The sequence below is a fragment of the Streptomyces sp. NPDC054786 genome, assembly GCF_053611685.1.
Genome location: NZ_JBSHAW010000013.1, coordinates 1 through 57,355 on the forward strand (window position 1 = coordinate 1; position 57,355 = coordinate 57,355).

Consider the following 57,355-nt stretch of genomic DNA (forward strand, 5'->3'; position numbering starts at 1 on the left):
CTCCACGAACAAGTGCTACCGGCGCGCGTTCCTGCTGGAGCAGGGTGGGTGTTCGGACGTAAAGCGAAGCAGTCCGCACACCCACCCCGGAGGCCCCGAACCCGGCACCCCACAAACTCAGGGCCCCACCCCGAACACCCCCTCCCGCCGTAGGCGGACACACCTCCCGCCGAAGGCGGGGAAAACGACCGCCGAAGGCGGGAAACAGGCACGGCGGGGCACCCGCAGACGTGGGGCGATACCGTCGGCCCACCGACACACGCTTAGGGAGACGGACAGTGACAGCTACGTCGTGGGTGCGAGGCGCAGCCGGAGACCCGTTCGGGACGGCCCGACTGCGGCGTGGCGTGCTGGATGCCTGGGCCGCCTCGCCGGCCCGGTTCCGGGAGGATGCCAATGCCGAGGAGGACCTGGCGCTCGGCGGCTACCGGGACCGGCTCGCCGTGGAGCTGGCGCAGAACGCGGCGGACGCGGCGGCGCGGGCGGGCGTCCCCGGCCGGCTGCGGCTGACCCTGCACGCGGCCGACGGCGACGCTCCCGCCGTACTCGTCGCGTCCAACACCGGCGCCCCGCTGGACGCCACCGGCGTCGAGTCGCTGTCGACGCTGCGCGCCTCCGCGAAGCGGGAGGCCAGTGCGTCGGCCGGTGCGGTCGGGCGGTTCGGCGTGGGCTTCGCCGCGGTGCTGTCCGTGAGCGACGAGCCGGCGCTGGTGGGCCGTACCGGCGGGGTGCGCTGGTCGCTGGCCGAGGCGCGGGCGATGGCGGAGGAGGTCGCGGCGCACAGCCCCGGCCTGGGCGGTGAGCTGCGCCGGCGCGACGGCCATGTCCCGCTGCTGCGGCTGCCGCTGCCCGCGGAGGGCGGGGCGCCCGAGGGGTACGACACCGCCGTCGTGCTGCCGCTGCGGGACGTCGCGGCGCAGGATCTCGCCGAGCGGCTGCTGGACGGGATCGATGCGGCGCTGTTGCTGACCCTGCCGGGGCTGGCCGAGGTCGTGATCGAGACCCCCGAGCATGTACGGGAGCTGAGGCGGAGTCAGGACGGCCCCTACGTCCTGATCGAGGACAGCGAGCGCGGCGCCACCCGGTGGCGGGTGGCGGGCGACGGCGGTCCGCTGGACGCGGCGCTGCTGGCGGACCGGCCCGTCGAGGAGCGGCTGCGGCCGGCCTGGTCGGTGACCTGGGCGGTGCCGGTGGACGACGAGGGCGCACCGGCGCGGCCGGGGACGGCGCCAGTGGTGCATGCGCCGACGCCCACGGACGAGCCGCTGGGACTGCCCGCGCTGTTGATCGCCTCGTTCCCCCTGGAGCCGACCCGGCGGCATGTCGCGCCCGGCCCGCTGACGGACTTCCTGGTGGAGCGGGCGGCCGCGACCTACGCGACGCTGCTGGGCGACTGGCAGCCGGTGTCGGTGGGCACCCTCGACCTGGTGCCGGGGCCGCTGGGCAAGGGCGGTCTGGACGGTGAGCTGCGCCGGCAGGTGCTGGAGCTGCTGCCCCGGGTGCGGTTCCTGCCGAGCGCGGGTGCGCCCGGTGGCCGGGCCGCCGAGCCCGAGGCACCGGCGGCGGACGAGTGGGACGAGGGCGACGGCGGCGTGGACCGCTTCGTGCTGCGCCCGGTGGATGCCGAATTGGTGGAGGGCGCGGGCGCGGCGACGGTCGGGGTACTGGCCGAGCTGTTCCCCAGCCTGCTGCCGGCCGGCCTCGAACGCCGCCCGGAGCTGCGGGCGCTGGGTGTGGCCCGGGTGGGACTCGGCGAGATGGTCGACCGACTGGCGGGCGTCGAACGCTCGCCCGGCTGGTGGTGGCGGCTCTATGACGCGCTGGCCGGCACCGACCCGGACCGGCTCAGCGGGCTGCCGGTGCCGCTGGCGGGCACGGCGGGCCAGGGGCCCGGCGCGGGCAGCGGTGTCCGGACCACGATCGGGCCGCGCCAGGTGCTGCTGCCGCTGCCCGGTGGCGGCTCCGACGAGGACGCCGCGGCCCGGCACCGTACGCTCGCCCGGCTCGGACTGAAGGTCGCCCACCCCGACGCGGTGCACCCCCTGCTGGAGAAGCTGGGCGCCACCCCGGCCGCACCCCGCGCCGTACTGACCACCCCCCAGGTGCGCGCGGCCGTGGCGAACTCGCTGGACGCGGACGAGGACGCCTACGACGTCTTCGCCGACGAGACCGAGGGCGGGGCGGGAGCTCCGCTGGGCGCCGAGGAGCTGGCGGAGACCGTGCTCGGGCTGGTCCGGGACGCCAACCTGGCGCCGGGCGACGAGCCCTGGCTCGGGGCGCTCGCCCTGCCCGACGAGGACGGCGAGCTGGCGCCGGCGGGCGAGCTGGTGTACCCGGGCAGCGCCTTCGAGCGGGTCATCCGGGAGGGTGAACTCGCCGCCTGTGACGCGGAGTTGACCGAGCGATGGGGCGAGCAGCCGCTGACGGCCGTCGGCGTCATGGCCGACTTCGCGCTCGTACGGGCCACCGATGTGGTGCTCGACCCGGACGAAATGGAGCCGCGGGACGGGGACTTCGCCGAGCCGGACGACGTCGGGCTGCTGGACGCGGTGGACGTGTGGTGCGAGGACATCCTCGACGCGCTGCCGGAGACTCCCGTACCGCCGGTGGTGACCGAACTGGTGGCGGTGCGCGACCTCGATCTGGTCGACGACGACGCCTGGCCCGAGGTGCTGGCCATGCTCTCCCGCCCGCCCCTGCGCGACGCCCTGACCGCCCCGGTGCGGGTGCTGCTCCCCGACGGCACCACCGAATCCGTCCGCCCGTACACCGCCTGGTGGCTGCGCGGACACCCGGTGCTCGACGGACGCCGGCCCGCCGGTCTGCGCTCGGCGGGCGGCGATCCGCTGCTGGCCGGGCTGTACGAGTCCGCGGATGCGGGCGAGGTCGATGCGCAGGTGCTGCGCGCCCTCGGCGTCCGCACGTCCGTCGCCGCGCTCCTGGACGAGCCCGGCGGCGCCGCGGAACTGCTGACCCGGCTCGCCGACCCCGAGCTGCCCGTCGGCGCCGCACAACTCCACGCGATCTACGGCCTGCTGGCGGACCTCGACCCCGATCAGGTGACCCTGCCCGACGAGCTGCGGGTCGTGCTCGACGAGGAGGTCCGGGTGGTGGACGCGGCGGATGCGGTGGTCGCCGACGCACCGGACCTGGTGCCGCTGGCGGCCGGCCTCGCCCTGCTTCCGGTGCGCCCGGCCCGCGCCGCCGAGCTGGCGGAGCTGCTGCAGGTCCGCCGGCTGAGCGAGGCGGTCAGCGCCGAGGTCCGCTCCGAGGGCGTACGCCACGAGGTGCCCGAGGCCGTCCGCGTACTGCTCGGCGCCGCCACCCCCGAGGCATACCTCGAACACGAGGAACTGCTCGTCGGCGACAGCCCCGACGACACCACCGAACTGGACTGGCGCCGGACACCGGACGGCACCCTCCACGCCGCGACACTGGAGGGCGTCGCGGCGGCCCTGGCCTGGGCAGCGGCCCAATGGCCCCGCCGCTTCGAGGTCGCCGCCCTCCTGGAAGACCCGGAGCGGGGGGAGGAGCTGGCGCGGGCGCGGTGGTTCGACTGACGGCTGATCAGTATGGGTACGGCCTCCGTCGCGCTGCGGCGGGGGCCGCTTCCATGGGGCGTTGCGGGGACCGGCTCAGCCTGCGAACTCTCCGCTCTTGACGGCGGTGATGAAGGAGGCCCAGCCGTCCGCACGGAAGGCCAGCGCGGGACCGGTCGGGTTCTTGGAGTCGCGAACGGGGACGGTGCCGGGCATTCCGTCGGCGACCTCGATGCACGCGGCGCCCTCGCCGTTGCTGTAGCTGGACTTGCGCCAGCCGACCAGACCAAATGCGTCAGGAATCTTCTTCATCTTCATAGTCTCTCAGGTAACTGCGGATCAAATCGAGAGATCCGCTCTCCGGCAATGCCATGGAGCGAGCAATATCAAAGCGCTGAGTGAGCTGGAGGACGCGTCGCGGCGACTCCACCGACTCACCTGAAGCGAAGCTCTCGGCATATCCGGTCGTCGTGCCGTTCCTGAGGGTGAGCAGGGTCAAACTCCCCGCCAGCAGCGGATGTTCCCCCTGCCTGAAGGGCAGAATCTGAATCGACGTGTGCGGCAACTGGGTCATCGTGAGTATGTGGTGAATCTGCCCGGCCATGCACTTTACGCCCCCGACTGGGCGCCTTAGCGCAGCTTCGTCCATGATTGCCCAATAGAAGGGTGGTTCTGCCTTGTCGAATACGCGCTTGCGGCGCATCCGTGCTGCGGCCAGTTCGCTTACTCGTTCCTCGCGCTCGCCGGGAAGTGATTTCCGAATCAGGGCATGGGCGTAATCGTCGGTTTGCAGGAGTCCGGGAATCAGGCTGCTCTCGAATACCTGAATGCGAGCGGCCTTGGATTCTCCATGAACTACCGCCCGTCCGTAGTCCGGAATCGAGGCATCCTGCGCCATGGACAGCAACTCGACGAAGAGTCCGTCCGTGGCGAAGTGTGCGTCCAGGGCCTCGGCCAGCGCTTCGGACGGCAACTGCTCCCCCCGCTCCACCCGGCTGAGGTACGTATGCGGGTAGCCGACCTTGTCGGCGAGGGCTCGCTGCGAAAGGTCCGCGGCCTCCCGCAGGCGGCGTAAGCGCCGGCCCAGTACCGAGCGTGGGGTGGCCCTGTCGTCGTCCTCGTTGTTCAGCTCCACTGCTCGAACACACCTTCAACTCGCTGTCCACTGGCGGACTTTGGTGACACCTACGGCGTGCACTCAGCGTATTCCGTCAGCAATGCTGAGTGATGACGAAAGGCCCCCGCGACCGCTGCCACGGTCCGGGGGTGTGGTCATCAGCCCTATGGAGGTCGACGACATGAATCACGCTATCGAGAAACCTTCCGGCGTGACGGAGGAACACCACGGCCCCGTACGGCTCCTGCCCTGGTCGGGTCCCGACGGCAAGCCCTGTTATCTCGTGGGTGAGGGCGGCGGGTATGTCTCCCGGGTCGCTGACGAGGTCGAGGGCGTACAGCTCGGCATGGCGGACGACATTCTCGGTCACGCGGAGGACATGCTCGCCGGTCGTCAGGTCACCAGCCGCGAGCTGCGGTTCCTCGCCCGGGGGTTGGCAGACGTGCTGCGGGACGTGCGACGCGTTGCGGAGAGCCGGGGTGCTCGGCTGTCCGCGCCGGGGGCGTGCGCACGATGCGCACCATAGGGGTCAGTTCGAGCGGAATCTCTTGACGAGGCTCCAGACGACGACGATCGCGGAGAGGGCGAGGAGGGGCCACACCCACCAGTCGATGGTGCCGTCACCGGTGCCGCTGTAGTGGCCGCCGGTGTGGTGGTGGTAGTGGCGATGCGAGCTCGCCAGCACCCTGTACGCCAGGTCCCCGTGGAATGTCATGGGGCAGGAGCGTAGTACGGCAACAGCGCCCGGGGTATCGGCCGGGCAGGTCCTCTTCGGCCCTTCGCACCGCCCGCGGAGCGGGGAAGCACGGGTTCCCCCTCAGCCCCGTAGCGCGCGATGCGCGCAGCGGCCGTCGCTCACCTGGCCCGCAGCCGCTTCACGAACACCCAGCCGACCCCGAGCACGACGCCGACCGGGATCATCCACCAGGCGCCGCCGAACGAGGCGCCGGGGGAGTGGGTGCCGTAGTGGCCGCCGTAGTGGCTGGAGTGGTGGTGCGAGCGTGCCAGCAGTTCGAAGGCGCGGGCTGCTGAGTGGTGGAATGTCATGGACACGGACTCTAGGGGAGGCGGGGCGGGCGTCGGGATGGCGGGGTGGCCGCGGTGGCCGGGCCGGATTGCCGGGCCGCGCTCGGGGGCGGGGCTGAGGTTCCGGCCCCGTTTCCGCGGGCCGGGCCGAGGCGCCGGCCCCCTTCGTCAGGCCGGGAACCGTCGGGCCACCCACCGCCAGGTGATCTCCAGCAGCACCGCCGCCGCCACCGCGATGGCGACGGCCGCCCACGGCATCGTCGTGCCGACCAGGCGCAGGTCGAAGAACGTCTGCAGCGCGGGGGTGGCGAGGACGGCGACGAAGGCCAGGCCCATCGCCAGGACCAGGGCGATCCGCCACCAGGTGTAGGGGCGGGCGATGATCACCAGTACCCACATCGCGGCGAGGAAGAGGGTCAGGGTCGCGGCACTGGTCTCGGCGGGCAGGGCGTGGGGGCCGGTGTAGTAGCTGCGGGCGAGCAGGTAGGTGGTGAAGGCGGCGAGGCCGGTGATCAGGCCGGACGGCACCGCGTAGCGCATCACCCGGCGGACGAAGTGCGGTTTGGCGCGCTCGTTGTTGGGGGCCAGGGCGAGGAAGAACGCGGGGATGCCGATGGTCAGGGTGGAGAGCAGCGTCAGATGCCGCGGCAGGTACGGGTAGGGGATCTGGCAGCAGGCCACCAGGATCGCCAGCAGGACGGAGTAGACGGTCTTGGTGAGGAAGAGGGTGGCGACCCGGGTGATGTTGCCGATGACCCGACGGCCCTCGGCGACGACCGAAGGCAGCGTCGCGAAGCTGTTGTTGAGCAGGACGATCTGGGCGACGGCGCGGGTCGCCTCCGAGCCGGAGCCCATCGCGACGCCGATGTCGGCGTCCTTGAGGGCGAGTACGTCATTGACGCCGTCGCCGGTCATCGCGACGGTGTGACCGCGGGACTGCAGGGCCGCGACCATCTCCCGCTTCTGCTGGGGGGTGACCCGGCCGAAGACCGCGGCCTTTTCGACCGCGGCCGCCATGGCGGCCGTGTCGCCGGGCAGTTCGCGCGCGTCCACCGGGTCGTCCGCGCCCGGCAGCCCCAGTTTGCCGGCCACCGCGCCCACCGACACCGCGTTGTCGCCGGAGATCACCTTGGCCTGGACGCCCTGTTCCGCGAAGTAGTGCAGAGTGTCGGGGGCGTCCGGGCGCAGCCGCTGTTCCAGGACGACCAGCGCGGTGGGCCGTAGGGCCGCGGTGACCTCGGGGTCGTCCAGCTCCCGTTCGGTGCGGGCCAGCAGCAGTACGCGCAGGCCCTGTGCGTTGAGGCCGTCGATCTCGGTGAGGTGATGGTCGGCGGGTGGCAGCAGGACGTCCGGGGCGCCGAGCAGCCAGGTGGTGCTCTCGCCGTCCGGGCCGTTGAGGGCGGCGCCGCTGTATTTGCGGGCGGAGGAGAACGGCAGCGCCCGGGTGCACCGCCAGCCGTCGTCCGCCGGATATGCCTCGATGATCGCCTGGAGGGAGGCATTGGGCCGCGGATCGCATGCGCCGAGCGCGCCCAGCACCTTCTCCACGTGCGCCTCGTCGCCGTCGAGGGAGCGCAGCCCGTTGACGTCCATCCCGCCCTCGGTGAGCGTGCCGGTCTTGTCCAGGCACACCACATCGACCCGGGCCAGCCCCTCGATGGCGGGCAGCTCCTGTACCAGGCACTTCTTGCGGCCGAGCCGGATGACGCCGATCGCGAAGGCGACGGAGGTGAGCAGCACCAGGCCCTCGGGGATCATCGGCACGATGCCGGCGACCATCCGGCGGATGGCCTCGTCGCCCGGCAGACCGAGGGTGAGCAGATGGCTCAGGATGAGACCGATCGCGGTCGGAATCATCATCCAGGTCACGTACTTGAGGATCCGGCTGATGCCGGTGCGCAGCTCGGAGTGGACCAGGGTGAAGCGGCTGGCCTCCTCGGCGAGCCGGGCCGCGTACGCCTGGCGGCCGACCTTGGTCGCGGTGAAGGCACCGCTGCCCGCGACGACGAAGCTGCCGGACATCATCCGGTCGCCGGGCTTCTTGAGGACCGGATCGGCCTCGCCGGTCAGCAGCGACTCGTCGACCTCCAGGCCGTCGCTCTCCAGCACCTCGCCGTCGACGATGACCTTGTCACCGGGACCGAGTTCGATGACATCGCCGAGGACCACTTCATAGGTGGGGATCTCGACGGCGACCCCGTCGCGCCGGACGGTCGGCCGCGCCTCGCCGATGACCGCCAGGCTGTCCAGGGTCCTCTTGGCGCGCAGCTCCTGGACGATGCCGATGCCGGTGTTGGCGACGATGACAAAGCCGAACAGGCCGTCCTGGATCGGGCCGACGACCAGGATGATCACGAAGAGCACGCCGATGATGGCGTTGAAGCGGGTGAAGACATTGGCGCGGACGATCTCGGCGGCCGAGCGGGAGGACCGTACGGGGACGTCGTTGATCTCGCCCCGGGCGACCCGCTCCGCGACCTCGGCGGCGGTCAGTCCGGGGTTGACCGGTTCCTGAGCGGTCCGTCGGGCCGGCTCGCGGCCCGCTCCGGAGTGCTCGGTCTCGGCCCTCGCCCGCTCCGTCATGACCTCGACGTTACGGGCGGAATGCGCACTTCACCCGCCGGCTGGGCGGGGTGGTGGGGGGTGTGCGCTCAGGACCGGTCGTCCGTCGCCGCGGCGCGCCTGATCGCGGCGTCCCGTGCCCGGACGTACCAGATGCCCACCAGCCCGGGGCCGCCGCCGGCCAGGCAGGTCCACACCCACCAGGTGTGGCCGTGGTCGGCGAACCAGCCGTAGAAGGGGAGCTGGCCGAGGAAGAGCACGAACCAGATGATGGTGCCGCCGGTGATCGTGCCGACGACGGGGCCCTCGAGAGGCGCCGGGGCCTCGCGCAGTTCGGACTTCTTCCACATGGTGGCCAGCTTACGGGGAGGGAATGCGGGGGCCGCGGGCGGCGGTGGGCAGGGCGCGGAACGCTGTGGGGTGGCCTGCCGGGTGCTTGCGCCACAAGGGTCTACGCGCGGAGATAGCGATCACCGGCTTGTTTATTCATACTGAACCTTTCTGGATACGGCTGGTTTGGCTCGTCTATTCATCCAACCTGATCCGGTTGTTTCTGATTCTGTACGTGTTCCAGGCCCCCGGGCCCCCACGCCTGCCCAGGCCCGTCCGACTGAGGTCCCCGCATGCCCCCCTCGGCCACCACGCCGGTCGACACCCTCGAAAACCCCGGTCCGAAGCCTCCCAAGAACGGCTTCGACCGCTTCTTCAAGATCTCTGAGCGGGGGTCGACGGTCGGTCGCGAACTCCGCGGCGGCCTGGCGACGTTCTTCGCGATGGCCTACATCATCGTGCTGAACCCGATCATTCTCGGCTCCGGAGTCGATAAGTTCGGCCATCATCTCGACAACGCCCAGCTGGTCACGGCCACCGCGCTGATGGCCGGTCTGAGCACGGTGCTGATGGGCGTCATCGGCAACGTCCCGATCGCCATCGCCGCGGGCCTCGGCATCAATGCCGTGGTCTCTTTGCAGCTCGCGCCCAAGATGAGCTGGCCGGACGCGATGGGCATGGTCGTGCTCGCCGGTCTGGTGCTGATGGTCCTGGTCGCCTCGGGGCTGCGGCAGCGGGTGATGGACGCGATCCCCAACGGACTGCGGCGGGCCATCGCCATCGGCATCGGCCTGTTCATCTCGCTGATCGGTCTGGTCGACGCCGGCTTTGTGACGCGTAACCCGGACGCCGCGCACACCACCGTGCCGATGAGCCTGGGGCAGGGCGGACAGCTCAAGGGCTGGCCGGTGCTGGTCTTCGTCCTCGGCCTGGTGCTGATGTTCGTGCTGATCGTGCGGAAGGTCAGGGGCGCGATCCTGATCGGCATGGTCACCATGGCCGTCGTCGCGATCATCATCAACGCCGTCGCCCATATCCCGGACGCGGCCTGGGGCCTGTCGGTCCCCAACGTCCCGGACAAGATCATCGACACCCCGGACTTCGGTCTGATCGGTCAGATCAGTCTCTTCGGCGGCTTCAAGGAAGTCGGCGTGCTGACCGGCTGCCTGTTCGTCTTCACCGTGCTGCTCTCCGGCTTCTTCGACGCGATGGGCACCATCATCGGCGTCGGCGAGGAGGCCGGGCTGCTGAACAACGAGACCGGCCAGCTGCCGAACATGGGCCGGATCCTCATGGTCGACGGCCTCGCGGTCGCGGGCGGCGGCTTCGGCTCCGCCTCCGCCAACACCTGCTTCGTGGAGTCCACGGCCGGTGTCGGCGAGGGTGCCCGCACCGGTCTCGCGAACCTGATGACCGGTGGACTCTTCCTGCTCGCGCTGATCTTCACGCCGTTGGCGACCGTCGTCCCCTCGCAGGCCGCGACGCCCGCGCTGCTGGTCGTCGGCTTCCTGATCATGGCCTCGAACGTGCGGGACATCGACTGGGGCGACTTCACCGTCGGCATCCCCGCGTTCCTGACGATGGTCTCGATGCCGTTCACCTACAGCATCACCAACGGCATCGGCATGGGCATCCTGGCCCTCATCCTGCTGCGCACGGCGACCGGCCGCTTCAAGGAGATCCCCTGGCTGCTGAACGCCGTCGGGCTCTGCTTCCTGATCTACTTCCTGCTCGACCCGATCGAGCAGGTGCTCGGGGTCAAGTAGCGGGCCAGCGCACCCCCAGCTTCTTCGTCTCGTCGACCGACGACTGGAAGCGCTCGTCGAAGTCCTCGCGGATGAGCGTCCGGACCACATAGTCCTGGACGCTCATTCCGCGTTTTGCGGCGTGCTGCCGCATGCGGTCCAGCAGTTCCCCGTCCACGCGCAGGCTGAGCACTTCCGATCCCATACGGACACGGTCCCGTCCGTACGCGGTCAGGCGCGTCACTTTCGGCCGCGTCCTCACTCATATGGGTGATCCCCGCAGGGCTGCACCCCTTGGCTTTCCTTAGAAAGGGTAATGAGTTATGCTAAAGACCATGCCGGAACTGTCCCGCCCCCAGCCTGACGGCCGGGAGGTGCCCCCAGACGACGCAGCCGCGGTGAACGCGCTGCGGTCCGCCGTGATGCGCCTGTCCCGCCGACTCAAGCACCAGCGGGTCGACGAATCGCTGAGCCCCACCGAGATGTCGGTGCTCGGCACCCTCGCCCGGTGCGGCCATGCCACCCCCGGCGAGCTGGCCCGCAAGGAGCATGTGCAGCCGCCGTCGATGACCCGCATCGTGGCCATGCTGGAGGCCAAGGGACTGGTCCGGCTCGAACCGCACCCCGACGACCGCCGTCAGAAGGTCGTCACCCAGACCGAACAGGCCGAGGCGATGCTCGAAGAGAGCCGCCGTAAGCGCAATGCCTGGCTCGCCGAGCTGGCCTCCGGGCTGGACGAGGACGAGTGGGCGAAGGTGCGGGCCGCCGCGCCCGTGCTGGAGAAGCTCGCACAGCTGTAGAAACCCGAGGCCGAGGAGGCGAACCCACTTTGAGTACGGGATCCGGAGCAGACTCCGCCCCCGCACCGAACTCCCAAGAAGACACGGTTTCCGACGACGCGACCGCGACCACTCCGGGCACCGCCCAGGGTGTCGCCGCAGGCCCCGCCGCCACACCGCGCAAGGGCACGTTCAGCTCCCTACGAATTCGTAACTACCGCCTCTTCGCCACCGGCCAGGTGGTGTCCAACACGGGCACCTGGATGCAGCGCATCGCCCAGGACTGGCTGGTGCTCAGCCTCACCGGCTCGTCCGCCGCGGTCGGCATCACCACCGCGCTGCAGTTCCTGCCGATGCTGCTCTTCGGGCTCTACGGCGGCGTCATCGCCGACCGCTTCGCCAAGCGCAAGCTGCTTCTGTTCACCCAGTCCGCCATGGGCCTCACCGGCCTCGCGCTCGCCGTGCTCACACTGAGCGGCCATGTGCAGGTCTGGCACGTCTACCTGGTCGCCTTCGTCCTCGGCCTGGTCACCGTCGTCGACAACCCCTCCCGGCAGGCCTTTGTCTCCGAAATGGTCGGCCAGGACGAGCTGCGCAACGCCGTCAGCCTCAACTCCGCCAACTTTCAGTCCGCGCGGCTGATAGGGCCCGCCGTCGCCGGTGTCCTGATCACCGCTTTCGGCAGCGGCTGGGCCTTTCTGCTCAACGGCCTTTCCTTCCTCGCCCCGATCGCCGGCCTGCTGATGATGCGGACCGCCGAACTCCACAAGGTCGACCGTGTCCCGCGCAGCAAGGGCCAGTTGCGGGAGGGGCTGCGGTATGTGTCGGGGCGTCCCGACCTGATCTGGCCCATCGTCCTGGTCGGCTTCATCGGGACCTTCGGCTTCAACTTCCCGATCTGGCTGACCGCGTTCGTCTACCACGTCTACCACCAGGGCGCCGGCACCTACTCCCTGTTCAACGGGCTGATGGCGGCCGGTTCACTGATCGGCGCACTGCTCGCGGCCCGCCGTGCCACCTCCCGGCTGCGGATGCTGGTCGGCGCGGCGATCCTCTTCGGCGCCCTGGAGATCGCGGCCGCGCTCGCGCCGTCGTTCTGGGTCTTCGCGGCGCTCCTCGCCCCGATCGGCATGGTCGGCCTGACGATCAACGTCACCGCCAATTCGAGCATCCAGATGGCCACCGATCCGCTCATGCGCGGCCGGGTGATGAGCCTGTTCATGATGGTCTTCGTGGGCGGCACCCCGCTGGGCGCACCGGTCGTCGGCTGGATCACCGACGCCTTCGGTGCCCGGATCGGCTTCCTGGCGGGCGGCCTGGTCTCCATGGTGTCCGCGGCCCTCATCGGCCTGATCCTCGCCCGGGTGGGCGGCCTGCGCCTCAAGATCGACCTACGGCGTGGCCGTCGGCACGTCGCCTTTGTGCCCCGGGTCTCGGCCACCACCGCCTCCGCGGAGCAGAACCTGGCTCCGGCGGCGTAGGGCGGTCCGGCGGGAGCGCGTCCGCCGGCCCGGCCCGCGCCCAGGCCGGGGCCGGCCCGAACCGCCCGGGACCGGCCTCCGGGCGGGGGTGGCACGTTTCCCGGCTGATCCGCCGGACGGCACGAGCCCTGCGCCACACTGACCGCATGAGACTCTTCGCCGCCGTCCTGCCCCCCGCGCCCGCGATCGAGGAACTGGCCGCCGAGGTAGCGCAGTTGAAGCAGCTGCCGGCCGCCGACCGGCTGCGGTGGACCGGCCGGGACAGCTGGCACTACACCCTTGCCTTCTACGGCGAGGTGCCCGAGGAGATCGTCCCCGACCTGCGGGAACGCCTGGGCCGCGCCGCCGGTCGCCGCGCCCCCTACGCGCTGCGGATCGCCGGCGGCGGCCGCTTCTCGGACCGGGTGGTGTGGGCCGGGGCGGACGGCGACCGGCCCGCCATGCGCACGCTCGCCGACGCGGCGTCGGCGGCGGCCCGCCGGGCCGGCATCTCCATGGAGGAGCAGCACCGCCCGTACACCCCCCACCTCACCCTCGCCAGAAACCGCGTCCCCGACCTGGACCTGCGCCCGTACGCGACCGCCCTCAAGGACTTCGCCGGGGCCTCTTGGACGGTCGGCGCACTCTCCCTGGTGTGCAGCCATCCGCCCGTCCCCGGCGTGGCGGGCAAGCAGCCCCGGTACGAAACGGTGGGGACCTGGCCGCTGGGCCACTGAGCGCCGCCGGACCCGGCGGCCGGTACCGCCGGACTCCTGTCGGCCGGGTGGCCGGGTACCTCCGTGCCGCCGCCGCCCGCGTACCTCCGTGCCGCCGCCCGCCGGCCGTGTACCCCGGGCCGCTGAAACGTTCGGATCTGCCCCGGTTACGCTCAGAGGGTGGACCCCAAAACCCGTAACCGGATCATGTCCGGCCTGCTCGCCGTCCTGCTCGTCGTCGTGGTCGTGGCGGCGGCGCTGCACTGAGCGATGCCGTGGCCGCTGCCGAGCGCCCGACAGCCGGCCTGACCGGCTGCCGGGCGCACCACGCGCTCACCAGGCGAAGGCCTCCGGGGTCGGGCCGGGGCCGGGGAAGATCTCGTCCAGCGAGGCGAGGAGCTCGTCCGGCAGTTCCAGTTCGACGGCGCGCAGCGCGGAGGCGAGCTGGTCCGTGGTGCGGGGGCCGACGATCGGGCCGGTGATGCCGGGGCGGGTCAGGAGCCAGGCCAGGGCGACCTCGCCGGGCTCCAGGCCGTGCTTGTCGAGCAGGTCCTCGTAGGACTGGATCTGGGCACGGATCGCGGAGTTGGCGAGGGCATCGGCGGAGCGGCCGGCGCCCGAGCGGGCCGCGCCGCCCTCGCGTTCCTTGCGCAGGGCGCCGCCCAGCAGCCCGCCGTGCAGCGGGGACCAGGGGATGACGCCCAGGCCGTAGCCCTGGGCGGCCGGGATGACCTCCATCTCGGCGCGCCGCTCGGCGAGGTTGTAGAGGCACTGCTCACTGACCAGGCCCAGCGAACCGCGGCGGGCGGCCGTCTCGTTGGCGCGGGCGATGTGCCAGCCGGCGTGGTTGGACGAGCCGGCGTAGAGGATCTTGCCCTGCTGGACGAGGACGTCGATGGCCTGCCAGATCTCGTCCCAGGGCGTGTCCCGGTCGACGTGGTGGAACTGGTAGAGGTCGATGTAGTCGGTGCCCAGCCGCTTGAGACTCGCGTCCACCGAGCGCCGGATGTTGAGCGCGGAGAGCTTGTCGTGGTTGGGCCAGACCGGGCCGCCTTCCGGTGCCATGTTGGCGTAGACCTTGGTGCCCAGCACGGTCTTGTCGCGCCGGCCGCCGCCCTTGGCGAACCACGAGCCGACGATTTCTTCGGTACGGCCCTTGTTGGCCCCAAAACCGTAGACGTTGGCGGTGTCGAAGAAGTTGACGCCCGCGCCCTGCGCGGCGTCCATGATGGTGTGGCTGTCGGCCTCGTCCGTCTGAGGCCCGAAGTTCATCGTCCCGAGGACGAGTCGGCTGACCTTGAGTCCGGTGCGTCCGAGCTGCGTGTACTTCATGGTTGTTCAGCCAACGCCTTCGAGTGCTCTCGAAGCAAGGACCACGGGGGGTGGCGGGCACGGCTCGTCGTGGTTCCGGGCGAGGGGCGGGCGTTCCCGCGGGACGTGGATGCCTCAGTGAGCCGACAGCACCCCGTACGGCGCCCCGACCCCCCAGCCCTGATGCATCGCCCCGGCGAACGCCCCCGCGAGCAGTCGCTCCCCCCACTCCGACGGATGTGTCCCGTCGTACGTGGCGCGCTCGGTCTCCCATCCGTCCGGCTCGGAGGCCAGCAGCAACGGCGAGCCGGGGGTGGAGAGATCGGCGACGGCCTTGGCCAGCAGCTCGTTGAAGCGCTCGCACTGCGTGCCGAAATCGGTGTCCGCCGCCGCCCGCACATTGGGTATCACGGGCATCAGCACCGCTCGTATGTGCGGGGCGGCCTCCCGGGCCTGCGCCACGAACTCCCGCACGTTCTCCGCGGTCTGCTCGGCGTTCGTATAGAAGCCGAGGTCGATCAGGCCGAGCGAGACCAGCAGGGTGTCGGCGTCGTACCGGCGCACCATGTCACCGATGACCGGCGCCATGTGCAGCCAGCCCTCGCCCCAGCCGGCGAGATGGCGGCGGGCCTCCTCCGGGAAGCGGGGGTCGGCGTAGGCGGACGAGGTGGGGACGCCCTCGACGGGGTCATGGAGCGTGTGGCGCGGTCCGACGATGCGGTACGGGCCGTCGAACGTCGCGTTCAGGTGCTGCCACATCCGGTAGCGCCACGTGAAGTCGCCGGTGCTCCCCACCGTCATCGAGTCACCGACGAACATGATCCTCATCCGGCCATGATGGCCGAGATCCCCTACTGCTCGGTACGTGACGCTGGACACGCCCCGGGGGGCCGTGCGGTGCGGGCGGGGGTGAGGCGGGCGGTGGCCGCGCCACGCACGGTGGCCCGGGATGGCAGTCTGTGCCCATGCGTTCGCTTCTGTGCGCGGCCGGTGCCGCGGGAATCCTGTGGTCGGCGGCCGTGGTGCCCGCCGCCGCCGACGAGCCCGACGGCTTCACCATCGGCGATCCCCGGATCACCGAGTCCAGCGGCCTGGCGGCCAGCCGGGCGCACCCCGGGATCTACTGGACCCACAACGACAGCGACGACGGCCCGTACGTCTACGCCGTCGACGGCACGTCCGGCCGTACGGTCGCCAGGATCACGCTGCGCGGCATCGGCACCCCGCGCGATGTCGAGGCGATCTCCATCGGCCCGGACGGCGATATCTACGTCGGCGATATCGGCGACAACCTCGGCGGCAGCTGGAACCACGTCTGGATCTACCGCTTCCCCGAACCGAAGAAGCTGCGCGACGCCACGGTCACGGCGACCCAGTTCGATGTGAAGTACGCGGACGGGCCGCGGGACGCCGAAGCGCTGATGGTGCACCCCAAGACCGGCCGGGTCTATATCGCCAGCAAGAAGCAGGACGGCGGTGGCGCCCTCTACGAGGGCCCGCAGCGGCTCACCACCTCCGGCACCAACGTCTTCCGCAAGGTCGCGCCGATCGACCTGTGGGTGACCGATGGTGCGTTCTCCCCCGACGGCACCCGTCTCGTGATGCGCAGCTACTTCGGCGCCCGGATCTACCGCTGGCAGGACGGCCGCCCGAAGGACCTCGGCAGCGTGGGCGTACCCGTCCAACAGCAGGGCGAATCGGTCACCTTCACCCCCGACGGCCGCACCCTGATGTACGGCTCGGAGGGCAGCGACAGCGACGTCAAACCGGTCGGCCTGAGCGACAACCAGCTGCCGGACGCGGCAAAGGACGACCCGGCGAACGGCGACGACGCCAACAGCCAGGGCGGGAAGGGAAGTTCGGGCACGGACCTGGACCCCAGCTTCATCAAGGGGGCGATGGTCTTCGCCGTCGCCACGGCGCTGGTCGTCGGGCTGCGCAGGCTGCTGCGGCGGCGATAGGCGCGGGGGAGCGGCCGGTCCTTAGATCCCCAGCCCCGATTCCTCCGCCGTCCGCTCCCGGCCCGCCTCGCCCTCGACCAGCCGCAGCTCGTAATGGAGCGTCCGGTCCTTCTTCAGCCGGTGCGCCAGCGGCACCAACAGGCCGTGGAGGAGGGGGTACTTCCGGGTCAGCGAACGCTCGGCGCGCCGGTACTCCCGGGTCTGCGGGTCCAGCAGCCGCACCCGTGCCTGCACGGCGGGCCCGGTGGGGCGGCCCCGCCAGGTGGCGGCGCAGATCTCCACCTCCGGGAAGTTCCGCATCCGCTTGGCCTTCCAGGCGCTGCTGTACGTACGGATATAGGCGTGGTCGCCGTCGACGGCGATATTGACCGGCGTGCCGACGCCGGTGCCGTCCCGCTTGAACGTGGTCAGCAGAACCGCCCCCTGCCGCTCGAAGGGGGCGAGGCCGGGGCTCGGGGGATTCGTCATGGCTCCCATACAGGCACATCCGGCCCGTTTCGTCATGCCGCGGTACGCCCGTTCGGGCGGCTACGGGGTCTTTGCTCCCTCCATACGGCGACGCGGCCACGCGGCTTGACGGAGCGTCGGCCGGTCGCCCGTTCCTTCCCTCGGTGAAGGCGGCGGCGAGGTTGCCGGGCCGGCACGACGCACAGGCCCCGGCGGTTGCCCGCCGGGGCCTGGGATGACGCGTACGGACTGACCGTTACAGCTTGCCGATCACATGGTCGATGCAGGCCGTCAGTGCCTCGACGTCCGACGGGTCGATCGCCGGGAACATCGCGACCCGCAGCTGGTTGCGGCCGAGCTTGCGGTACGGCTCGGTGTCGACGATGCCGTTGGCGCGCAGGGCCTTGGCGACGGCCGCGGCGTCGATGTCGTCGTCGAAGTCGATGGTGCCGATGACCTGCGAGCGCTTGGCCGGGTCGACGACGAACGGGGTGGCGTACTTGGAGTCCTCGGCCCAGCCGTAGAGGGTGCGCGAGGAGGTGGCGGTGCGGCGGACCGCCCAGTCCAGACCGCCCTGGCCGTTGATCCACTCCAGCTGCTCATTGAGCAGGAAGAGGGTGGACAGCGCGGGGGTGTTGTACGTCTGGTTCTTGAGGGAGTTGTCGATCGCCGTGGGCAGCGAGAAGAACTCCGGGATGTGGCGGCCGGAGGCGTGGATGGCGCGGGCGCGCTCCAGGGCGGCGGGGGAGAAGGCCGCCAGCCACAGACCACCGTCGGAGGCGAACGACTTCTGCGGGGCGAAGTAGTAGACATCGGTCTCGGTGATGTCCACGGGCAGGCCGCCGGCGCCGGAGGTGGCGTCGACCAGCACCAGCGCGCCCTCGTCGGCGCCCGCGACCCGCTTGATGGGGGCGGCGACACCGGTGGAGGTCTCGTTGTGGGTGAAGCCGTAGACGTCCACGCCCTGCTCCGCCTCCGGGTCCGGGTGGCTGCCCGGGTCGGCGGAGATGACGGTGGGCTCGTCCAGCCACGGCGCCAGCTTGGCGGCCTTGGCGAACTTCGAGGAGAACTCACCGAAGCTGAGGTGCTGGGACTTGCGCTCGATCAGGCCGTGCGTCGCGATGTCCCAGAACGCGGTGGAGCCGCCGTTGCCGAGCACGACCTCGTAGCCCTCGGGGAGCTGGAAGAGGTCGCGTACGCCGTCGCGCACCGCGCCGACCAGGTTCTTGACCGGGGCCTGGCGGTGGGACGTGCCGAGAAGGGAGCTACCGGTGGCGGCGAGGGCGCCGAGCGCCTCCGTACGCACCTTGGAGGGGCCCGCGCCGAAGCGTCCGTCGGCGGGCTTGATGTCAGCGGGAATCTGGATATCAGCCACGGGAGAAGCCTAATCCGTCGTGCTGCGGGGTTCGGCGGCGCGTCCAGCCGGTGAGATGACGGCTGCTCGTACGGTGGACGTGCCGGGGAGGGGCGTTATCGGGACGGGGTGTCCGCCGCGTAGACGGCGGTGAGGGTGGCGGCGGCCTCGGCCATCACCCGGCGGGCCTCGGGCGGGTCGAGTACTTCGAGGGAGTCGCCGAACTGCAGCAGCTGACGGACGGCACCGAGGACCGGGTAGGCCAGCTCGATGGTGGCCCAGCCGGCCCCGGAGCCCTCGTCGGCCCCGGAGCCCTCGTCGGCCCAGGTGCCCTCGCGGTCCCCGGTCCCGGCGCCTTCGCCGTTTCCTGCCTCCGCGCTGTCCCCTGAGGCCTCCTCGCCGTCGCGTGAGTCCTCGCCCTCACCCGTACGGGGCGGCCCGGTCAGCGCCCCGCCGAGGATCCGTACGGCCAGGTCGAGCCGGTCGCGGCGGATCCGGGCGGTCACCCTGACGCCCGCGGGCCGCTCCTCCACCTGCCGCCGCAGCTGCCGCCAGACCTCGGCGAGTTCGACGCCCGCGCGGCGCCGTACGGGGGCGTCGGTGAGGGCCGCCGACGCCACCCGGTCGGCCCGGAAGAGCTGCGGTCCGCCGCGCCGGTCCGCGACGAGGTACCAGGTTCCGGCCTTGGCCACCAGCCCGTACGGGTCGACGGTGTACGTCCGCAGCCGGGTCTCGCCGCTGTGGCGGTAGCGGATGCGCAGCCGTCGGTCGGTGAAGACGGCGGTGTGGAGTTCGTCCAGGTCGACGGCGGGGCGCGGGCCGCTCATCCACTTGTCCGGGTCGACCAGGATGCGGCTGCCGGCCAGCTCCGCGGCCGGCCGGTGCGGGGCGGGCAGCGCCGCCATCACCTTGCGCAGCGCCGAGCCGAGCGCCTCGTCCAGACCGAGCGCGGTGTGCGCACCCTGCGCGGCCAGGATGAACAGGGCGCGCGCCTCGTCGGTGGTCATCCCGGTGACGTCCGTACGGAAGCCGGGCAGCAGCGCGATCCCGCCGTGCCGGCCGCGTTCGGCGTAGACCGGCACCCCGGCCGCCGACAGCGACTCGATATCGCGGTAGACGGTCCGGGCGGATACCTCCAGCCGCTCGGCGAGCTCCCCGGCCGGCACCCGGCCGCGGGTCTGCAGGAGCAGCAGGATCGAGAGGAGCCGGTCCGATTTCACAGGCGCATTTATATATGACGGCGGGTGTCAAGTTATCGCGGCAGAGTGCGCGGCATGGAGATCAACGACCTCGCACGGACGCACCACGCCCCCGCTCTCGACCCCGTCGCCCTGCACACCCTCATCCGCGAGTCCCAGGGCCCCGTCCTCGTCCCCGGCGACGACGCCTACGACGCCGAACGGTCCGGATTCCAGCGGGCGTACCGGCACCGGCCGGCCGTGATCGTCGGTGCGGAGTGCGCCGGGGACGTCGTCGCCGCCGTGCGCTTCGCCCGCGCTCAGGGCCTGCCGGTCGCCGTCCAGGCCACCGGGCACGGGCTGTCCGCCGCCACCGACGGCGGGCTGCTGATCAGTACGCGGCGGATGGCCGGGGTGCGGGTGGACGCGGCGGCCCGTACCGCGCGGGTCGAGGCGGGTGTCGTCTGGGGGCAGGTCATCGAGGCGGCGGCCCCGTACGGGCTCGCGCCGCTCAACGGCTCCTCCCCGGGCGTCGGCGTCATCGCGTACACCCTCGGGGGCGGCGTCGGGGTGCTGGCCCGTACCTATGGCTTCGCCGCCGACCAGGTGCGCTCCGTCGACCTCGTCACCGCCGACGCCCGGCAGCGGCAGGTCACCGCGGACAGCGATCCCGAGCTGTTCGGGGCGCTGCTCGGCGGCGGTCACGGCCTCGGGGTGGTGACCGCGATGGAGTTCGGGCTGGTGCCGGTGGCCCGGCTGTACGGCGGGCAGCTGGTGTTCGGCGGCGAGCAGCTCGAAGAGGCGTCGGCCGCGTATCTGCGCTGGACCGCGACCGTCCCGGACGAGCTGACCTCGTCGCTCGCGCTGATCGCCTACCCGGACCTCCCGCAGCTGCCCGAGCCGCTGCGCGGCCGCTATCTCGCGCAGATCCGGATCGCCTACACGGGGAGCGCCGAGGAGGGCGAGCGGCTGGTGGCGCCGCTGCGGGCGGTGGGGCCCCGGGTGAGCGACGAGCTGCGCGAGATGCCGTACGCCGAGTCGCACACCATCCACCGGGACCCGAGCGATCCGCATGCCTACGACGGTGACAATGCGCTGCTCAGCGGGCTGGACACGGCCGCGCTGCACCGGGTGGCCGCGCTGACCGGGCCGGACGCGCCGACGATGTGCGTGGTCCAGCTCAACCATCTCGGGGGTGCGATGGCGCGGCGGGGCGGGCCGGACGAAGTGGCCGGTGCCGTCGGCCACCGGGACGCCCGGTTCGCGCTGCGGCTGCTGTCGCCGCTGATCGGATCGGATACGGGCGAGGACTTGGGCGACGGCACGGGCGAGGGGTCCGGCGCCGACCGGTCCGGCCCCGATGCGCACCGCTCCGACGGGCCCGGCTGCGATGAGCCGTGCGCCGACGGACCCGATGCCGCCCTCGCGACCGTACGGGCGCTGCACGCCGAGGCGCTGGCGGCCGTCGCGCCCTGGCGGATCGGCCGGAGCGTGAACTTCCTCTTCGGCCCGCACGGGGAGCGGCCGGACGCCCCGGAGGTGGCACGCAGTGTGCACGACGCCGACGACCACCGGCGGCTGGCCGGGCTCAAGGCCCGCCACGACCCGGAGAACGTCTTCCGCTTCCACCCGTCCGGGGCCGCGGCGGCCGGCCGGACACCGGCCGCCGCTCACGGCTGACCGCTCACCACCGCCCCCGACCGGCCCCGGCCACCGACCCCAACTCACGGCCCCGTCGATGCCCCATGAACCCGCTCCAGTGGGCAGGCTGGAGACATGGCTGATCGTACGGAGACGGAGAAGCGGAACCTGGCGAAGGAGTTGGCGGCCGCGGTACGGGGGGAGGTCTCGTTCGCCGCGGCCGACCGGGCACTGATGACGATGGACGCGTCCAATTACCGGCGGGTGCCCAAAGCGGTGGTCGCGCCCCGGGACGCCGAGGACGTCGCGGCAGCGCTGCGGGTGTGCCGGGAACACGGGGTGCCGGTGGTGCCCCGCGGCGGCGGGACCAGTATCGCCGGGCAGGCGACCGGTACCGGCGTGGTGCTGGACTTCACCCGGCACATGCGACGGATCGAGTCACTGGACCCCGCCGCCCGCACCGCCGTCGTCCAGCCCGGCGTCATCCTGGACGACCTGCGGGCGGCGGCCGGACAGCACGGACTGACCTTCGGACCCGACCCCTCCACCCACAGCCGCTGCACCCTCGGCGGCATGATCGGCAACAACTCCTGCGGCTCGCACTCGGTGGCCTGGGGCACCACCGCCGACAGCGTCCGCGAGCTGGAGCTGCTGACGTACGGCGGCGAGCGGGTGCGGGCCGGCCGCGGCACCGGCCCCACCGGCGCCCCCACCGGACTGCCCCCGCGGCTGCGGGACGGCGTCAAGGCCCTGGTCGACGCGGAGTTGGCGCTGCTGCGCACCGGCTACCCCGACCTCCCCCGCCGGATCTCCGGCTATGCCCTGGACGCGCTGCTGCCGGAAGCGGGCACCGACCTCGCCCGCGCCCTCACCGGCAGCGAGGGCACCCTCGGCGTGCTGACCGAGGCCACCGTGCGCCTGGTGGAGACTCCGGCGGCGCGGGCCCTCGCCATCCTCGGCTACCCCGACGAGAGCGCGGCGGCCGAGGCCGCGCACACCCTGCTGCCGCACCGGCCGATGACCGTCGAGGGGATGGCCGCCGACCTCGTGGGCAGCGCGGCCGGACTGCCCAAGGGCGGCGCCTGGCTGTTCGTGGAGATGGGCGGCGCGAGCCCCGGCGAGGCGACGGCACGGGCCGAGGCGCTCTGCCGGGCGGCGGCCGCGGACGGCGCCACCGACCACACCGTCGTCACCGACCCGGGCGGCCAGCGCGCCCTGTGGCGGATCCGCGAGGACGCCTCCGGCACCGCGACCCGGCTGCCCGACGGCAGCGAGGCCTGGCCCGGCTGGGAGGACTGCGCCGTACCGCCGGACCGGCTCGGCCCGTACCTGCGGGACTTCCGCGCCCTGCTGACCCAGCACGGCCTGCGCGGCACGCCCTACGGTCACTTCGGCGACGGCTGTATCCACGTCCGTATCGACTTCGATCTGCTGAGCGCGCCCGGCATCCGCCGCTTCCGGGAGTTCTCCTACGACCTGGGCGACCTGGTGGTGGCGCACGGCGGCTCGCTCTCCGGCGAGCACGGCGACGGCCAGGCCCGCGCCGAACTGCTCCCGAAGATGTACGGCCCGGAACTCGTCGGCCTCTTCGAGCGGTTCAAGTCGCTCTGGGACCCGGCCGCCGGGCTCAACCCGGGCATGCTCGTCCGTCCCGCACGGCTCGACGAGAACCTCCGCTTCGAGCTGCTGCCCAAGCGCCCCGTACCGGTCGAGTTCGGCTACCCGCACGACAACGGGGACTTCTCCGCGGCCGTACGGCGCTGCGTCGGCGTCGCCAAGTGCCGTAACACCGCGACCGGTCCGGGCTCGACGGACGTCATGTGCCCGTCCTTCCGGGCCACCGGCGAGGAGCAGCACTCCACCCGCGGCCGGGCCCGGCTGCTGCACGAGATGCTGGCCGGCGAGGTGATCACGGACGGCTGGCAGTCGCCGGAGGTACGCGATGCCCTCGACCTCTGCCTGTCCTGCAAGGGGTGCCGCAGCGACTGCCCCGTAGGGGTCGACATGGCCACCTACAAGGCGGAGTTCCTGCACCACCACTACGAGGGCCGGCGGCGCCCCGCCGCGCACTACTCCATGGGCCGCCTCCCCCAGTGGCTGCACGCCGCGGCCCCCGCCGCACCCGCCCTCAACGCCCTCGCCCGTACACCGCTGGCCGCCGTCGGCAAACGCCTCGGCGGGATCGCGCCCGAGCGCCCGATCCCCGAGCTGGCCACCGAGACCTTCACCCGCTGGTGGTGGCGCCGCCGGAAGACGGCGGCCCCCGAGGCCCCTTCCGGTTCCGGCCGCACGGTCATCCTCTGGCCCGACACCTTCACCAACCACCTCTCCCCGGAGGTCGGCCGGTCCGCCGTACGCGTCCTGGAGGCCGCCGGACTGCGTCCCCTCCTCCCCCCGACCGCACCCCCGCGCCCGGCCGGGTCCCCTCCGCTGCCGCGCCGCCACCGCCCTCTGTGCTGCGGCCTGACCTACGTCTCCACCGGCCAGCTCGACCAGGCCCGCGCGGTGATGCGCCGTACGGTCGACACCCTCAGCCCCCTGCTCCGCGACGGCCACCCCCTGGTCGTCCTCGAACCGAGCTGCGCCGCCGCCCTGCGCACGGACCTCCCGGAACTCCTGTCCGACGATCCCCGGGCCGCCCAACTGGCCGACTCCGTACGGACCTTCGCGCAGGCCTTGGAGGAACTGGCCCCCGACTGGCAGCCCCCGCGCATCGACCGCCCCGTCGCCGGCCAGACCCACTGCCACCAGCATGCCGTCCTGGGCGACGCGGCCGACCGCCGCCTGCGCGAACGCGCGGGCCTCACCGGCCGGCTGACGGGCGGCTGCTGCGGCCTCGCCGGAAACTTCGGCTTCGAGCGCGGCCACTACGACGTGTCGGTGGCCTGCGCGGAGGACCAACTCCTCCCCGCCGTAAGGGAATCCCCCGAGGGGACGGAGGTCCTCGCCGACGGCTTCTCCTGCCGGACCCAGCTCGATCAGCTGGGCGACCGGCCGGGACGGCATCTGGCGCAAGTGCTGGCGGAGGCGTTGGGGGAGGAGGGCACCTGAGGCGAGCCCACGGTGGCCGCCCTCCGCCGGGCCGCCGCGACGGTGCTGCGGGGCGCGCCGGGGGGCCGTGAGGTCGGTGCCGGGGACGTCGTCGGCTCCGGCACCGTGGCCTGCGGGCGTCGAGGAGCGGCGTGGGCCCGCCGCTACCCGGCGGCGAACGCCGACCGCATCCGCCTGCTGTTCACGATCAGCACGACACCCAGCAACAGGACTCCGCACAGGGCCTGTTCGGCCTTCAGCCACACCGGGAAGGCGCCGGGCAGCGCGATGATGACCGCGATGGCCGCCGGCATGATGCCGGACGCCAGCCGCAGCCGCAGATAGGACCGGCTGTGGCCGCGGCCGGTCCGCGCCGCGAACGAGACCATGAGCAGGGAGGTCGCGACGACGATGGACGCGCGCACCCACACGGCGTCGGTCACGAGGTCGGGGTGGTGACGCAGCAGGATGATGGCGAGCAGCGTGAGCCCGCTGAGTACGGCGTAGCAGCCGACGAGCAGCTTGGTGCTGCGCAGTGCCCGCCGGAGGTGCGGATGGCGGAGGTCTCCGCCGGACGGTGCGACGGAGTGCGGCCTCGGGGAGTTCATGGTGATCCTTTCTGCGTCGTGCGCACCGCGGCTCCCGGCGTCCGGGAGGGCGTGACGCGCGGGGTGACCGGATGCGGCATGGTCGTGCCCCACGGGGAGGTGACGGTGGGACCGTGGCCGCGCGAGCCGCAACAGGCGTTGCGGTGGCGGCTCCTGCCGCGCGGACGGCCGGTTCCAGGGTCGCCCCCGCCCGCTGCCGCTTCATCGTTCACACGGACGAGACGCTGCCCCGGCCGGCCTCAGGGACCTCCCGGGGCCGCCCCGTAGTGGATTTGCTCAGCAACCGGTTTCTTGGAACAGCTGGACCAAACTGTGCTGGCGTGGTTTCAGCCCGTCGCCTACCTTGTGGCACCATTCGGTGTACGCCGACTCGGAATTCGGTGACTGCGGCATTGCGTGCATCGTTGTATATCCAGCAAGGGGCGTCATGGAGAACAGAGCGACCGACGGGCTCTGTTGATCACGTTCTGCGCCTCGGTGCCGTAGACGGCGGACTCCCGGAGTGTGTTCCAGACGTTCAGGTACAGGGCGATGCTGTCGGCGTCCTCCAGCCACAACTCTGCATGCCAGTCCTCGGTGACTGCCAGCCGGTTGTCCAGCACGTAGAAGCCGTTGGCCGTAGGAATCTTGAGCGATGCGCTGAAGGGCACTATCCCTAGCTCTACCGTGTCCAGGCCGATCACGCCTGTGAGGCGGTCCAGCTGGGCGGCGAGCGCTGAGGGAGGGCAGATCCGGGCATGCAGCGCCGCCTCCCACATGATGATGCGGAACTTCCTGCCGGGCTGGTACAGCAGCTCTTGGCGCCGTAGCCTGGCTCGTACAGCTTCATCCGTGTCGCGCGGAGAATTCTGGAGTTCCGCGTAGCGGGTAAAAATGTGCCGGGCATAATCGGCCGTCTGAAGCATTCCTTCGATGACAGATTCTTGCCAGCCGTGTATGACCTTGGTCCGCGCCACTTCGGTGTTCCAGTTTTCTTGTACTGGACGATGTCCCGAAGCAAGTTGACGCCGCCACGACCGGATCTGTGATTCGAAACCTTGTAGGCGCGCATACAGCTCGGTGAATGCCTCGGGCTGTTCAGTGGCGTCCACCCACGCTCGAAGGTCTTCCGGGCTGGCGGTCTGCTTCCCGTTTTCCAGCTTGTAGATTTTTGAATGTGTCCAGCCGAGACGTTGTGCCAGCTGGGGCCCGGTAAGCCGGCCTCCCGGGCGCGAGATGCGGAGTTCGCGCAGGCGCACTCCGAGCGCGGCTCGCGCTTGTTGGTAGTCCGTACTCACCGGGTACGACTCACTCCTCGGTTGCGGCTACCAGCGCCGCGAACTCTTCGTAGGGGGAGGAGTGATGCAGCGCGGCATCGCGTGCCTGGGCGTACCGCATCACTTCCGCGGGATTCGTGATCAATTCGACGTGCAGGAGAGTGTCGGCCTCGTCGAAGTGCAGCAGTGCGATGAACCTTGAGTCGAAGATCCAGAAGTCTTCGGCGGGAAGTTGAAGCCGCTCAGCGTCGGCGCGCCACAGGTTGCGCATCTCCTCTCCTGTGGCTGAGTTGCGCTTCGCGTTGTCGAGTAGGTACAGCTGGCCGGTAGTCGGAGGATTATCGATGATGCGCACCCGGCCGACGCGCTTACCGACTGTCGTTTGTGCACGCATGTTCCTGCACCATTCGTCGTCGGGATCCCATGTCACAGTGCCCGTCTCGACGAACTCGCGGTAGGTCTCGTCCTCGCGGTCGGAGGCATAGCCCCGGCGGCTCTCCAGACGCCATGCCGAATGTTCGAACGTCTTGAAAAGCTGGGCGAACTCGGCCAAGTTGATGATCTTGGGCACGCGCGTGACCTCCTTGGGGCCGAAATCAACGAGTAGCTCCGGTGGCACGACCACTGCGATCTCGCCGTCGTATAAGTGCTGGAGTTGGCCGAGGTCTTCGGGGTGGGTGAGCGGCTTACCTTGCACGATCCACTCGCCCGTGTCTAAGTCCTCGTGCAGGGCGGGGCAGCCGCCGCTGCCGCTGTTGGTGCCGTTGAAACGCAGTCGCCGTGCCATGGCTTTCTCCCTCGTGACGGGGGTGTGAGCCTCCAGCATCACCGGGCCTCGGAGTCCCGCACCACAGCTTGTACTTGCTCGTGTGAGAACAGGCGAGAACATTCGGCCATTCTCCGAGGACATGGGAGAACATTGCCTGGTGGCGTCATCTTTCGCTTCCTAACGTCCTGCTCATGACCGCACCAACAGACGCAGCAGTGGCGGAACTCGTCGAGGCGACCGGATGAGTACTCCCACGAGCGCATCCATGACGCACAAGTGCCCCGAGTGCCACGACCTTGAGCGCGGCCGGAAGCAGGCCGCAGCGGCCAGGGATCTCAGCAGGGTGACCGACTTCGATGTCCTCATCGTGCGCCATCGTGCGAGGCACCGGACGAAGCCGTGAAGGGGCGGGGAACGCAAACTCCCGCCCCGGCCGCCATTCCCTGGGCAGGACACGGCCGGAGCGGGCGGGCCCGCGAGGGGCCCTCGCAAGTGCACGACGACGCGCGGACCGACCGTGCGTCGACACAGCACCCGAGGAGAGCACCATGCGATACCGCCTCGATCCGGTCAAGTACGGCGGCGATGAGGGCGACAACGAGGGCGACAACGAGGGTGACAACGAGGGCGACAACGAGGGCGACAACGAGGGCGACAGCGAGGGCGGCAGTCCCAACGGAGGCTGTGGCGACGGCCAAGGCTGTGGCCGTCAGGAGTCCGTGGACCGGGCGGCCCCGTCCCTCCACGGGGGCGTGGGCCGCTCCTTCGGAGCAGTTCATGCACCGCGTTCGCACCAGGGAGAGAGATGGCCGGACCCCACCACCACGCCTACGTCTGGCTCGGCAGCGGCGACGGGCTCGTGAAGCCGGGTTCGAGGGCGACGGGATTACGCCTGCCCGGCGCGGTAGTCCGGCAGGGTCGGCAGGGTCGGCAGAGGCGGTGGTCCGGCAGGCCGGACCAGGTCGTTCGTGCGGTCGTCATCCGCCCGGGCCTCGCCAGATATTGCTGAAGGCCTCCTCGTCGATGGCTCGCCGTTGGCGTTCGAATTCCAGCTCGTTCACCGCGTCGGTGACGGCGGCGAGCACTGTCTCCACCGCGGTGTCGTCCACGTTCGCAGGTTCCTCTGTCCGCTCGCCGCGGATTCCGAGGGGCGCCGCAAGGCCGGCGAGGAGGGGCTCGCCCGAGGTCCAGCGGCTCGCCGCCCCGCGGCGTGCGGGCGAATCGGCCAGCGTCATCTGGCCGCCGGTCCGGAAGGGTAGCCAACGGCTGCGGGGTTGCCGAGTGAGCTGCCCTTCCTCCTCGAGGGCGGCGAGGTAGGCCGTGGCGAGGCCGCGGCCTCTGCGCCACAGCCAGTCGTAGACCGACTCGTACGGCGGCTGTTGGTCGAGTGACGACGCGGCCTCGTCCATGAGGCGATCGGCCACGGCCGGACGGTAGCCCGGCACGATGCGGTCGCCGTCCAGGCTGATGGCTTGCGCGTCCAGGAGGTCGATCAGCTCGGCGCCCGCGAGCGCGAGCGACAGACTGCCGCGCTCCAGAGTGCGACTGGATTCCAGGTCCATGGCGACGAACAACAGGTCCCGCGGTGTGGTCATGAAGGGCTCCACGTCAGCGCATCAGGAGCATGAGCATGCTTGGGCATCGGGAGCGACGCTTGGGCATCCGGAGTGATGCGTCGCTGGGCGACCGGCCCGGCATCCGGTGGGACGCCGAGTGGCACCGGGCGGCGCTGGGCGCCACCGGAGGGCGCCGGGTGGGTCTCTCCGCCCGTCGGTGAGCGTTCCTCCTACGAGCTTATGGAGCGAAGGCGGTAGCTGCATCCCACGGGGATCCGGGATGCGGGCCGCAGCGGCCGGCGTCGTCTCAGCCGGTGTGCGGTGCCTTTCCTCCGGTGCCCGGTGCCTCTCCGCCCGTCGTTCTCCCGATGACCTCGTGGGCCAGCCTGACCAGGTCCGGAATCCGTGGATGCCCCGGGCCGTCGCGCCAGGCGATGACCACCGGGACGGGCGGGGCGTCGGTCAGCGGGACGTAGGCCATGGACGGGTGGGGGTGCATGTCGGCGGTGGCGGAGGTGGTGACGCCCACGGCGCGGCCGCCGGTGATGGCGGCCAGCCAGTCGTCGGTGTTGCCGATGGTGATCGTCGAGGCGGGGCGGGCCGACGCGGGCCACAGGTCGAGGGTGGTGGTGCCGGAGACGGTGTTGAGGGCGATGGTGCGGTCGGTCAGGTCGGTGAGGGAGAGGGCGGTGCGGAGGGCCAGCGGGTCATCGGCGGGGAGCCCGGCGACCCTGGGCTCGGTGGCGAGCTGGTCGGTGATCAGGCCGGGGGCGCGGACCTCGCCGCGCAGCAGGGCCGCGTCCACATCGCCGCGGGCGAGACCGGCCGTGCGGTCGTCGACGCGGAGGAGTTCGAGCGGGGTTTCCGGGTGCTCCTCGTGCCAGCGGCGCAGCAGGGCGGTGGTGTCCGTACCCGCGGCCGACCAGGCGTGGCCCAGACGGAGCGGCCAGGCGGTGTGGGGTGCGTGGCCGAGCGCCCGGTCGAAGGCGGTCACCGCGATCGCGGCCTGGTCGCGGAAGGAGAGGCCGTCGGGGGTGAGCGCGAGGTGGTGGGTGGAGCGGTCGACGAGGCGGACGCCCCTCTCCTGCTCCAGCTGGCGCAGGGTGCGGGAGACGGCCGGCTGGGTCAGATGGAGGCGCTCGGCGGCGCGGGTGATGCTCAGGGTGTCGGCGATGGCGAGAAAGCAGCGGAAATGACGCAGCTCGATGCTCATGCGTGCGGAGCATAACAACAGGGAAACGCGCATTTCACGGACCGGAAGAAGGCCCCGTAGCGTGGTGGCGTGAACGCTTCGCCCGAGAACCCCGATGGCCGAGTTTCTGCCTCTCCCGTCCCCACCGTGCCGACCGCGGACGGGGGGATTCCGCATCCCGTACCGCCGTCGCCCGAGGTGCTGACGGCGGAGGCCCAGGCCGGGACCGCCGGGGCGTCGGGTGCGCGCGGGCGGCTCGCTTCGGTGGCGCTGGTCATCGGCGGGATCGTCTCGCTGCAGTTCGGCTCGTCGGTGGCCGTGCTGCTCTTCCCGCGGGCCGGTGCGCTGGGTGTGGTCACGCTGCGGCTGGTCGTCGCCTCTCTGGTGCTGCTGCTCGTCTGCCGACCCAAGCTGCGTGGCCACTCGCGGGGCGACTGGGCCACGGTGCTCGCCTTCGGCGTCGCCCTGGCCGGCATGAACTCGCTCTTCTACCAGGCGATCGACCGCATTCCGCTGGGGGCCGCGGTCACCCTGGAGTTCCTCGGGCCGCTGATCCTGTCGGTGGCGACCTCGCGCAGGCTGTTGAGCCTGGTGTGGGCGGCGCTGGCGCTGGGCGGCGTGGTGCTGCTGGGGCGCGAGGGTTTCGACGGGCTCAACCTCACCGGCGCGGCGTTCGCGCTGGCCGCCGGTGGTCTGTGGGCCGCCTACATCCTGCTCTCCGCCCGTACGGGACAGCGCTTCCCGCAGGCGGACGGGCTGGCGCTGGCGATGACCGTCGCGGCGCTGCTGAGCCTGCCGTTCGGCATCGTCAGTGCGGGCAGCGCCCTGCTGAATCCGGTCACGGTGGGGCTGGGCGCCGCGGTCGCCCTGATGTCGTCCGTCATGCCCTACACCCTGGAACTGCTCGCCCTGCGCAAGCTCCCGGCCTCCGGCTTCGCCGTGATGATGAGCCTGGAGCCGGCCGCCGCGGCCACCGCCGGGTTCCTCGTCCTGCACCAGGCGCTGGGCTGGGCCGAAGTACTGGCGATCGGGCTGGTCGTGGTCGCGAGTGTGGGGGCGGTACGGAGCGCGGGGGCGGGCTCGCACTGAGCCGCGTCCCGCTGCGGCGCCCTCGGGCCGCCCCGTACGGGTCGCGCTGAGATGCCTGTACGGGGCGTGCTGACGAAGCCCGTAGGGGCGCGCTGACGACGCCTGTACGGGTCGCGCTGACGACGCCCCTACCGCCCGGCTCCGATGACGGCCCCCGTACGCCGACGACGGCCCGACGGACCTCTCCCGTTGCGTGGCGGGCCCGTTGTTCGTGACCGGGAACGCGCCGTCCGGGACCCGGGTACCGCCGTCACCCTTCCCGCCGGACGCCGGCACCGGATCGAAGTCGCCGAGCACGGCGACGTGTTGGCCCTCACGCGGGCCGCCGAGATCCGCCTCGAACCGGTCGTCCCGGAGGGGACGGCCTACTGACCCCCGGCCGGCGGCCATGTCTCAAAGGCGGCGGCGGAACAGAAAATCATGCAGGCGTGCTTGATTGTTTCTGGGTGCGCTGCCACGCTCGGAGCGCACCCGCACCACACCGCACCGCATGGCCGCAGCGCTCCGCCGCGGCCATCGCCGCATGCCAACATGCCCCGCTGCCACGGCAGTCGGGTCGATGAGGGGAGTGTCGCGTGTCCGATCCCGGCGCCGTACTGGCGGATCTCAGGGCGGAGAGCGAGGGGCTGGACGCGCTGGTCGCCGGGCTGTCGGCCGAGCGCTGGGCGGCCCCGACGCCCGCCGAGGGCTGGACCGTCACCCACCAGATCGCCCATCTGGCCTGGACCGACCGGCAGGCGCTGCTGTCGGCCACCGACCCTGAGGGGTTCACGCGGGCCGTCCAGGAGGCGTTCGCCGCGCCGCTGACCTTCGTCGACGAGGCCGCCGAGGCGGGAGCGAAGGCCCCGCCCGCCGAGCTGCTCGCCGGCTGGCGCGACGGCCGCGAGGAGCTGCTGCGGGTGCTCGCCGCACGCCCGACGGGCGAGAAGCTGCCCTGGTACGGCCCGCCGATGAGCGTGGCGTCGATGGCCACCGCGCGGCTGATGGAGACCTGGGCGCACGGGCAGGACATCGCCGATGCGCTGGGTGTCGTCCGGCTCCCCACCGCCCGGCTGCGGCATATCGCCCGGATCGGGGTGCGGACCCGCAACTTCGCCTATGCGACGCATCAACTCGCCCCGCCCGACGAGGAGTTCAGGGTCGAACTGCGGGCGCCGGACGGCACCGTGTGGGAGTACGGGCCGCCGGAGGCCGGGCAGCGGGTGACCGGGGACGCGCTGGAGTTCTGTCTGCTGGTGACCCAGCGGGCGCACCGCGCCGATCTGCCGTCCCTGCGGACCGAAGGGGCGGACGCGGAACGCTGGCTGGGGATCGCCCAGGCCTTCGCGGGCCCGCCGGGGAAGGGCCGGGAGCCGTCCGGGAAGGGCGACGCCTCATGAGCGGCGCCCGCCCCGTGAACGCCACGGGCCGAGCGGACGACCCGGAGCCCGTACGCCCCTTGGGCGCCGACCCCGCCATCCTCCGCGTCGGCAACGCCTCCGGCTTCTACGGCGACCGCTTCGACGCCTTGCGCGAGATGCTCACCGGCGGGCCTCTCGACGTCCTGACCGGCGACTATCTCGCCGAGCTGACCATGCTGATCCTCGGCCGGGACCGTCTGAAGGACCCCACGCGCGGATACGCCAAGACCTTTCTGCGGCAGCTGGCGGACGGGCTCGGGCTGGCCGTCGAGCGCGGGGTGCGGATCGTCGCCAACGCGGGCGGACTGAACCCTGCCGGACTCGCCGATGCCGTACGGGAGTTGGCGGACAAGGTCGGGGTGCCCGTACGCGTGGCACATGTGGAGGGCGATGATCTGCTGGCGCGCGGGGGGTGGGGCGAGGGCGTGCTGACCGCCAACGCCTATCTGGGCGGCGGGGGGATCGCGGCATGTCTGCGGGCCGGTGCCGATGTGGTGGTGACCGGGCGGGTCACCGATGCCGCGCTGGTCAGCGGCGCGGCCCAGGCGCACTTCGGCTGGCGGCCGCAGGATCTGGACCAGCTGGCCGGGGCGGTGGTCGCCGGACACGTCCTCGAATGCGGCACCCAGGCCACCGGCGGCAACTACTCCTTCTTCGGCGCCCACGACCTGCTGCGGCCCGGCTTCCCGCTCGCCGAGATCGCCGCCGACGGCAGCTCGGTGATCACCAAGCACCCGGGGACCGGCGGCGCGGTCACCACCGGCACGGTCACCGCCCAACTGCTGTACGAGACGGCCGGTGCCCGCTACGCCGGGCCCGATGTGACGGCGCGGCTGGACACCGTGCGGCTGGTGGAGGAGGGGCCGGACCGGGTCCGGATCGACGGGGTGCGCGGCGAGGCGCCGCCGCCGACCCTCAAGACCGGGCTGACCCGCCTCGGCGGCTGGCGCAACGAGGTCACCTTCGTCCTGACCGGGCTGGACGTGACGGCCAAGGCCGTGCTGGTCCGCCGGCAGATGGCGGCGGCCTTCGACGCGGCGGGGCACCGCCCGGCCGAGGTGCGCTGGACGCTGGCCCGCACCGACCGGGAGGACGCGGAGGTCCAGGAGGAGGCCAGCGCACTGCTGCGGCTGGTGGTGCGGGACGCCGACCAGGATGCGGTGGGGCGGGTGGTCAGCGGCGCCGCCATCGAGCTGGCGCTGGCCAGCTACCCCGGCTTCCATGTCACCGCGCCGCCCGGCAAGGGCACCCCCTACGGGGTCTTCGAGGCGGTGGCGGTGGACGCGGCCGAGGTGCCGCATGTGGCCGTACTGGCGGACGGCACCCGAATCGACGTCCAACCCGCGCCCGATGCACAGGAGTTGAGGAGACTGCCCGATGCGGCGCTCCCCGAGCCGCTGCCCGCCGGGGCCACCCGGCGCGGGCCCCTCGGCCGGGTCGCCGGTGCCCGCAGCGGCGACAAGGGCGGCTCGGCGAACGTCGGGGTGTGGGCCCGTACCGACCAGGCCTGGCGGTGGCTGGCACATGAGCTGACCGTCGAGCGGTTCCGGCAACTGCTGCCGGAGACCGCCGAACTGCCGGTCGACCGGCACGTACTGCCGAATCTGCGCGCGCTCAACTTCGTCGTCGACGGACTGCTCGGCGAGGGCGTCGCGGCCCAGGCCCGGTTCGACCCGCAGGCCAAGGCCGTGGGGGAGTGGCTGCGCGCGCGGCACATGGACATACCGGAGGTGTTGTGGTGACCGTACTCGCAACCGGGCTCGACCCGGCGGGTGCCGAGTACGCGGAGCGTCGTGGGGCGATGCTCGCGAAGCTGGCGGAGGTCGAGGCGGAACACGCCAAGGCGACCGCGGGCGGCGGGGAGAAGTACGTCGCCCGGCACCGGGGGCGCGGCAAGCTGCTCGCCCGGGAGCGGATCGAACTGCTCGTCGACCCCGATACGCCCTTCCTGGAGCTGTCGCCGCTCGCGGCCTGGGGCAGCGCCTCCCCCGAGTACCCGGTCGGTGCCTCGCTGGTCACCGGCATCGGCACCGTAGCGGGCGTGGAGTGCCTGATCACCGCCAACGACCCGACGGTGCGCGGGGGCGCCAGCAACCCCTGGACGCTGAAGAAGGCGCTGCGGGCCAATGAGATCGCCTTCGCCAACCGGCTGCCGGTGATCTCGCTCGTCGAGTCCGGCGGCGCCGACCTGCCCAGCCAGAAGGAGATCTTCATCCCGGGCGGGGCGCTGTTCAAGGACCTCACCCGGCTGTCCGCGGCCGGCATCCCGACCGTCGCCGTGGTCTTCGGCAACTCGACCGCGGGCGGCGCCTACGTCCCCGGGATGTCCGACCACGTGATCATGGTCAAGGAGCGCGCGAAGGTGTTCCTCGGCGGCCCGCCGCTGGTGAAGATGGCGACCGGCGAGGAGAGCGACGACGAGTCGCTGGGCGGCGCCGAGATGCACGCCCGCACCTCCGGACTCGCGGACTACTTCGCGGTGGACGAGCCGGATGCCCTGCGCCAGGCCCGGCGGGTGGTCACCCGCCTCAACTGGCGCAAGGCACAGCCCGATCCGGGCCCGGCCGCCCCGCCGGAGTACGACGAGGAGGAGCTGCTCGGCATCGTCCCCGGCGACCTCAAGGCACCGTTCGACCCGCGCGAGGTCATCGCCCGGATCGTGGACGGCTCGGACTTCGACGAGTTCAAACCGCTCTACGGGCCGAGCCTGGCGACCGGCTGGGCCGAGCTGCACGGCTACCCGGTCGGCATCCTCGCCAACGCCCAGGGCGTGCTCTTCAGCGAGGAGTCCCAGAAGGCCGCACAGTTCATCCAGCTGGCCAACCAGCGCGACATCCCGCTGCTCTTCCTCCACAACACCACCGGCTACATGGTCGGCAAGGAGTACGAGCAGGGCGGCATCATCAAACACGGCGCGATGATGATCAACGCGGTGTCGAACTCCAAGGTCCCGCACCTGTCCGTCCTCATGGGGGCGTCGTACGGCGCCGGGCACTACGGCATGTGCGGCCGCGCCTTCGACCCCCGGTTCCTGTTCGCCTGGCCGAGCGCCAAGTCCGCCGTCATGGGGCCGCAGCAGCTGGCCGGGGTGCTGTCGATCGTCGCCCGCGCCTCGGCCGCGGCCAAGGGGCAGCCCTACGACGACGAGGCCGACGCCGGGCTGCGCGCCATGGTCGAGCAGCAGATCGAGTCGGAGTCGCTGCCGATGTTCCTGTCGGGGCGGCTCTACGACGACGGTGTCATCGACCCGCGCGACACCCGGACCGTCCTCGGCCTGTGTCTGTCGGCCCTCCACAACGCCCCGGTCGAGGGCGCGCGGGGCGGCTTCGGCATCTTCCGGATGTGAGGCAGAAGTGATCCGTTCCGTACTCGTCGCCAACCGCGGCGAAATAGCCCGCCGGGTCTTCCGCACCTGCCGTGAGCTGGGCATCTCCACCGTCGCCGTGCACTCGGAGGCGGATGCCGGTGCCCCGCACGTCCGTGAGGCGGATACCGCCGTACGGCTCCCGGGCGACGCCCCGGCCGACACCTATCTGCGCGGCGACCTGCTCGTGCGGGCCGCGCGGGCCGCGGGCGCCGACGCGGTCCACCCCGGCTACGGCTTCCTCTCCGAGAACGCCGGGTTCGCCGCGGCGGTGGCCGGCGCGGGGCTGGCCTGGATCGGGCCGCCGCCCGCCGCGATCGAGGCCATGGCGTCCAAGACGCGGGCCAAGGAGCTGATGGCCGAGGCCGGGGTGCCGTTGCTGGCCCCCGTCGACCCCGGACGGGCCACCGAGGCCGATCTGCCGCTGCTGGTGAAGGCGGCGGCGGGCGGCGGCGGCCGCGGCATGCGAGTGGTCGGCGAACTGTCGGCACTCGAAGGGGAGTTGACGGCGGCGGCGGCCGAGGCGGCGTCCGCGTTCGGGGACGGGGAGGTGTTCGTCGAGCCGTATGTCGTGGGCGGGCGCCATGTCGAGGTGCAGATCCTCGCCGATGCGCACGGGACGGTCTGGACGCTCGGCACCCGCGACTGCTCCCTCCAGCGCCGCCACCAGAAGGTCATCGAGGAGGCCCCGGCCCCCGGGCTGTCCGAGGAACTGCGCAGCACCCTCCACCGGGCCGCGGAGCAGGCCGCCCGCGCCATCGGCTACCGGGGCGCGGGCACCGTGGAGTTCCTGGTCTCCGCGGACGGGCGGGCGTACTTCCTGGAGATGAACACCCGCCTCCAGGTCGAGCACCCGGTCACCGAGGCGGTCCACGGCCTCGATCTGGTCGCCCTCCAGCTGAGCATCGCCGAGGGCCGCCCCCTGGACGCCGAACCGCCCCGGACGCACGGCCACGCCGTGGAGGCGCGGCTGTACGCCGAGGACCCGGCGGCCGGCTGGCAGCCGCAGACCGGCACCCTGCACCGGCTGGCGCTGCCCGACGGCGTCCGGCTGGACTCCGGAGTGACCGACGGCGACACCATCGGCGTCCACTACGACCCGATGCTCGCCAAGGTCATCGCCTGGGCGCCGAGCCGCGACGAAGCCGTACGGAAGCTGGCGGGCGCCCTGGAGCGGGCCCGTATCCACGGCCCCGTCACCAACCGCGAGCTGCTCGTACGGTCCCTGCGCCACCCGGAGTTCACCGACCCCGGCGCACTGGACACCGGCTTCTACGACCGCAACCTCGCCGCGCTGACCAAGGCCGGCGACGGTGCGGCGGGCGTCTTCGCGCTCGCCGCGGCCCTCGCCGACACTCACGGCCGCTCCCGCTTCGGGGGCTTTCGCAACGTCCCCTCCGGGCCGCAGGTCAAGACCTACTCCTGCGCGGGCGCCACCTACGAGGTCCGCTACCGGCTCGGCCGGGACGGGCTGTCGGCCGAGGGCTTCCCCGGCGTACGGCTGCTCGCCCTGGGACCGGACGAGGTGGTGCTCGAAGTCGACGGACTGCGGCGGCAGTTCGCGGTCGCCCGCTACGGCGACCGGGTCCATGTCGACGCGCCGCCTCCGCCCGGCGGGGGTGCCACCGGCTCCTGCGCCTTCACCGTGCTGCCGCGCTTCCCCGATCCCACCGCCCGTACGGAGCCCGGCTCACTGCTCGCGCCGATGCCCGGCACGGTCGTGCGGATCGCGGCGGGCCTCACCGAGGGCGACCGGGTCGAGGCGGGGCAGCCGCTGCTGTGGCTGGAGGCGATGAAGATGGAACACAAGATCACCGCACCGGCCGCCGGCACCCTCACCGCACTGCCCGTACACACCGGGCAGCAGGTCGAGGTGGGGGCCCTGCTGGCCGTCGTGGCCGAGACGGCCGTGGCCGAGGAGACCGTGGCGGACGCGGGCTGACCCCGGCCCGGCCGGCCTCCTCCTCCCTACGCGCACCACCCGCACCTCACCCACCGCACACAAGGAGCCGTGACCGCCATGAGCAACCCTGTGATCGAGACCGAGGAACACCGCGCCCTGCGCGAGGCCGTCGCCGCGCTCGGCAAGCGCTACGGCCGCGCATACTTCGCCCGAGTCGTGGCCGAGGGCAAGCACACCGACGAACTCTGGGCGGAGGCCGCCAAGCTCGGCTACCTCGGCGTCAATCTCCCCGAGGAGTACGGCGGCGGAGGCGGCGGCATCGTCGAACTCTCCCTCGTGCTTGAGGAGTTGGGCGCGGCGGGCTGTCCGCTGCTGATGATGGTCGTCTCGCCCGCCATCTGCGGCACCGTCCTCGCCCGGTTCGGCACCGAGGAGCAGAAGCGGACCTGGCTCCCGGGCCTCGCCGACGGCTCCCGCACGATGGCCTTCGGCATCACCGAACCCGACGCCGGGTCCAACTCGCACCGCATCACGACCACGGCCCGCAAGGACGGCGAGGACTGGGTCCTCAACGGCCGCAAGGTGTTCATCTCGGGCGTCGACATCGCCGACGCGACCCTGATCGTCGGTCGCACCGAGGACGCACGCACCGGCCGCCTCAAGCCCTGCCTGTTCATCGTCCCGCGCGAGACACCCGGCTTCGGCCGCAGCCCGATCGCGATGGAACTGGCCGCCCCGGAGAAGCAGTTCGAGCTGACCCTGGACGACGTGCGGCTGCCCGCCGAGGCGCTGGTCGGCGACGAGGACGCCGGGCTGCTGCAGCTGTTCGCGGGGCTCAACCCGGAGCGGATCATGACCGCCGCGTTCGCCCTGGGGATGGGCCGCTACGCCCTCGACCGGGCCGTCGACTACGCCCGTACCCGCCAGGTGTGGAAGGAGCCCATCGGCGCCCACCAGGCCGTCGCCCATCCGCTCGCCCAGGCCCATATCGAGCTGGAACTCGCCCGGTTGATGATGCAGAAGGCGGCGCACCTCTACGACGCGGGCGACGACATGGGCGCGGGGGAGGCCGCCAACATGGCCAAGTACGCGGCGGCCGAGGCCGCGGTCCACGCCGTCGACCAGGCCGTGCACACCCTCGGCGGCAACGGCCTCACCCAGGAGTACGGCCTCGGCTCGATGATCACCGCCGCCCGGGTGGCGAGGATCGCCCCGGTCAGCCGCGAGATGATCCTCAACTTCGTCTCGCACCAGACGCTGGGGCTGCCCAAGTCGTACTGAGCGCGCCATGCTGCCCGGGCCGGCCGGCGCCTCCCCCGGGCCGGCCGGGCGGACCCGCCCCGCCGTACCCGCACGTCCCGCCGTACCCGCACCGCCCGCCGTACCCACCGTCGAAGGGAAAGGCCCAGGCATGGTGTTCCACGTCTTCCACAGCGAGTACGCCGACGTCGCACCCGTAGAGCTGCCGATCCACGAGGCCGTCCTCGGGCGGGCGGCGGAGTACGGCGACCGGCCCGCCCTGATCGACGGCCTCGACGGCACCACCCTCGGCTACGACCGGCTGGACCACTTCACCCGCCGGCTCGCGGCCGCCCTGACGGCGGCCGGGGTCCGCAAGGGCGAGGTGCTGGCCCTGCACAGCCCGAACAGCGTGCTCTTCCCCGTCGTCTTCTACGCCGCCTCACGCTGCGGGGCGGCGGTCACCACCGTCCATCCGCTGGCCACCGAGGGCGAGTTCGCCAAGCAGCTGGGCGACTCCGGGGCCCGCTGGATCGTGACCGTATCGGCGCTGCTGGACACCGCCCGCGCCGCCGCACGGCAGGCCGGCGGTATCGCCGAGATCCTCGTCTGCGACCGGGCCGAGGGCCACCGCTCCGTACAGGACCTCCTCGCCTGCACCGACCCGGAACCGTCCGTCACCCTCGATCCGGCCGACGACCTCGCCGTACTGCCCTACTCCTCCGGCACCACCGGCACCCCCAAGGGCGTGATGCTCACCCACCGCAGCATCGCCACCAACCTCGCCCAGCTGACCCCGCTGGTCGACAATGGCCCCGACGACCGGGTGCTGGCCGTGCTGCCCTTCTTCCACATCTACGGGCTGACCGCCCTGATGAACGCCCCGCTGCGCAACGGCGCCACCGTCGTGGTGCTGCCCCGCTTCGATCTGCGGCAGTTCCTCGCCGCGATCGAGACACACCGCATCACGGCCGTCTATGTCGCACCCCCGATCGTGCTCGCCCTGGCCAAACACCCCCTGGTCGCCGACTACGACCTCTCCTCCCTGCGGTACCTCGTCTCCGCCGCGGCGCCGCTGGACGCCGAGCTGGCCGCGGCCTGCTCCCGGCGGCTGGGCCTGCCGCCGGTCCTGCAGGCATACGGGATGACCGAACTCTCGCCCGGCACCCATGTCGTACCGCTCGACGCGCCGAACCCGCCGCCGGGCGCCGTCGGCAAACTGATCCCCAACACCGAGATGCGCCTGGTGTCCCTGGAGAGCGGCGAGGACGTGCCGCCGGGGGAGAGCGGCGAGATCCTCATCCGCGGCCCGCAGGTCATGAAGGGCTATCTGGGACGGCCCGCCGAAACCGACGCGATGATCGACCCCGACGGCTGGCTGCACACCGGCGACGTCGGGCGGGCGGACGGCGACGGCTGGCTGTATGTCGTCGACCGCGTCAAGGAGTTGATCAAGTACAAGGGCTACCAGGTCGCCCCCGCCGATCTCGAAGCGCTGCTGCTCGGACATGACGCCATCGCCGACGCGGCGGTCATCGGCGTCGTGGACGGGGACGGCAACGAGGTGCCCAAGGCGTTCGTGGTCCGGCAGCGGGGGGCCCGGCTGAGCGAGGACGAGGTCATCGCGTACGTTGCCGACCAGGTCGCCCCCTACAAGAAAGTGCGCCGCGTGGAATTCCTGGAGAGCGTGCCGCGCGCCACCACCGGAAAGATCCTGCGGCGCGAACTGCGCGCCAGGGAAAGGAGCTCGACGGCCCGATGACCGACACACCCGCGACACCCCTGGTGCCGCGTTCCCACGCACACGGCATCACCACCCTGACCCTGGACTCCCCGCACAACCGCAATGCCCTCTCCACCCGCCTGGTGGCCGAACTGGACCGGGCGCTCGCGGACGCCGCGGCCGACGACGCCACGCGTGCCGTCGTGCTCACGCACACGGGCGGCACGTTCTGCGCCGGCGCGGACCTCTCCGAGGCCACCTCGGGCGCGGCGAAGGACGGGCCGCTGGGCCTGGCCCGGCTGCTGCGCAGCATCGTGGAGCTGCCCAAACCGGTCGTCGCCCGGGTCACCGGGCATGTCCGGGCCGGCGGCCTGGGCCTGCTCGGCGCCTGCGACATCTCCGCGGCCGGGCCGGCCGCCACGTTCGCGTTCACCGAGGCCCGCCTCGGACTCGCCCCCGCCGTCATCTCCCTGCCGCTGCTGCCGCGACTCGACCCGCGCGCCGCGGGCCGCTACTACCTGACCGGCGAGAAGTTCGGCGCGGCGGAGGCGGCCAGGATCGGCCTGGTCACGCTCGCGGCCGACGACGTCGACACCGGGCTCGCCCCCGTACTGGACGGGCTGCGCAAGGGCTCCCCGCAGGGCCTGGCCGAATCGAAGAAGCTGGTCACCGCGCAGGTGCTCGCCGCCTTCGACCGCGACACCGAGGCGCTCGCCGAACAGTCCGCGCGGCTCTTCGGCTCCGCCGAGGCCCGCGAGGGCATGACCGCCTTCCTGGAACGGCGGGCCCCGGCATGGGCGCGCTGACCCCCGACCGCGGCCCCAAACGGCCCCAGCAGGAACGCAGCCGCGCCACCCGCCTCAAACTGCTGGAGGCCGCCGTCTCCTGTCTGGCCGAGCGCGGCTGGAGCGGCAGCACGGTCTCCGTGGTCGCCGAGCGGGCAGGCGTCTCGCGCGGCGCGGCCCAGCACCACTTCCGTACCCGCGAGGACCTCTTCACCGCGGCCGTCGAACATGTCGCGGAGAAGCGGCAGAGCGCGGTCAAGGCGGTCGCCCACAACCTGCCGCCGGCCGGCTCCGTGGCCCGCACCTGGATCATCGTCGAGGAGCTCGTCGGCCTCTACACGGGACCGCTGTTCCGCGCCGCGCTGCACCTGTGGGTGGCCGCCTCCGACGAGGACCAGCTGCGTGACCGGGTCACCGCCCTGGAGGCCCGCGTCGGCCGGGAGGCCCACCGTACGGCCGTGACCTTGCTGGACGCCGACGAGGCGGTGCCCGGCGTCCGGGAGACGGTCCAGGGACTGCTGGATATGGCCCGGGGCTTGGGGCTCGCCAACCTGCTGACCGATGACTCGGCCCGCCGCGACCGGGTGGTCGAACAGTGGGCCAAGATCATTGATGGCCTCTTGAGCAAGTAGCTGTCTTCCTGCGTTTTTGGCTGTCCCGCCGTGGTGGTTGTTCGCCGTTGCGCCTCTCCGCTGCGCTTTGCGCCCCACGTTGTCGGCTTGCTCGCCGTTGCGCCTGCGGCGGGCTTGCGGTCGCTGCGCGGGGCTGTCGGGTGCGGTGCCGCTCCTCCGGACTTCGTCCTGCGGCGCGTCCCCTCCCGTTGGGGGGTGGGGAAGGCCGGTGGGGGTGCTCGTAGGTGGTCCAGCGCGCCTCGTGGATCACATGGAAACGGTCACGTCGGTGGCTCGCCCCCACCCACTTTTACTTTCTCCACTCACGGGAGGGGACGGGCCGGAGGGGCCGGTGTGTGGGACGTAAAGCGAAGCAGTCCCACACACCGGCCCCGGAGGCCCGTCACCGCACCCGACACCCACCCGCCCGCCGCAGGCGCAACGGCGAGACACCACCACGGCGGGAAAGCCAAAAACGTGGGATCAACGCGCCGAGAGGCCCTCGAAGCCCGCGATCTCCTCCGGGCCACGCGCCGCAGGCCCCACGTACCGGGCCGACGGTCGCACCAGTCGGCCCGTCCGCTTCTGCTCCAGGATGTGTGCGCTCCAGCCGGCCGTACGGGCACAGGTGAACATCGAGGTGAACATGTGCGCGGGGACCTCGGCGAAGTCCAGGACGATGGCCGCCCAGAACTCGACGTTGGTGGCCAGCACACGGTCGGGGCGGCGGCTGCGCAGCTCCTCCAGCGCGGCCTTCTCCAGGGCCTCGGCGATCTCGAAGCGCGGGGCGCCCAGTTCCCTGGCGGTCCGCCGCAGCACTCGCGCCCGCGGGTCCTCGGCACGGTAGACGCGGTGGCCGAAGCCCATCAGCCGCTCGCCCGCATCCAGGGCCCGCCGGACGTACGCGGCTGCGTCGCCGGACCGCTCGATCTCCTCGATCATGCCGAGGACGCGGGAGGGCGCGCCGCCGTGCAGCGGACCGGACATCGCGCCGACCGCGCCGGACAGCGCGGCCGCCACATCCGCGCCCGTGGAGGCGATGGACCGGGCGGTGAAGGTGGAGGGGTTCATGCCGTGTTCGGCGGCCGAGGTCCAGTAGGCGTCGACGGCCTTGACGTGCTGGGGGTCGGGCTCCCCGCGCCAGCGCTTCATGAAGCGCTCCACGACGGTCTCCGCCTTGTCGATCTCCTTCTGCGGCACCATCGGAAGGCCCGGCCCGCGCGCCGACTGGGCCACGTACGACAGGGCCATGACCGCGGCCCGGGCAAGGTTGTCACGGGCCGTCGCCTCGTCGATGTCCAGCAGCGGCTTCAGGCCCCATACGGGCGCCAGCATGGCGAGCGCCGACTGCACATCGACCCGGATGTCGCCGGAGTGCACCGGAATCGGGAACGGCTCGGCGGGCGGCAGACCGGGGTTGAACGCCCCGTCGACCAGCAGCCCCCAGACGTTTCCGAAGGACACCTTCCCGACGAGGTCTTCGATGTCGACCCCGCGGTAACGGAGCGAGCCGCCTTCCTTATCCGGTTCGGCGATCTCCGTCTCGAACGCGATGATTCCCTCGAGTCCGGGTACGAAGTCGGACATCAGGCAGCTCCTCAAGATGGGGACGGCAAACGGTCCGTGACCGGCTGCCGTGCGGTCGAGTCTCTGGTGTGCGGTGCGGCGGTGGTGTGGTGCCGGTGCGGTTACGCGGCTGCACCGGGCAGCTCGCGGTCCGTACCGGTCACGCCGGTGATGCCCCGCCAGGGCGCGGGTTACGCGGCGGTCTTGCCCGCGGTGGGTCGGACCGCGGGCGGGCAGATCGGGGTGGTGCATCCTTCAGGCCGGACGGACACGATAGCTCTCCCCGTCCGGGGGCCACAGTGGTCCGCCCCCTCATTCTGGCGGGTCTCTCACCTGCGGGGAGGGGTGAGACTCGGCACAATGGTCGATCTGCCGACGGGAGGGTTACGGCCGGTCGACGAGGGGCAGACTTCCGCCCCTCCCGGCTGACCGCGCCGGACCCGATGTTGCAAGATGAGGCCGTGCACCCCGCCGACGCGCCTCATGCCGAGACCCCCGATCCCTCCTCCATGCGTGCGCACTACCGCGCCGAGGGACTCGTCGAGTCCGATCTCGCCGCCAGCCCCTATGACCAGTTCGCGCGCTGGTTCAAGGACGCGACCGTGGCCGGTCTGCACGAGCCGAACGCGATGGTCGTCTCTACGGCTGACGCCGCCGGCCGGCCGAGCTCACGCACCGTACTCCTCAAGGCGTTCGACGACCGCGGCTTTGTGTTCTTCACGAACTACAACAGCCAAAAGGGCCGTGAACTGGCCGCAAATCCGGCCGTCTCGCTGCTGTTCCCGTGGCATCCGCTCGCCCGTCAGGTCGTGGTGACCGGCACCGCGGAGCGCATCGGCCGGGACGAGACCGCCGCCTACTTCCGCACCCGCCCGCACGGCTCCCAACTCGGTGCCTGGGCCAGTGACCAGTCCGCCCGGGTCGCCTCGCGCGCCGAACTGGAACAGGCCTACGGGGAATTGGCGGCCCGCTACCCGGAAGGCGAGCAGGTGCCGGCGCCGCCGCACTGGGGCGGCTACCGGATCGCCGCCGAGACGATCGAATTCTGGCAGGGCCGGCTCAACCGGCTGCACGACCGGCTGCGGTACGTGCGCGAGAAAGGGACCTGGAGAGTGGAGCGCCTGGCGCCCTGACGGCGGGCCAGGCACCTGACGGCACGCGCCTCGTCCCGAGGGCTGCCCGTCCGTCGTGTGCAGACGCAGATCACGCGGCGCCGGTGTCGACAACGTCTCGACAACGCAGACGACCCGCGGGCTGTTTCCTCCGCGCTCGGTGGCGCAGAGGGCCGGTCGGACGAACCGGCAGCCCGCGGGTCGGGTGACTGCTTGGGATTGGCCGGCTGCGCATCTGCAGTATGCGCTGGTCCGGCGCTGCACTTCAGGGTGAAGCGACGGGCCGCTAGCCCGCAGCCACCTCACGCGTCCGGTGCGAAATCATCTGCCGAACCACCTCCCTTCTCGTGTGCTCCACACATTAGGAAGCTGTCCGGCCGCACACAAGGGAATTTCCCGTTAGCAACGATTTCCGCGAATCGGGTGTGGGGTGAGTCACGTTCCAGTTGAATGTTCCCAGGTGGAGCACGTGCGGCCGCGTTCGTAAGGGGTGCCAGTGACTGCTTCGTCAGCTTCTTCTGCCTCGTCGGCGGCGCGCTGCTCCGCCGACGAGACCGATGACTCCGGTCTGCTGGCCGCGCTCCTGGACGGCATGGACGCCGCCCTGGTCGCCTTCGCCGCGGACGGCACGGTCACCCACTGGAACCACGAGGCCCAACGCATCCTGGGCTGGACCACCACCGAAGCCGTCGGCCGTACGGGCCTGGCCGGCTGGGCGGTCCGCAAGGAGGACGCCGACGGGATCGAGGCCGCCCTCGCGGCCGCGATGCGCTCCCCGGGCCGCCAGGTGCAGGAATTCGCCCTGCTGACCAAGGACGGCCACCGCGTCCTCGTCCGCACCCAGGCCTCCGCGGTGCGCGGCCCCGGCGGCCGGGTCGCGGGGGTGTACTGCGCCTTCAGCGAGGTGCACACCCAGATGGACCTGGAGCGGTCCATCGCGCTCAGCGAGGCGCTGTTCGAGGATGCGTCGTGGGGCGTGGTGCTGATCGACGCCGATCTGCGGCCCGCCGCCGTCAATGCACACGCCGCCCGTGCCCTGGGCGTGGGGCGCACCTCTCTGCTGGGGCGCCCCCTGGGCGAGCTGCTGGCGCAGGGTGTCGAGGAGCTGGAGTGCGCCCTGCAGCATGTCCTCGCCGAGGGCGCGCCGCCGGCCGTCACCGAGCTGTGGGTGACGCTGCGCTCCGAGGAGGCCGAGCTGCCGCGGCGGTGCTGGCGCAGCGGCTTCGTCCGGCTGGTCTCCCCGCTGGCGGAGGAGCCGGTGCCGCTGGGCGTGGCCTGGCTCTTCCAGGACGTCACGGACGCCAAGCGCGCCGAGCAGGACAGCTCGCTGCTGCGCTTTCGCGCCCATCAGCTCCACCGTGCCGGCCGGGCGGCAGCGGAGTGCCCGGACCCGGCCGAGGCCGCCGCGGTCCACCTCGACTTCGCCCTGGCGGGCTTCGCCGACCACGGCCTGGTCGACCTCGCCGCGACGCACGCCCCGGCGCCGTACGGAGCGGTCGCCGAGGGGGATACCTACGACGACGCGTACGGCGACGCGCCCTCCGCGTACGACGACGCGCCCGGGGCGGAGGGCGAGGCGTCCGACGCGTCCGCGGTGTCGGACGGGGCGGGCTCGCCGGGCGGCGCCGAGCCGCCGGCCGGCCCCCCGCAGGCGGCCACCACCGGCGCGGATACCGGTCGGCGCGGGCGCCGGGGCACGCCTCGGCTGGTGCGGACGCTGGCCTCCCCCGCCGGGTCTCCCGGCCCCTCGGAGATGCTGCCGGCGGCCGGTATTCCCACGCCGTACGTGCCGGGGCATCCGGCGATCCAGGCCTACGAGCGGCGCGGTTCGGTGCGTACCAGCGCAGGTACCGCCTCGCCCGAGGGCTGGGCGGCCGCCCGCAACTGGCCGGACGGCACCGTGCACGGCCTGTGTGTGGTGCTGCGCAGCCGTGGCCGCACGCTCGGCGTCGCGACCTTTCTGCGGGCGCCCGCGCGCCGCCCCTTCGACCGTGCGGACGCGGACTACGCGGAGGAGGTCGCGGCCCGGATCGCCACGGCCCTCGACCTCGCGGGCGCGGCGTCGTGCTGAGGCGGCCGGCCGCTCACTGCCGGTAGAAGATCCGGTCCGCGTACTCGCCCATCACCCGGGCGTTCCAGTCGTGCCCGCCGTCGACGTTCCCGGAACGCAGCAGCGGCGGGTCGATGCCCCGCTCGGCGAGGGCGCCCGCGGCCGTCGCCACCATGGCCTGCATGATCGCGCTGGTGACGACCGTGGAGGCGGGGGCGAACGGCGCGTCGATCCGCGGCAGCGTCAACTCCGCGTCGCCGACCGGGATCCGGCTGTCCAGCACCAGGTCGCAGTGGTCCTTGAGGAAGCTGCCGGAGGTGTGCCGGGGCTTGGTCGCGTCCGCATACGCCACCGACGTCACGCCGATGACCTTGATGCCGAGGGCGCGCGCGTTCATGGCCATCTCGACGGGCAGCGAGTTCCTCCCGGAGAGCGAGATGATCACCAGCACATCGCCCGCCTCCAGGGGGCTGGTGTCCAGGACGGCCGCGGCCAGCCCGTGGACCCGTTCCAGGGCGCTGCCGAGCGTCGCGGGCCGTACGTCCACGCCGACCACACCCGGGACGGACAGCAGATTCATGATCGCCAGGCCGCCCGCGCGGTAGACCGTGTCCTGTGAGGGGAGCGAGGAGTGCCCGGCGCCGAAGGAGAAGACCCGGCCGCCCGCCGCAACGGTGTCCGCGATCAGCTGCCCGGCCGCGGCGATCCGGTCGCCCTCTTCGTCGCGGACCTGCCGCAGCAGGTCGATCGCGGCGTCGAAGTACTTCCCGGTCAGCCGCTCGCTCCGGTCGCTCTCAGCCATGGACGCGGTCCCCTCTCGTCGCATCACGTCGGATCTGGTCGTATCTGATCAGTGGCGCGGATCACGTTGCGGTCTGGACCAGTGCCCTGTCAATACGGCCGTGAGGGTCCCGTAGGGGACGAGGAGGCACCGTTGTCAGCGAGATGCGTCAGAATTGAGTCCAGGGCCACCGCACCACACATCGAGGGGCACGCATGTCCGGACTGATCGACACCACGGAGATGTATCTCCGCACCGTCCTCGAGCTGGAAGAGGAAGGTGTGGTGCCCATGCGCGCCCGCATCGCGGAGCGGCTCGAACAGAGCGGCCCGACGGTGAGCCAGACGGTGGCGCGCATGGAGCGAGACGGGCTGCTGACGGTCGCGGGTGACCGGCATCTGGAGCTGACGCAGGAGGGCCGGCAGCTGGCGACGCGAGTGATGCGCAAGCACCGCCTCGCCGAATGCCTGCTCGTCGACGTCATCGGGCTCGAATGGGAGCAGGTGCACGCCGAGGCGTGCCGCTGGGAGCACGTGATGAGCGAGGCCGTCGAGCGCCGCGTCGTGGAACTGCTGCGGCATCCGACGGAGTCGCCGTACGGCAACCCCATCCCGGGGCTGGAGGAACTCGGCGAGAAGTCCGAGGTCGACCCGTTCCTGGACGCCGGCATGGTGAGCCTGATGGATCTGGACGCCGGGGCCGAAGGCAAGACGGCCGTCGTGCGCCGGATCGGCGAGCCGATCCAGGCGGACGCGCAGCTGATGTACACCCTCCGGCGGGCCGGTGTGCAGCCGGGCGCGGTCGTGAGCGTGACGGAGTCGCCGGCCGGTGTGCTGGTCGGCAGCAGCGGCGAGGCCGCCGAGCTGGACTCCGAGATCGCCTCACATGTGTTTGTCGCCAAGCGCTGAAAGCAGTTTCAGCCTCTTTCCTTTCCGCACTTCCGGCCGGACCCTTCCCGCGAGCCCGCTGAGCTGCGCTGACGCGTCGCTCGGCGGGTTCGGCAAGTTCTTTCCTGTTGAACGGACTTGTGCGAATCCGTGCGATACGGCCGGTCTCGTGTCACGCTGACGCATGGCCATGCATCGGCCTGTCCTGGCCGGGAGGGGGCTCGGATGCATCCATGCAATACGGACACGGTCAGGGCCCCGGCGCTGCGAGCAGCCGGGGCCCTGCCTCCCCATGTCCCCCGCCCAAGACCCGGAGCCCCGAGCTCCCAGGGTCTTCCCCACGGGCCCCCTTCCCGGTAGGGCCCGCCTCCCGGCAGATGTCTCCCCGTGGCGGGCGCGGCCAATCCTTGAGTGAGGTCACTCGAACGAGGGGTATTGCGCGCCGGAACGGCGCGTTCGAATAGGGGTTCGATAGTGTGGGGCTGCTCAAGGGACGATTGGGGGTGCCAGGGCACATGGTGCAGCGCATCGATGTAACAGGCGTTGGCGGCGTACGCCTCGCCGCCTGGGAATTCACCGACCCGCCCAAGATCGGCGGCGGGCTGGAGGAGAGCGAGCGACGGCCGGGCGTACTCCTGCTCCATGGTCTGATGGGCCGCGCCTCGCACTGGGCCGCCACCGCGCGCCGCCTGAGCGCACGCCACCGCTCCGTCGCGCTGGACCAGCGGGGCCACGGCCGCAGCGAGAAGCCCACCGACGGGCCGTACGACCGCGAGGCGTACGTCGATGACGCCATCGCGGCCATCGAGCAGCTCGGCCTCGCGCCGGTCGCCCTTGTCGGGCATGCCATGGGTGCCCTGACGGCGTGGCAGTTAGCGGCCCGAAGACCAGATCTGGTCAGTGCGCTGGTCATCTGCGATATGCGGGCCTCGGCGCTCGGGGCGGCCTCGCAGCGCGAGTGGACCGAGTGGTTCCGGTCCTGGCCGCTGCCGTTCGCCACCCTCGCGGATGTCCGCAAGTGGTTCGGCGAGGACGACCCGACCCTGGAGCGGCCCCGTCCCGCCCGCGGCGAGTTCTTCGCCGAGGTGATGGCGGAGCGTGCCGACGGCTGGCGCCCCGTCTTCTCCCGCCGGCAGATGCTCACCGCCCGCGAGACCTGGGTCCATGACGCTCATTGGGAGGAGCTCGCCCAGGTGTCGTGCCCGGCCCTCGTCGTCCGCGGCCTCGATGCCGAACTGGGCCGCGCCGAGGCCATGGAGATGGTCCGGGTGCTGCCGCACGGCGCCTACGCCGAAATCCCCGACGCCGGACATCTGCTGCCGTGGGAACAACCCGACGCATGGTGCGCCGCCATCGACCCCTTTCTCCGGACGGCCACGATGCCCAGCTGAGCGGCCCACGTGCTCAGCATGGGGGAGCCCACGTCCTCTAGGCGTTGCCAAGCCCCTGCTCGTAAGGGTGGGGGAGCGGGCGCCCTCGGATGTTGCGGAGCCTGTGCTCGCACGGGTGGGGTGTGTGCGCCCTCAAGGAGTGCGGAAGCGTGCGTGCCGGGACGGCGAAGCGGCGGAGTGTGGCGTCGGGTTGTGCCGGTGGTCGGACGCCCGAGGCAACGACGGCGGCGTGCTTGCCCGCGGTGCGTGGCGCTCGATCGTCAGCCCGGCGGGTGGGTGAAGTCGCCGCGCTGGACACGGTGGGTGAGGGAGTCGCCGTGGCCGCTGAGCAGCGAGCCGTAGCCGCTGGCCGCCCAGACGTTGTCCTCGGCGGGGAGCTCGAAGTACGGGGTGGGGCTGCCGTCCAGCCGGTCGGTGAGGACCTCCGGGGCGCGCCGGGCACGTATCGCGCGCAGGCAGGTCTCGCAGGCGGCCACCTGCAGTTGCTCGCGTCGGCCCGGCGGCCGCCAGGGTATGCGGCGGAGGGCGGGGCCGTGCAGCGGGTGGAAGAAGCACAGCGGGAGCGTGGCCGGGGCCTTGGGGAGGGCCGCCCGGCCCTCGGCGATCAACGCGAACACGCCCGCCAGATCCGGCACTCCACGCGCCCGGTCCAGGACCGTACCGGCCGCGGCGTACGCATCGAGGGCCCGCTCGACGGCCGCCGGGTCGCCCTGCGTGGTGCGCACCTCCTGGCCCAGCCGTACGACCTCCTCGGAGGCACGCTCCCGCAGTCCCGCCTCGTCCGCCGTCCGGGCGGCGGCGAAGACCGAGCGCGGCAGTGCGAACGGCGTCGAGAGATCACGCAGCCGCGACCGGCGCCGCAACAACAGCCCCACAGCGGCCAGCAGCAGCACCGGCCCCACGGCGAGGGACAGGAGCCGTACGAGCGGGGAGCTGTGCGCGGGGCGCGGCGCGGTCTTGTCCGAGGAGCCGCTGCCCGGATGCGTGAGGGCCTTCTCGTACACCGCGTCGCCGTGCTGCGGCAGAGCCATGGCGTACGTCGCCACGCCCGGCCGCCGGGCCTCTCCTACGAAGCGGGGCGCGGCCGGCCGCGGGGCCTCGCGCGCGATCCGGTCGCTGACGTGCGCCGGGTTCCTGCGCAGTTGCTGGGCGAGGTCGGCGTGCTGCGTCGCGGCGCCTGGGGCGGCCGGCGCCGCCTGCACCGCCCCGGCACAGAACAGCATCGCAAGCCAGCCCGTTACCAGCACCATTCCGGTGCGCCGCACCGCCCCCACCACCCCTCGTCCAGGTCGTGGCGACGACGCTACCGCCACCGCGCGCCGGCCGGTGCGGCCTGTGGACAACTTCACGGCGGGGCCGCCGGGCGCGGCCGGACCGGCCGGTCCCGCCCGCCCGGAACGCGACCTCAGCCCTTGCTGACCGCCACCAGAATCTCCGGCAGCCGCCGCGCCACCCGTGGCGCCGCCACCCGCAGTCCCAGCTCCGCGATTCCCACGCCGTAGACCGCACCGACCGGCAGCAGCACCCACAACAGAGAGTGCAGACTGGCGACATGCAGCCAGATGGTCAGGCCCAGCAGCGGCGCGCACAGCACCGCGCCCACCAGTACCCCGCCGAAGAGGCTGAACCACGCGATCGCGCCCTGTCCCGGCGCGACGTTCTTGTTGCCCTCCGAGGGGATCGAGTACGGGAAGACCGCCGACGACAGCGCCCCGGTCGCCAGCAGCGCACCCAGCACGGCCAGCGAGAGCCCGTACACCTCCACGAAGTCCGACCACGGCCCGATGACGGCGGCGGTGCCGACGACGACCAGAGTGACGTACGGGACGGCCACCATCGCCAGCGCGCAGGCGCGCGCCCGCAGCTCCTGGTAGGCGTCCCGTGGGGTGGAGATCGTCGAGGCGACCATCCAGAACGCCGAGGTGTCCTGCCCGAACTGGTTGTACATCTGCGCACCGAGCAGCGCGGACGCCGAGAACGACGTGTAGATGCTGCCGTTGCCCTGCGCGGCCGAGACGACCGGCACGAGCAGGCCGACGCCGAGCGCGGTCGCCCACGCCATCTTCGACTTGGGGTCGCGCCATGCGTAGCGCAGCGTACGGAGCATGACCGTGCCGGTCCGCCCGTCCGGCAGCACCCTCGCGAGCCCTCGCTCCCTCGTACCGGCCCGGCGCGCGCTGTCCTTCTCCACCGCCTGGAGGGTCGAGGAGTCGGGGGACGTCATCAGGGTGGTCAGGGTGCGCTGCCACCACCACAGCAGCAGGACCAGCGCCACCGCCGTCAGCGCCAGGCCGGCCAGCGCCCGCCCGTACGCCCCGTGTCCGGCGTCCTCGACGGCGCTGACCGCCGAGGCCGGCGGCACCCAGCGCAGCACCGTGCCCACCGGCTCCAATACGGACAGGCCGTCCGGCCGACCCAGCTTCTGCGCGGCGATATTGACGCCCTGCGCGCCGATGGCGATGAACAGGCCGCCCAGCACGGCGAGATCACGGCCGCGGCGGCTGGTCAGCAGCCGCACCGAGGCCGTGGCGACCGCGCGCGCCAGCGATACGCACACCAACACCACCAGGACGACGGCCACTGCGCCCACGGCCGCCGCGGCCGCCCCATCCGCGACCGCGATCACCGAGCCGGTGACCAGCGCGAGGGTGACGACCGGCCCGATGCCGACGAGCGAGGCCACCAGCAGCGACACGATCAGGGGCCGCGGCCGCAGCGGCAGCATGACCAGCCGGGTCGGGTCGAGCGTCTCGTCACCCGTGGGGAAGAACAGCGGCAGCGCCGCCCAGCCCAGGGTGAGAATTCCGGTGAGCAGTACGACCAGGGCGCCGACGTGCGCGGTGCCGCGCAGCGCGATCAGCCCCAGCACGACACCGGCGGTGAACAGCAGACCGACCAGGGCGGACGCGATATAGGCCAGCGAGCGGCCGACGGACTGACGCAGCCCGTTGCGCAGCAGCGACAGCTTCAACCGGACGAAGACGCCGGTCAGGGACGGTGCGGAGGCCGGGCGGGCAGCCGCGGCGGCGGATTCGGTGCTCATCGGGCGCCGCCACCACCCAGCCAGTCGAGGTTCTGTCCCGCCCCGCGGCCCCGTGCGCCGACGAGTTCGAGGAAGGCGTCCTGCAGCGAGGGCGCCGCGCCGCGCACCTCCGCGAGCGGGCCGTCCGCACGGATCCGCCCGGCGGCGATCACCGCGACCCAGTCGCACAGCGACTCGACCAGCTCCATCACATGGCTGGAGAAGATCACGGTGGCCCCGGAGTCGGTGTAGCGCTCCAGTACGCCGCGGATGGTCTGCGCCGATACCGGGTCGACGCCCTCGAAGGGCTCGTCGAGGAAGAGGATCTCGGGGTTGTGCAGCAGCGCCGCCGCCAGCCCGATCTTCTTGCGCATACCGGTGGAGTAGTCCACCACCAGCTTGTTCTGCGCGCCGGACAGGTCGAGCACGTCCAGCAGCTGCCCGGCCCGCTTGTCGACCTCGTCGCCCGGCAGACCCCTCAACCTGCCTATGTAGCCCAGGAGTTCACGGCCGGACAGCCGCTCGAAGAGCCGCAGCCCCTCGGGCAGCACCCCGATGCGGGACTTGACGGACACCGGGTCCTGCCAGACGTCGTGCCCGCCGATCTCGACCAGTCCGGAGTCCGGTCGCAGCAGGCCCGTCACCATGGACAGGGTGGTGGTCTTGCCGGCGCCGTTGGGGCCGACCAGCCCGATGAAGCGGCCGGCGGGCAACGTCAGATCGATGCCGTTGACGGCGATCTGCTCGCCGAACTTTTTCCACAGGCCCTGGATACGCACGGCGGGCGGACCGGCCGCGGCGCCCTCCGGGGGCGCGGCCGGCCCGCCCGGAGAAGCGGCGGTGGTGGGCTGCGGCGGTGCCGACTCGGCCCGCTGATCTACGTGTTCCGGCTCGTTCGCCACCGGTCCTGCCCTTCGACGTCCCCGCAGAGGCCGTCCTGGCCCCCGTCCGGCAACCCACGATACGGGCGGGTACCGGACGGCGCCCGGGTGATGGACGCCCCTGGGGACAAGGGGCGGACCGGTCCGGCGTCAGCGCCCCCGGACCGCGGCCGCGTCCCGTGCGCAGGCGTACGCGAGCGGGCTGATCAACTCCTCGGCGTCCGGCAGCCAGCGGTTGGTGGGGGTGGGGCGGCGCGCCCACTGCACCGAGCCGTGCGCGCCCACCCGGGTCGGCGGTGCGGCGATGTACTCACCCTCGCCGCGGCAGATCAGATCGAGCGCGGCCGGCGCCCAGCCCAGATGCCGTACGAGCTTCGGGACCTTCACCGAGGCGCCGGGAAGGACGAGGAAGAGCATCCGGCGGTCGGGGGTGCGGGTCACCGGGCCGAGCGGCAGTGCCATCCGCTCCATACGGGCCAGCGCCAGGCAGCCCGCGGTCTCGGGGACGTCCAGTGCCTCGAACGTCCGGCCCGTCGGCAACAGGATCGAGGCCCGCGGCTGCTTGCTCCACATACGGCGGACGGCGGTCGCGCTGCCGGTGGCCTGTCCGGCCCAGCCGGGGGCGGTGGGGTGCGCGCCGGGCGCTGCGCAGTCACCGGCGTCGCACGAGCAGCGCGGCGTCCCACCGTCGTGCTCCAGCCATGCGCCGGGGAACACGTCCCAGTGCCGTTCCTCCGCGTAACGCACCGCAGTGTCGAGCAGCTGCTCGCCGCGCTGCTTGGGGATCTGCGAGGCTCCTGTGACTCCGATGGTCTCTTCCACGCAGAGGACAACTTCCGGTGTCACCAAGGGTTACGGCCGAATGGCCGACCCCCCGGCGCATCGTTCTCGCACGTGGGGCGCATGGGTGCACCGGTGGGGGCGCATGTGCGGGCGGGGTCCGAGGAGCGGGTAGCCACCTGCGTGACGGGCGGAGAGGCCGCCCGGCGGCAGGCCGCAGTGCACCCGGGGGAGCCCGGCACGGTGGCGCCGTGATCTGTGCACGGCACCGCGCACCCTTCGCCTTGTGAACGAGCGCTCCGCACCGAGGATGCTCCGGACAGGTCCCAAAACGCTCACAACTGAGCATCCGCTGCAAAGTGCGTATCACTCCGATCTCTCCTATCGCGCATATCCCGGATCTCTCGGATATCCGGCATATTCACGGGGAATCGATCACGAGGAACGGCGTTCGCCGGTGAACGCGCCGCAGTACACAGGGGGTACAAGCATGGCCGCCAGGCCACTCGTCGCACGGCAGCCCAACGAACGGCTGCAGTCGCTGATCCAGGAAGCCGCCTGTTCCAACGCGGGGCTCGCCCGCCGCGTCAACATGTGCGGTGCGGAGCACGGTCTCGACCTCCGCTACGACAAGACCTCCGTGGCCAGGTGGCTGCGTGGGCAGCAGCCGCGGGGCCGGGCACCGGCCGTCATCGCGGAGGCGCTGGGGCGCAAGCTGGGGCGCACGGTCACCATCGACGAGATCGGGATGGCCGACGGCAAGAACCTCGCATCCGGGGTGGGACTGCAGTTCTCGCCGACCGTCCTCGGGGCGATCGAGCAGGTCTGTGAGCTGTGGCGCAGCGATGTCGGGCGGCGCGACTTCCTCAGCGGCTCCACGGTCGCGGCCTCGGCGCTGGTCGAGCCCAGCCGCGACTGGCTGATCACGGGCGCGGACAGCCAGGTCGCCCGGAACGCCGGCGCCCGGGTCGGGATCTCCGACGTCGAGGCGGTACGCGCCATGACCACGGCGCTCAGCGAACTCGACCACCGTTTCGGCGCCGGGCATGTCAGGCCGGTCGTCGTGCACTACCTCAACAGCGTGGTCTCGGGGCTGCTGGCCGGTTCGTACCGCGAGTCCGTCGGACGGGAACTCTTCGCCGCCGTCGCGCGGTTGACCGAACTCGGTGGCTATATGGCCGTCGACACCGGCCAGCCCGGCCTCGCCCAGCGCTACTACATCCAGGCGCTGCGGCTGGCCCAGGCGGCCGGAGACCGCGGCTACGGCGGCTACGTCCTGGCCGCGAGCATGAGCCATCTCGCCGCCTCGCTCGGCAACCCCCGGGAGATCGCCCAGCTCGCGCGCGCCGCCCAGGAGGGTGCCCGCGGCCATGTCACCCCACGGGCGGAGGCGATGTTCTGTGCGGCGGAGGCGCGCGGACACGCCCTGATGGGCGACGGCCGGGCCTTCCAGGTGGTGGCCGGCCGGGCGGTCGCCGCGATGGAGCGCGCCGAAGCATCGGCCGAGGCGGGCGACGACCCGATCTGGATCGGCCACTTCGACCAGGCGTATCTGGCCGATGAACTCGCCCACTGTCACCGGGACCTGGGGCAGCCGGGGCCCGCCGGACAGCGTGCGCAGGAGGCGCTGGACGGGCACCCGGCGGGCCGGGCGCGGCGGCGGGCCATCGGTCTGCTGCTGCTGGCCGGTGCCCAGGCGCAGCAGCGGGAGGTGGAGCAGGCCTGCCATACGGGCACCCAGGCGGTGGAGCTGTTGAGCGGGCTGCGTTCCGACCGCGGCGCGGAGTATCTGGAGGACTTCCAGCTGCGGTTGGAGCCCTTCAGGGATGAACCGGTGGTCAGGGAATTCAGTGCCCGGCTGGAGCTGCGGGCCACGGCGGCGTGAACGGCGACGCGTAAAGCGTGCGCCACGCCTCACGGCGGCGGTGACGGCGGTGGCGGCGACGGTGACGGCACGGCGGAGGCGGGTGCGGGGAGCGCTTTGTCATATGTCGTCGGGTTTGTCGTACGACGTCGGGCAGTTCCGGTGACGTGGGCCCGGCCGGTGCGCTCCGGGGTGGGCGGGGGCGTGACCAGGCGACGTGGTCGAACGTTGCTGCGACCCGGTAGCGTGCAGCCGACGATTCCCTAGGTCTGCACGTTGGTAGGAGTCACGGTGACGCAGAGCGGACAGGGTCACGACCCGCAGAATTCTGCGGCCGGTCCCGCGCGAGAGGGCATTGTGCTGCCCGCCAACGGTGAGCCGTGGGTGCCCGACCAGCAGGCCGCACCGCCGGCCGGCCAGCCGTGGGGCCAGCCCTGGGGCCCCGACCGGCAGGCCGCGCCCGCCCCGCAGTCGTACGGCGAGGCCCCCGCCCCGCAGTCGTACGGTGAGGCGCCCGCCCCGCAGCAGGGGTACGAGCAGCCGCAGGCGTACGGCCAAGGCCGGCCACAGGAGTACGGCCAGGCCCAGCAGGGATATGCCCCGGCGCAGGCGCAGCACCACCAGGCTCCTCAGGCCCCTCAGCCGCAGCAGCCGCAGGGCGGCCAGGGCTTCCCGCCGCCGCCCCAGGGGCAGCCGCCGCTACCGCCCCTCCCGCCCTCGATGCCGCAGCAGGCGCCCCAGCAGCCGGGCGCGCCGCTGCCGCCGGCCGGCTCGGCCGCCGAGGCGACGGCGCTCCTGCCGCACGGCGTGCAGAACGGCCACGGTGCGCCCGGCGCACTGCCGCCCGAGGGACAGCAGTACGGAAGCGGCCAGCAGCCTCAGCAGCCGTACGGCCAGCAGCCCCCGCAGCAGCCGTACGGCCAGCAGCCTCAGCAGCCCCAGCAGCAGTATGGGCAGCAGCCGCAGGGGCCGACCGGAGAGCTGGTGCGGGCGACCCCGCAGACCGGCGCGCCGCTGCCGCCCGCCGCGAGCGGCGCGGAGGCCACCGCGCTGATTTCGCCCTTCGACGCGCCGTCCGGCGGTCCCGGTGCCGCGCCACTGCCGCCCGAGGCGTCCACCCGGCCCGAGACGCCCGACGAGTCCACCACGATGCTGCGCGCGATCAAGCCGAACCGGAGCGGACACCGGGGACAGGCCCAGGCCCAGCCGCTGCCCCAGTCGCAGCCGATGCCCGGCGCCCCGGGCGCGGGCGACTCCGAGGCCACCCAGCTCATCCCGCCGGTCGGCGCCGGTGCGCCGCCCCCGCCGCCCGGCGCGCCGTACGGCGTCC

General features: G+C 72.2%; 48 protein-coding genes (1 of these 48 cut by a window edge). 25 read left to right on the forward strand and 23 right to left on the reverse strand.

The features are described 5' to 3' along the window. Positions 1-278 precede the first annotated feature (278 nt). Positions 279-3,560, forward strand: coding sequence for a sacsin N-terminal ATP-binding-like domain-containing protein (locus ACWGI6_RS13075; protein ID WP_453267556.1), 3,282 nt, complete (start codon positions 279-281; stop codon positions 3,558-3,560). Between the two features lie 75 nt (positions 3,561-3,635). Here the strand turns inward: ACWGI6_RS13075 and ACWGI6_RS13080 are convergent, their stop codons facing one another. Together ACWGI6_RS13080 and ACWGI6_RS13085 are read right to left on the reverse strand one after the other, a co-directional pair. Then, a complete protein-coding gene (locus tag ACWGI6_RS13080) occupies positions 3,636-3,857 on the reverse strand; it encodes a DUF397 domain-containing protein (protein ID WP_453267557.1) in 222 nt (73 codons plus the stop codon). Beyond that, entirely contained in the window at positions 3,835-4,674 is an 840-nt protein-coding gene (locus ACWGI6_RS13085; RefSeq protein ID WP_453267558.1) for a helix-turn-helix domain-containing protein, read from the reverse strand. The genes ACWGI6_RS13080 and ACWGI6_RS13085 overlap by 23 nt, the downstream gene beginning before the upstream one ends. Before the next feature lie 163 nt (positions 4,675-4,837). Here ACWGI6_RS13085 and ACWGI6_RS13090 point away from each other — a divergent pair, with 163 nt between their 5' ends. Continuing rightward, positions 4,838-5,182: a hypothetical protein gene (locus tag ACWGI6_RS13090; RefSeq protein WP_453267559.1), complete on the forward strand. Its 345-nt coding sequence runs from the start codon at positions 4,838-4,840 to the stop codon at positions 5,180-5,182. Between the two features lie 3 nt (positions 5,183-5,185). On the opposite strand, the gene ACWGI6_RS13095 is transcribed toward ACWGI6_RS13090, so the two are convergent. The 4 genes from ACWGI6_RS13095 to ACWGI6_RS13110 all read right to left on the reverse strand — a co-directional run bounded on the left by ACWGI6_RS13095 (position 5,186) and on the right by ACWGI6_RS13110 (position 8,594). Then, positions 5,186-5,371 (reverse strand): hypothetical protein, encoded by a 186-nt coding sequence (locus ACWGI6_RS13095; RefSeq protein WP_453267560.1) that lies wholly within the window; start codon positions 5,369-5,371, stop codon positions 5,186-5,188. Between the two features lie 140 nt (positions 5,372-5,511). Then, positions 5,512-5,703, reverse strand: coding sequence for a hypothetical protein (locus ACWGI6_RS13100; protein WP_453267561.1), 192 nt, complete (start codon positions 5,701-5,703; stop codon positions 5,512-5,514). Positions 5,704-5,850: 147 nt separating this feature from the next. Beyond that, on the reverse strand, positions 5,851-8,265 hold the full coding sequence (locus ACWGI6_RS13105; RefSeq protein WP_453267562.1) for an HAD-IC family P-type ATPase: 2,415 nt from the start codon (positions 8,263-8,265) through the stop codon (positions 5,851-5,853). A gap of 68 nt (positions 8,266-8,333) precedes the next feature. Further along, positions 8,334-8,594 carry a DUF2530 domain-containing protein gene (locus tag ACWGI6_RS13110; protein ID WP_453267563.1) on the reverse strand — a complete coding sequence of 87 codons (261 nt, stop codon included), beginning with the start codon at positions 8,592-8,594 and terminating at the stop codon, positions 8,334-8,336. Positions 8,595-8,867: 273 nt separating this feature from the next. On the opposite strand from ACWGI6_RS13110, the gene ACWGI6_RS13115 reads away from it, so the two are divergent. Further along, a complete protein-coding gene (locus tag ACWGI6_RS13115; protein WP_453267564.1) occupies positions 8,868-10,340 on the forward strand; it encodes an NCS2 family permease in 1,473 nt (490 codons plus the stop codon). On the opposite strand, the gene ACWGI6_RS13120 is transcribed toward ACWGI6_RS13115, so the two are convergent. Continuing rightward, positions 10,333-10,524, reverse strand: a complete 192-nt coding sequence (locus ACWGI6_RS13120) for a hypothetical protein (protein ID WP_453267565.1) — start codon at positions 10,522-10,524, stop codon at positions 10,333-10,335. The genes ACWGI6_RS13115 and ACWGI6_RS13120 overlap by 8 nt on opposite strands. 130 nt (positions 10,525-10,654) lie before the next feature. Here ACWGI6_RS13120 and ACWGI6_RS13125 point away from each other — a divergent pair, with 130 nt between their 5' ends. The 3 genes from ACWGI6_RS13125 to thpR all read left to right on the forward strand — a co-directional run bounded on the left by ACWGI6_RS13125 (position 10,655) and on the right by thpR (position 13,295). Then, the gene (locus tag ACWGI6_RS13125) at positions 10,655-11,119 is read left to right on the forward strand and encodes a MarR family winged helix-turn-helix transcriptional regulator (protein ID WP_128505212.1); all 465 of its coding nucleotides are present in this window, start codon (positions 10,655-10,657) and stop codon (positions 11,117-11,119) included. A gap of 29 nt (positions 11,120-11,148) precedes the next feature. Continuing rightward, positions 11,149-12,579, forward strand: a complete 1,431-nt coding sequence (locus ACWGI6_RS13130) for an MFS transporter (protein WP_453267566.1) — start codon at positions 11,149-11,151, stop codon at positions 12,577-12,579. A 146-nt stretch (positions 12,580-12,725) separates the two neighbouring features. Further along, positions 12,726-13,295: an RNA 2',3'-cyclic phosphodiesterase gene (thpR, locus tag ACWGI6_RS13135; RefSeq protein WP_453267567.1), complete on the forward strand. Its 570-nt coding sequence runs from the start codon at positions 12,726-12,728 to the stop codon at positions 13,293-13,295. Positions 13,296-13,607: 312 nt separating this feature from the next. Here the strand turns inward: thpR and ACWGI6_RS13140 are convergent, their stop codons facing one another. Together ACWGI6_RS13140 and ACWGI6_RS13145 are read right to left on the reverse strand one after the other, a co-directional pair. Further along, complete coding sequence (locus tag ACWGI6_RS13140) at positions 13,608-14,606, reverse strand: aldo/keto reductase (RefSeq protein ID WP_453267568.1); 999 nt, start codon at positions 14,604-14,606, stop codon at positions 13,608-13,610. A 114-nt stretch (positions 14,607-14,720) separates the two neighbouring features. Continuing rightward, a complete protein-coding gene (locus tag ACWGI6_RS13145; RefSeq protein ID WP_453267678.1) occupies positions 14,721-15,404 on the reverse strand; it encodes a GDSL-type esterase/lipase family protein in 684 nt (227 codons plus the stop codon). Between the two features lie 146 nt (positions 15,405-15,550). Here ACWGI6_RS13145 and ACWGI6_RS13150 point away from each other — a divergent pair, with 146 nt between their 5' ends. After that, on the forward strand, positions 15,551-16,546 hold the full coding sequence (locus tag ACWGI6_RS13150) for a hypothetical protein (RefSeq protein WP_453267569.1): 996 nt from the start codon (positions 15,551-15,553) through the stop codon (positions 16,544-16,546). A gap of 21 nt (positions 16,547-16,567) precedes the next feature. Here ACWGI6_RS13150 and ACWGI6_RS13155 read toward each other — a convergent pair whose 3' ends face one another. The 3 genes from ACWGI6_RS13155 to ACWGI6_RS13165 form a co-directional block, all read right to left on the reverse strand. After that, positions 16,568-17,014, reverse strand: a complete 447-nt coding sequence (locus ACWGI6_RS13155) for a PPOX class F420-dependent oxidoreductase (RefSeq protein ID WP_393910347.1) — start codon at positions 17,012-17,014, stop codon at positions 16,568-16,570. Between the two features lie 235 nt (positions 17,015-17,249). Next, complete coding sequence (gene serC, locus ACWGI6_RS13160) at positions 17,250-18,368, reverse strand: phosphoserine transaminase (protein WP_393910348.1); 1,119 nt, start codon at positions 18,366-18,368, stop codon at positions 17,250-17,252. A 95-nt stretch (positions 18,369-18,463) separates the two neighbouring features. Then, the gene (locus tag ACWGI6_RS13165) at positions 18,464-19,567 is read right to left on the reverse strand and encodes a helix-turn-helix transcriptional regulator (protein ID WP_453267570.1); all 1,104 of its coding nucleotides are present in this window, start codon (positions 19,565-19,567) and stop codon (positions 18,464-18,466) included. Between the two features lie 54 nt (positions 19,568-19,621). Between ACWGI6_RS13165 and ACWGI6_RS13170 the strand changes: the two genes are divergently transcribed. Both ACWGI6_RS13170 and ACWGI6_RS13175 read left to right on the forward strand, forming a co-directional pair. Next, positions 19,622-21,205, forward strand: coding sequence for an FAD-binding oxidoreductase (locus ACWGI6_RS13170; RefSeq protein WP_453267571.1), 1,584 nt, complete (start codon positions 19,622-19,624; stop codon positions 21,203-21,205). Between the two features lie 96 nt (positions 21,206-21,301). Next, positions 21,302-24,217, forward strand: coding sequence for an FAD-binding and (Fe-S)-binding domain-containing protein (locus tag ACWGI6_RS13175; protein ID WP_453267572.1), 2,916 nt, complete (start codon positions 21,302-21,304; stop codon positions 24,215-24,217). A gap of 143 nt (positions 24,218-24,360) precedes the next feature. Here ACWGI6_RS13175 and ACWGI6_RS13180 read toward each other — a convergent pair whose 3' ends face one another. The 3 genes from ACWGI6_RS13180 to ACWGI6_RS13190 form a co-directional block, all read right to left on the reverse strand. After that, entirely contained in the window at positions 24,361-24,804 is a 444-nt protein-coding gene (locus tag ACWGI6_RS13180; RefSeq protein WP_453267573.1) for a hypothetical protein, read from the reverse strand. Positions 24,805-25,229: 425 nt separating this feature from the next. After that, positions 25,230-26,081: a helix-turn-helix domain-containing protein gene (locus tag ACWGI6_RS13185; RefSeq protein ID WP_453267574.1), complete on the reverse strand. Its 852-nt coding sequence runs from the start codon at positions 26,079-26,081 to the stop codon at positions 25,230-25,232. A gap of 10 nt (positions 26,082-26,091) precedes the next feature. After that, positions 26,092-26,847, reverse strand: a complete 756-nt coding sequence (locus ACWGI6_RS13190; protein WP_453267575.1) for a DUF6879 family protein — start codon at positions 26,845-26,847, stop codon at positions 26,092-26,094. Between the two features lie 530 nt (positions 26,848-27,377). Between ACWGI6_RS13190 and ACWGI6_RS13195 the strand changes: the two genes are divergently transcribed. After that, positions 27,378-27,692, forward strand: coding sequence for a hypothetical protein (locus ACWGI6_RS13195; protein WP_453267576.1), 315 nt, complete (start codon positions 27,378-27,380; stop codon positions 27,690-27,692). Positions 27,693-27,806: 114 nt separating this feature from the next. Here ACWGI6_RS13195 and ACWGI6_RS13200 read toward each other — a convergent pair whose 3' ends face one another. Together ACWGI6_RS13200 and ACWGI6_RS13205 are read right to left on the reverse strand one after the other, a co-directional pair. Continuing rightward, a complete protein-coding gene (locus tag ACWGI6_RS13200) occupies positions 27,807-28,424 on the reverse strand; it encodes a GOLPH3/VPS74 family protein (protein ID WP_453267577.1) in 618 nt (205 codons plus the stop codon). 268 nt (positions 28,425-28,692) lie between these two features. Then, positions 28,693-29,598, reverse strand: a complete 906-nt coding sequence (locus ACWGI6_RS13205) for a LysR family transcriptional regulator (RefSeq protein ID WP_453267578.1) — start codon at positions 29,596-29,598, stop codon at positions 28,693-28,695. A 177-nt stretch (positions 29,599-29,775) separates the two neighbouring features. On the opposite strand from ACWGI6_RS13205, the gene ACWGI6_RS13210 reads away from it, so the two are divergent. The 9 genes from ACWGI6_RS13210 to ACWGI6_RS13250 all read left to right on the forward strand — a co-directional run bounded on the left by ACWGI6_RS13210 (position 29,776) and on the right by ACWGI6_RS13250 (position 41,712). Next, the gene (locus ACWGI6_RS13210; RefSeq protein WP_453267679.1) at positions 29,776-30,666 is read left to right on the forward strand and encodes an EamA family transporter; all 891 of its coding nucleotides are present in this window, start codon (positions 29,776-29,778) and stop codon (positions 30,664-30,666) included. Positions 30,667-31,241: 575 nt separating this feature from the next. Then, positions 31,242-32,045: a TIGR03084 family metal-binding protein gene (locus ACWGI6_RS13215; RefSeq protein WP_453267579.1), complete on the forward strand. Its 804-nt coding sequence runs from the start codon at positions 31,242-31,244 to the stop codon at positions 32,043-32,045. Further along, the gene (locus ACWGI6_RS13220; protein WP_453267580.1) at positions 32,042-33,808 is read left to right on the forward strand and encodes an acyclic terpene utilization AtuA family protein; all 1,767 of its coding nucleotides are present in this window, start codon (positions 32,042-32,044) and stop codon (positions 33,806-33,808) included. The genes ACWGI6_RS13215 and ACWGI6_RS13220 overlap by 4 nt, the downstream gene beginning before the upstream one ends. Further along, on the forward strand, positions 33,805-35,412 hold the full coding sequence (locus tag ACWGI6_RS13225; RefSeq protein WP_453267581.1) for an acyl-CoA carboxylase subunit beta: 1,608 nt from the start codon (positions 33,805-33,807) through the stop codon (positions 35,410-35,412). The genes ACWGI6_RS13220 and ACWGI6_RS13225 overlap by 4 nt, the downstream gene beginning before the upstream one ends. Positions 35,413-35,419: 7 nt before the next feature. Then, positions 35,420-37,372: an acetyl/propionyl/methylcrotonyl-CoA carboxylase subunit alpha gene (locus tag ACWGI6_RS13230; RefSeq protein ID WP_453267582.1), complete on the forward strand. Its 1,953-nt coding sequence runs from the start codon at positions 35,420-35,422 to the stop codon at positions 37,370-37,372. 78 nt (positions 37,373-37,450) lie between these two features. Continuing rightward, the gene (locus ACWGI6_RS13235) at positions 37,451-38,614 is read left to right on the forward strand and encodes an acyl-CoA dehydrogenase family protein (RefSeq protein ID WP_453267583.1); all 1,164 of its coding nucleotides are present in this window, start codon (positions 37,451-37,453) and stop codon (positions 38,612-38,614) included. A 130-nt stretch (positions 38,615-38,744) separates the two neighbouring features. Continuing rightward, complete coding sequence (locus ACWGI6_RS13240; protein ID WP_453267584.1) at positions 38,745-40,334, forward strand: 4-coumarate--CoA ligase family protein; 1,590 nt, start codon at positions 38,745-38,747, stop codon at positions 40,332-40,334. Further along, on the forward strand, positions 40,331-41,101 hold the full coding sequence (locus ACWGI6_RS13245) for an enoyl-CoA hydratase family protein (protein WP_453267585.1): 771 nt from the start codon (positions 40,331-40,333) through the stop codon (positions 41,099-41,101). Before ACWGI6_RS13240 ends, ACWGI6_RS13245 begins: the two co-directional genes overlap by 4 nt. Further along, a complete protein-coding gene (locus ACWGI6_RS13250) occupies positions 41,089-41,712 on the forward strand; it encodes a TetR/AcrR family transcriptional regulator (protein ID WP_453267586.1) in 624 nt (207 codons plus the stop codon). The genes ACWGI6_RS13245 and ACWGI6_RS13250 overlap by 13 nt, the downstream gene beginning before the upstream one ends. Positions 41,713-42,174: 462 nt before the next feature. Here the strand turns inward: ACWGI6_RS13250 and ACWGI6_RS13255 are convergent, their stop codons facing one another. Next, a complete protein-coding gene (locus ACWGI6_RS13255; protein ID WP_453267587.1) occupies positions 42,175-43,278 on the reverse strand; it encodes a citrate synthase 2 in 1,104 nt (367 codons plus the stop codon). 488 nt (positions 43,279-43,766) lie between these two features. Here ACWGI6_RS13255 and pdxH point away from each other — a divergent pair, with 488 nt between their 5' ends. Together pdxH and ACWGI6_RS13265 are read left to right on the forward strand one after the other, a co-directional pair. Then, positions 43,767-44,390 carry a pyridoxamine 5'-phosphate oxidase gene (gene pdxH, locus ACWGI6_RS13260; RefSeq protein ID WP_453267680.1) on the forward strand — a complete coding sequence of 208 codons (624 nt, stop codon included), beginning with the start codon at positions 43,767-43,769 and terminating at the stop codon, positions 44,388-44,390. A 475-nt stretch (positions 44,391-44,865) separates the two neighbouring features. Further along, positions 44,866-46,440, forward strand: coding sequence for a PAS domain-containing protein (locus tag ACWGI6_RS13265; RefSeq protein WP_453267588.1), 1,575 nt, complete (start codon positions 44,866-44,868; stop codon positions 46,438-46,440). Positions 46,441-46,453: 13 nt separating this feature from the next. On the opposite strand, the gene ACWGI6_RS13270 is transcribed toward ACWGI6_RS13265, so the two are convergent. Next, positions 46,454-47,221 carry an SIS domain-containing protein gene (locus ACWGI6_RS13270; protein WP_453267589.1) on the reverse strand — a complete coding sequence of 256 codons (768 nt, stop codon included), beginning with the start codon at positions 47,219-47,221 and terminating at the stop codon, positions 46,454-46,456. Positions 47,222-47,415: 194 nt separating this feature from the next. Between ACWGI6_RS13270 and ACWGI6_RS13275 the strand changes: the two genes are divergently transcribed. After that, positions 47,416-48,108, forward strand: coding sequence for a metal-dependent transcriptional regulator (locus ACWGI6_RS13275; RefSeq protein ID WP_453267590.1), 693 nt, complete (start codon positions 47,416-47,418; stop codon positions 48,106-48,108). 494 nt (positions 48,109-48,602) lie between these two features. Then, positions 48,603-49,478 (forward strand): alpha/beta fold hydrolase, encoded by an 876-nt coding sequence (locus tag ACWGI6_RS13280; protein ID WP_453267591.1) that lies wholly within the window; start codon positions 48,603-48,605, stop codon positions 49,476-49,478. Positions 49,479-49,738: 260 nt separating this feature from the next. On the opposite strand, the gene ACWGI6_RS13285 is transcribed toward ACWGI6_RS13280, so the two are convergent. The 4 genes from ACWGI6_RS13285 to ACWGI6_RS13300 form a co-directional block, all read right to left on the reverse strand. After that, on the reverse strand, positions 49,739-50,743 hold the full coding sequence (locus ACWGI6_RS13285) for a hypothetical protein (RefSeq protein ID WP_453267592.1): 1,005 nt from the start codon (positions 50,741-50,743) through the stop codon (positions 49,739-49,741). Between the two features lie 140 nt (positions 50,744-50,883). Continuing rightward, a complete protein-coding gene (locus tag ACWGI6_RS13290; protein WP_453267593.1) occupies positions 50,884-52,521 on the reverse strand; it encodes a transporter in 1,638 nt (545 codons plus the stop codon). Beyond that, positions 52,518-53,402, reverse strand: coding sequence for an ABC transporter ATP-binding protein (locus ACWGI6_RS13295; protein WP_393910525.1), 885 nt, complete (start codon positions 53,400-53,402; stop codon positions 52,518-52,520). The genes ACWGI6_RS13290 and ACWGI6_RS13295 overlap by 4 nt, the downstream gene beginning before the upstream one ends. A 129-nt stretch (positions 53,403-53,531) precedes the next feature. Continuing rightward, positions 53,532-54,203, reverse strand: coding sequence for a bifunctional DNA primase/polymerase (locus ACWGI6_RS13300; RefSeq protein ID WP_453267594.1), 672 nt, complete (start codon positions 54,201-54,203; stop codon positions 53,532-53,534). 448 nt (positions 54,204-54,651) lie between these two features. Between ACWGI6_RS13300 and ACWGI6_RS13305 the strand changes: the two genes are divergently transcribed. Continuing rightward, positions 54,652-56,046 carry a transcriptional regulator gene (locus ACWGI6_RS13305; RefSeq protein WP_453267595.1) on the forward strand — a complete coding sequence of 465 codons (1,395 nt, stop codon included), beginning with the start codon at positions 54,652-54,654 and terminating at the stop codon, positions 56,044-56,046. 270 nt (positions 56,047-56,316) lie between these two features. Next, positions 56,317-57,355, forward strand: the 5' portion of a protein-coding gene (locus ACWGI6_RS13310) for a hypothetical protein (RefSeq protein WP_453267596.1). It continues 863 nt past the right edge of the window; 1,039 of the gene's 1,902 nt are visible here — the first part of the coding sequence; the start codon lies at positions 56,317-56,319; the stop codon falls past the right edge of the window.

Bases quoted from the DNA above. Each gene is read 5' to 3' on its own strand.
- ACWGI6_RS13080 (WP_453267557.1), bottom strand. From the start codon at position 3,857: ATGAAGATGAAGAAGATTCCTGACGCATTTGGTCTGGTCGGCTGGCGC.
- ACWGI6_RS13090 (WP_453267559.1), top strand. From the start codon at position 4,838: ATGAATCACGCTATCGAGAAACCTTCCGGCGTGACGGAGGAACACCAC.
- ACWGI6_RS13095 (WP_453267560.1), bottom strand. From the start codon at position 5,371: ATGACATTCCACGGGGACCTGGCGTACAGGGTGCTGGCGAGCTCGCAT.
- ACWGI6_RS13100 (WP_453267561.1), bottom strand. From the start codon at position 5,703: ATGACATTCCACCACTCAGCAGCCCGCGCCTTCGAACTGCTGGCACGC.
- ACWGI6_RS13105 (WP_453267562.1), bottom strand. From the start codon at position 8,265: ATGACGGAGCGGGCGAGGGCCGAGACCGAGCACTCCGGAGCGGGCCGC.
- ACWGI6_RS13110 (WP_453267563.1), bottom strand. From the start codon at position 8,594: ATGTGGAAGAAGTCCGAACTGCGCGAGGCCCCGGCGCCTCTCGAGGGC.
- ACWGI6_RS13115 (WP_453267564.1), top strand. From the start codon at position 8,868: ATGCCCCCCTCGGCCACCACGCCGGTCGACACCCTCGAAAACCCCGGT.
- ACWGI6_RS13120 (WP_453267565.1), bottom strand. From the start codon at position 10,524: ATGGGATCGGAAGTGCTCAGCCTGCGCGTGGACGGGGAACTGCTGGAC.
- ACWGI6_RS13125 (WP_128505212.1), top strand. From the start codon at position 10,655: ATGCCGGAACTGTCCCGCCCCCAGCCTGACGGCCGGGAGGTGCCCCCA.
- thpR (WP_453267567.1), top strand. From the start codon at position 12,726: ATGAGACTCTTCGCCGCCGTCCTGCCCCCCGCGCCCGCGATCGAGGAA.
- ACWGI6_RS13140 (WP_453267568.1), bottom strand. From the start codon at position 14,606: ATGAAGTACACGCAGCTCGGACGCACCGGACTCAAGGTCAGCCGACTC.
- ACWGI6_RS13145 (WP_453267678.1), bottom strand. From the start codon at position 15,404: ATGTTCGTCGGTGACTCGATGACGGTGGGGAGCACCGGCGACTTCACG.
- ACWGI6_RS13150 (WP_453267569.1), top strand. From the start codon at position 15,551: ATGCGTTCGCTTCTGTGCGCGGCCGGTGCCGCGGGAATCCTGTGGTCG.
- ACWGI6_RS13155 (WP_393910347.1), bottom strand. From the start codon at position 17,014: ATGACGAATCCCCCGAGCCCCGGCCTCGCCCCCTTCGAGCGGCAGGGG.
- ACWGI6_RS13170 (WP_453267571.1), top strand. From the start codon at position 19,622: ATGGAGATCAACGACCTCGCACGGACGCACCACGCCCCCGCTCTCGAC.
- ACWGI6_RS13175 (WP_453267572.1), top strand. From the start codon at position 21,302: ATGGCTGATCGTACGGAGACGGAGAAGCGGAACCTGGCGAAGGAGTTG.
- ACWGI6_RS13180 (WP_453267573.1), bottom strand. From the start codon at position 24,804: ATGAACTCCCCGAGGCCGCACTCCGTCGCACCGTCCGGCGGAGACCTC.
- ACWGI6_RS13190 (WP_453267575.1), bottom strand. From the start codon at position 26,847: ATGGCACGGCGACTGCGTTTCAACGGCACCAACAGCGGCAGCGGCGGC.
- ACWGI6_RS13195 (WP_453267576.1), top strand. From the start codon at position 27,378: ATGCGATACCGCCTCGATCCGGTCAAGTACGGCGGCGATGAGGGCGAC.
- ACWGI6_RS13200 (WP_453267577.1), bottom strand. From the start codon at position 28,424: ATGACCACACCGCGGGACCTGTTGTTCGTCGCCATGGACCTGGAATCC.
- ACWGI6_RS13205 (WP_453267578.1), bottom strand. From the start codon at position 29,598: ATGAGCATCGAGCTGCGTCATTTCCGCTGCTTTCTCGCCATCGCCGAC.
- ACWGI6_RS13220 (WP_453267580.1), top strand. From the start codon at position 32,042: ATGAGCGGCGCCCGCCCCGTGAACGCCACGGGCCGAGCGGACGACCCG.
- ACWGI6_RS13235 (WP_453267583.1), top strand. From the start codon at position 37,451: ATGAGCAACCCTGTGATCGAGACCGAGGAACACCGCGCCCTGCGCGAG.
- ACWGI6_RS13240 (WP_453267584.1), top strand. From the start codon at position 38,745: ATGGTGTTCCACGTCTTCCACAGCGAGTACGCCGACGTCGCACCCGTA.
- ACWGI6_RS13245 (WP_453267585.1), top strand. From the start codon at position 40,331: ATGACCGACACACCCGCGACACCCCTGGTGCCGCGTTCCCACGCACAC.
- ACWGI6_RS13250 (WP_453267586.1), top strand. From the start codon at position 41,089: ATGGGCGCGCTGACCCCCGACCGCGGCCCCAAACGGCCCCAGCAGGAA.
- ACWGI6_RS13255 (WP_453267587.1), bottom strand. From the start codon at position 43,278: ATGTCCGACTTCGTACCCGGACTCGAGGGAATCATCGCGTTCGAGACG.
- pdxH (WP_453267680.1), top strand. From the start codon at position 43,767: ATGCGTGCGCACTACCGCGCCGAGGGACTCGTCGAGTCCGATCTCGCC.
- ACWGI6_RS13270 (WP_453267589.1), bottom strand. From the start codon at position 47,221: ATGGCTGAGAGCGACCGGAGCGAGCGGCTGACCGGGAAGTACTTCGAC.
- ACWGI6_RS13275 (WP_453267590.1), top strand. From the start codon at position 47,416: ATGTCCGGACTGATCGACACCACGGAGATGTATCTCCGCACCGTCCTC.
- ACWGI6_RS13280 (WP_453267591.1), top strand. From the start codon at position 48,603: ATGGTGCAGCGCATCGATGTAACAGGCGTTGGCGGCGTACGCCTCGCC.
- ACWGI6_RS13290 (WP_453267593.1), bottom strand. From the start codon at position 52,521: ATGAGCACCGAATCCGCCGCCGCGGCTGCCCGCCCGGCCTCCGCACCG.
- ACWGI6_RS13305 (WP_453267595.1), top strand. From the start codon at position 54,652: ATGGCCGCCAGGCCACTCGTCGCACGGCAGCCCAACGAACGGCTGCAG.